Below are 57671 nucleotides of genomic sequence, written 5' to 3' on the forward strand. Positions count from 1 at the left end.
GGTGCGTCTACCAATTCCGCCACGACCGCAGCAAAGCTTTTCTCTCAACTAAGCAAATAGCCTAGCGAAGAGTATAGTTATATCGACATTGGTGATTCAATATAACGTTGTGTGTTCTTTCTTAAAGAAAGAATGGTGGCTACTGCGGGATTTGAACCTGCGACCCCATCATTATGAGTGATGTGCTCTAACCAACTGAGCTAAGTAGCCATCTGAGAGCGGAGTAATATAATATAATCTCGCTTTCAATGCTATTATCTTTTTAAAGATAATTTCACTTTAAATAGTGGCTGGGCTACCTGGATTCGAACCAGGGAATGCTGGCATCAAAAGCCAGTGCCTTACCGCTTGGCGATAGCCCAACAATGATATCATCTAAGATATCTTAATATGGTGCGGACGGAGAGACTTGAACTCTCACACCTCTCGGCGCCAGAACCTAAATCTGGTGCGTCTACCAATTCCGCCACGTCCGCTTTGCTTTCCTAAAAACTCTTTACTGTTACTAGACATATGTTTAATAACAAATAGAGCGCTTAGGAAATGGTGGCTACTGCGGGATTTGAACCTGCGACCCCATCATTATGAGTGATGTGCTCTAACCAACTGAGCTAAGTAGCCATTTCCAAATTTTTGTTCATTTTGAGACGTTACCGCTTCGCTGTGAACGGGGCGCATTATGCGGAGTTGAGTGAAACCCGTCAACTTTTTTTTTGAATAAATCACGAATAAACATCTGTTCGGTTTCTTTTTAGTCAAAGAGGCGTATTTGTCGGCAAAAAACAGGTAAAAAAGCCGATATATATAGGAAGTTAGGTTTCAGATACAGGACTATTTCACCAGAGGGAAAACAAAAAGGCCAGTGAGTTCACTGGCCTTTATCTGATGTAAAATCAGTAATTATACGTTGAAACGGAAGTGAACAACGTCACCATCTTTAACGATGTATTCTTTGCCTTCAAGACGCCATTTACCTGCATCTTTTGCACCGCTCTCACCATTAAATTCGATAAAGTGATCAAAACCAACAACTTCAGCTCTGATGAAGCCTTTTTCGAAGTCAGTGTGGATTTTACCAGCAGCTTGTGGTGCCGTTGCGCCAATAGGAATAGTCCAAGCGCGAACTTCTTTAACACCAGCAGTGAAGTAAGTTTGAAGAGTCAGTAATTCGTAACCAGAGCGGATCACTCGGTTAAGGCCTGGTTCTTCGATCCCCATGTCTGCAAGGAATTCTTCGCGATCTTCGTCGTCAAGTTCAGAAAGTTCAGATTCGATAGCCGCACAAACAGCAACAACTACGTTGTTTTCGTTTTCTGCGTATTCACGAACCGCGTCTAGGTAAGGATTGTTTTCGAAACCATCTTCCGCAACGTTTGCGATGTACATAGTTGGCTTAAGCGTTAGGAAGTTTAGGTAGCCGATAGCCGCCGCTTCTTCTTTTCCTAGTTCAACTGTACGTGCCATGCCACCTTCAGTAAGAACTGGTAGTAGTTTTTCTAGTACAGTGATCTCGAATTTAGCGTCCTTGTCACCGCCTTTTGCTTTCTTAGCGTTACGTTGAATTGCACGCTCACAGCTGTCTAAGTCAGCCAGTGCAAGTTCAAGATTGATCACTTCGATATCTTCGATAGGAGATACTTTACCAGAAACGTGAACGATGTTTTCGTTTTCAAAGCAGCGAACAACGTGACCGATAGCGTCTGTTTCGCGGATGTTTGCAAGGAATTTGTTGCCAAGGCCTTCACCTTTAGACGCGCCAGCAACTAAGCCTGCGATATCTACGAATTCCATTGTTGTTGGAAGGATCTTCTGTGGATTAACAATCTTTGCTAATGCATCTAAGCGTAGATCTGGGACCGGAACGATACCAGTGTTTGGTTCGATCGTACAAAATGGAAAGTTTGCTGCTTCGATGCCTGCTTTAGTCAGTGCGTTAAACAGAGTTGACTTACCAACGTTTGGTAGACCAACGATGCCACATTTAAAACCCATGATATAAACCTTATTCTGCTTTGAACGTATGTAAGCGATTTTGTGCTTTTGGTAGGCCATCTTTTAATAAGATGTCTAGGCTGCGAACCGATTCGTCAACGACGGCCTCGATACACTCTTGCTCTTTTTGTGGAGCTTTGCCTAATACATAACCTGCAACTTTATCTTTGTGTCCTGGATGGCCAATGCCTAATCTAAGACGATAGAATTCTTTATTGTTACCCTGTTTGCTGATGATGTCTTTTAGACCGTTGTGTCCGCCGTGACCACCACCTTTTTTAAACTTTCCAATGCCAGGAGGGAGATCTAACTCATCGTGAGCTACCATGATCTCTTCTGGTTTAATTTGGTAGAACTTTGCCAGAGCTGCAACTGCTTTGCCTGATAAGTTCATAAAAGTCGTTGGGATCAGCAAACGAAGATCTTCACCATGAACCATGATACGACCCGTAAGGCCAAAGAACTTTGGTTCGTTCTTTAGTATCACGTTATGTACACGTGCTAATTCTTCAACTACCCAAGCACCCGCATTGTGGCGAGTTTTGGCGTATTCAGGACCTGGATTAGCCAGTCCAACGAGAAGTTTTATTTGTTGGCTCAAGGTATGGATCTCTCTTGGGATTTCAAAAAGCGCCGTATGATATCACAGTTTATGAAAAAGGTGCGAGCTAGCTGATAGCAACACGATTATTCCTGATTGTGATAAATAGTCGTGCGATATCACTCAGACATAAAAAAAGCACTTCATTAAATGAAGTGCTTAATGTCTTTCTCTAACGTGTTTCTAAAACAAAGCTTTTGTAAAAAAACTATGAGGCTCTAATTAGTTGAACATCGCTGAGATTGATTCTTCGTTGCTGATACGGCGAATTGCTTCAGCAAGCATGCGAGAAAGGCTTAGTTCTGTCACTTTGCCTGTCGCGGCCATTTCTGGAGAAAGCTTAATTGAGTCAGTAACAATAACTTGGTCTAGTACTGAGTTGCGGATGTTTTCTGCAGCAGTACCAGAGAATACGGCGTGAGTTGCGTAAGCGAATACACGCTTAGCACCGCGTTCTTTAAGCGCTTCCGCTGCTTTACATAAAGTACCACCAGTATCGATCATGTCATCAACGATTACACAGTCGCGACCCTCAACATCACCGATTAGGTTCATTACTTCAGAAACGTTAGCGCGTGGGCGACGCTTATCAACGATAGCAATGTCAACATCACCTAGCGCTTTAGCTGTAGCACGAGCACGTACAACACCACCAAGGTCTGGAGAAACCACAACTGGGTTTTCTAGGCCTCGGTTCGCCATGTCTTCTAGAAGAACTGGAGTGCCGAAGATGTTATCAACTGGTACATCGAAGAAGCCTTGAATTTGCTCTGCGTGTAGGTCAATAGTAAGAACGCGGTCAACACCAACGTTAGAAAGGAAATCTGCAACAACTTTTGCAGTAATAGGTACACGAGCAGAACGTACACGACGATCTTGACGAGCATAACCGAAGTAAGGGATTACAGCAGTAATACGGCCAGCAGAAGCACGGCGCATTGCGTCAATCATTACCACCAACTCCATAAGGTTGTCATTGGTTGGTGCACAAGTTGATTGAATCAGGAATACATCGCTACCACGAACGTTTTCATTGATTTGTACAGCGACTTCGCCATCAGAAAAACGGTCTACAGTAGCATCTCCAAGAGAGATGTATAGACGATCAGCAATACGTTGGGCTAGTTCAGGTGTTGCGTTACCAGCAAATAGCTTCATATCAGGCACGGTGGAAACCTCGGGTTGCGTCCAGTTTTAAATAGATTGTGGGTGGGCTGATTGGTACTCAGCCAAAGTCTCTTTTAAAGGCGAAATGTTTCGTCCTTTCGCCACGAAAGCGGAAACTATGTCAGGCAGTTTTTCTAGTACCAACTCGGCTTCTTTTTTGCTGTTAAATTCAGCAAAAACACACGAGCCAGTACCAGTCAGTCTCGACGGCGCGTATTGTAGCAGCCATGAAAGTTGCTTATCAACCTCTGGGTACAGCATTCGCACAATTTTTTCGCAATCGTTTACGTATTCTTGCTCTAGAAGCGTTGATAGTGCTCGCTTTGGGGTATTTCGAGTTAATTCTGAATGTGTGAATATGTCTACAGTCGCTATGCTCACTTGAGGCTTAACAACGAGGTACCATTTTTCATCCGGATGAGCGAGTTGAATCTGTTCTCCAACTCCTTCTGCAAAGGCTGCGTGGCCTCTAACGAACACAGGAACGTCAGCACCTAGCTTCAATCCGATCTCTGCGAGTTCATCATCAGACAGATTTAGCTGCCATAGATAATTAAGCGCGACCAACACGGTTGCGGCATTTGAAGAGCCTCCACCAATACCACCTCCCATAGGAAGCACTTTCTTTAGCGTGATATCGGCACCGAAAGAGGTCGATGTAAATTGTTGAAGGGCGGTAGCCGCTTTCCAAATCAGGTTGTCTTCGGTCGCAACGCCTGGGATGTCCGGTGTGATGGTAATTGAGTTCGTTTTCTCATTTACGGTAACCGTCAGTTCATCGCCAAAATCGACAAATTGAAACAAGGTTTGAAGTTCGTGATAGCCATTGTCACGTCGACCAGTGATATAAAGGAATAAATTCAGTTTAGCCGGAGAAGGCCAGTGCGTTGGCGTTGTTATCATTTTTTTAGTGTCCACTTCGAAACTACAATGTTGATTTTGTTACCGTCTTGCTCGAACGATAATCGGGTAGGGAGGGGGATGGTCTCTACATTTGCGTTGTCTTCATCCGACAGTTGTTTACTCGGCCTCTCTGTATTTCGGTAATGATCAAAATTTAACGTCCATAGCTGGCTGTTGACTTGTTTCGACAGAGACTCAAGTGTGTTTGTGATATTGAGTTGGTAGCTATCGGCTTGATCTGGAATGCCAAGGAGCCATTGGGGCAGATGATCGATCGGGATCTGCAAACCTGTCAGTTGCTCAACCAATACAGACGCACTTGCGTGAGTAAATACTTGGTCGTCATAGGTCACGACTTTGGCCCCCAACGAATCTATGGTCAGGTTCAATACGGTTTGACCGAGGAACGTCGTGAGTCTTAATTGACTTTGATTTTGTGAATGTTTCCAAATGAAGTTTAAGCTTTGGCGCTGCTCTGGCGATATGTAGGCGAGTTTGCCCGAGGCTTGGTAGCTTTCTATCTGTAGAAGTCGGTTTTGGTGGGTTTGCCATTCAACGCTGGTCGGCTGTTCGGGCATAGACGAGCAACCCACCATAATTATGGTCATAAAAAGAAGAGACGTGATTTTACGAAGCTTGCTCATATTTGCTCACAACTTGTTCAAATTTATCTAAAAAACGCTTCAACTATAGCATTGAATTCACGAACTCAGGAAAACAAATCCCGCTTGCTCTTTAAATAGAGCCATGCATCAAGTAAAATTCGCCCCTTGTTTCCATTCCCTGATCGAGAACTTCTGATACATGTCTTTGCTTGCCGTAGGTATCAATCACAACACTGCGTCGGTTGAATTGCGCGAAAAAGTCGCTTTTGGTCCAGATAAATTATCTGAGGCACTTAAGCAACTCAACGCAAATGCACACGTAAATGGAAGTGTCATACTTTCTACCTGTAATCGAACTGAAGTGTATTGTGACGTTAAAGGCGTGGCAAAAAACAAGCTGATCGATTGGTTATCAGTGTTCCATCAAGTGAGCCCTGAAGAGTTAAAGCCAAGCCTGTATATCCATGAAGAGCAAGCTGCAATAAAACATTTAATGCGTGTGGCCTGTGGTTTGGACTCTTTGGTGTTAGGTGAACCGCAGATCTTAGGTCAGGTGAAGCAAGCTTATACAGATTCAAGAGAGAACCAATCTGTTGATGCTTCAATGGAAAAGCTATTCCAGAAATCCTTCTCTGTTGCGAAACGAGTTCGAACGGAAACTGAAATTGGCGGTAGTGCCGTTTCTGTTGCTTACGCCGCCTGTACGTTAGCCAAGCAGATTTTTGAATCGATTGCCGCATCAACAGTGTTATTGGTTGGTGCGGGGGAAACTATTGAACTGGTGGCTAAGCACTTGTCGGCGAATGGCTGTACCAAAATGATTGTGGCGAACCGAACTCGTGAACGTGCTTTAGGGCTAGCAGAAGAGTTTGGTGCTGAAGTGATCAGCCTCAATGAGATTCCGGACCATCTGCATAGAGCGGATATTGTGATTAGCTCAACAGCAAGCCCATTACCTATCATAGGCAAGGGAATGGTCGAAACTGCTTTGAAAACAAGAAAACACCAACCAATGTTGTTGGTTGATATTGCTGTACCTCGTGACGTTGAATCTCAGGCAGGCGAACTGAATGATGCGTATCTATATTCAGTGGATGATCTGCAGTCGATTGTTGATGGTAATATTGAGCAACGTAAAGTGGAAGCGATTCAAGCCGAAGCGATTGTCAGCGAAGAAAGTGCTGCATTCATGAGTTGGATGCGTTCATTGCAAGCAGTTGACAGTATTCGTGATTACCGTAAATCGGCCAACGAAATACGAGAAGAATTATTAAGTAAGAGTTTGCAATCACTTGCTGCTGGCGGTGACCCCGAGAAAGTTTTACTTGAGCTCAGTAATAAGCTCACAAACAAATTGATCCATGCTCCAACGCGAGCACTCCAAAGTGCAGCAGAGCAAGGAGAACCTGCAAAATTAACGGTCATTAGACAGAGTTTGGGCCTAGAAAACCCTCAATAATATTAGACCCCCAATAAGATAAGACATTATGAAAGCCTCGATTCTAGTAAAGCTTGAAACACTTGTTGAACGCTATGAAGAAGTTCAACATCTACTTGGTGATCCAGATGTAATCGGGAATCAAGACAAATTCCGTGCACTTTCAAGAGAGTATTCTCAGCTTGAAGAAGTGACGGCTTGCTTCCAGTCATACCAGCAAGCTCAAGAAGATTTAGAAGCTGCTGAAGAGATGGCAAATGAAGATGACGCAGAAATGCGCGAAATGGCGCAAGAAGAAATCAAAGAGGCGAAAGCGAACATTGAACGTCTGACTGATGAGCTGCAAATTCTTCTTATTCCAAAAGACCCAAATGATGAGCGTAACTGTTTCCTAGAAATCCGCGCAGGTGCGGGGGGTGATGAAGCGGGTATCTTTGCGGGTAACCTTTTCCGTATGTACTCTAAATTTGCCGAGAAAAAAGGTTGGCGTGTCGAGGTGATGAGCAGCAATGTTTCAGAGCAGGGCGGCTTTAAAGAAATGATCGCCAAAATAAGTGGCGACAGTGTTTACGGTACCATGAAATTCGAGTCGGGTGGTCACCGTGTGCAGCGTGTTCCTGAAACTGAATCCCAAGGCCGTGTTCATACTTCTGCATGTACGGTCGCAGTGATGCCTGAGATCCCAGAAGCTGATCTTCCAGAAATCAAAGCTGGCGATCTTAAAATTGATACTTTCCGTGCTTCTGGCGCGGGTGGTCAACACGTTAACACCACGGATTCAGCAATCCGTATTACTCACTTACCAACGGGCACAGTCGTAGAGTGTCAAGACGAGCGCTCTCAGCATAAAAACAAAGCGAAAGCGATGGCTGTGCTTGCGGCTCGTATCGTTCAGGCTGAAGAAGAGCGCCGCGCTGCAGCTGTTTCTGACACACGTCGTAACCTACTAGGTTCTGGTGACCGTAGTGATCGTATTCGTACGTACAACTACCCACAAGGTCGTGTTTCTGATCACCGCATCAACTTGACAATTTACCGTCTGAACGAAGTACTTGAAGGCGATATGCAAAGCTTGCTTGATCCTGTTCTTCAAGAACACCAAGCCGACCAACTTGCTGCACTTTCTGAGCACAACTAATCAGTATGCAGTCAGCATATACGGTTGAAAGCGCTTTAAAATCAGCAATCGTACAGCTTCAAAAGGGTGATAACACATCACCCTCTATTGATGCCGCGGTACTGCTTTGTCACGTTTTAGACAAACCAAGGTCATACTTGCTTACTTGGCCTGAGAAGCTTCTTACCTCAGAACAAGAGTCCGAATTCAATGCACTTTTAAGACGACGTTTAACCGGTGAGCCTGTGGCTTATATTATTGGTGAACGTGAGTTTTGGTCATTGCCGTTAAAAGTTTCTCCTTCTACCTTAATCCCTCGTCCAGACACTGAACGTTTGGTTGAAGTGGCTTTAGATAAAACCTATGGCAAACAAGGTGCGATTCTAGATTTGGGTACTGGTACTGGTGCAATTGCATTGGCGTTAGCGTCTGAAATGCCAAATAGACCAGTGACGGGTATTGATCTGCGCCCTGAAGCTCAAGAGCTTGCGACAGAAAATGCGAAGCGCTTAAACATCACCAACGCTACGTTTTTACATGGCAGTTGGTTTGAGCCTTTAAGTGAACTAGCTTCTGATGGCAACGATACCAAGTTCTCTTTAATTGTCTCTAACCCACCTTATATTGAGAAAGATGACCCTCATTTATCTCAAGGGGATGTACGTTTTGAGCCAATGACTGCGTTAGTCGCTGAAGAGAAAGGATTGGCTGACATTCGATACATTTCTGAAAAAGCACGTGGCTTTTTGGAAAATGAAGGCTGGTTGGCATTTGAACACGGCTACGACCAAGGTTTGGCGGTGCGTGAGATAATGCAGGCGCTCGGTTATCTCGAGGTTGTCACAGAGAAAGATTACGGTGGTAATGACCGAGTGACATTGGGTCGTTACTGTTCATCGGTAGTTACTGTTTATAGATAGTGACTGTCCATCGGCTGCGGTTAATCATCTTGTGAGCAATAGATGATGAAGTTGCTAAATTTATACCTTTAACTCGACAATACATTTCACTCGGTGATGCATTTAACGCAGAAATACAGAGCATTTACGGGTATTGTGTGGCTCGTGTTAACGAAAGCACATATAAAAATATAAAGGAATACCATGTACGAAGGTTTAAAACATTTTCACTTACTAACGATTGCGATAAGCGCACTGCTGCTTTCGATTCGTTTCGCTCTTATGATGGCTAACTCTCCGAAGCTTAAGCATCCTTTCTTGCAGCGTTTTCCTCATATCAATGACTCGTTGCTACTGCTATCAGGTATTGGTTTGATTTTTATCACTGGCTTTATTCCATTTACACCTGCAGCACCATGGTTAACCGAAAAACTAACTTGTGTTATGGCTTACATCGCACTGGGTTTCTTTGCGCTTAAGCTAGGTAAAAACAATCTACTGAGAGTGTTCTCTTTCTTTGGTGCGCTTGGCTGGTTAGCAATGGCAGGCAAAATCGCAATGACGAAGACACCAACATTTTTCGGTTAATTATCTCCTTATTTTCGGTTAACTATCTATGTACGAATTTTTTGATGAAGACTTTGACCAGCTAGAATTAGCTGAAGGTGCATTGATCTTAAATAAAGCGATTAACCCAGAAACTCAAGACAGTTGGGCAGAGCAAGAACTGGCAAGATTGTTTAAAGAAGCTGAGTTTGCTTTGGTTCATGAAACCGACGAACAGCAGAAATTTGAGTCTTTTATTCGACTATTCTTTTTTGAATGGGGCTTTGCTGGCGATAAAGAGGCGTATTTCTCTTCGGAGAACGCATTTATAGACAAAGTCCTTGAGAGAAAGAAGGGGATTCCAGTGAGTCTTGGCGCGATCTTTCTTTTTCTAGGTCGAAAGCTAGGCTTCCCTGTAGAGGGGGTTTCTTTTCCAACTCAGTTTTTGCTTAAAGTGAGTTGGTATGGCCAAGCTGCTCTCTATATTAATCCTTACAATGGCGAATATGTTGGTGCAAAAACCTTACGAGCCTGGTTGATTGGCCATGATGGGCCACTCGCTAAGTTGAAAGCAGAGCATTTAGAGGTCGCTGATCACCCAACGATTATCGGTAAATGGCTAGCGTTACTTAAGAGTGCATTACTACGAGAAGAGCGTTATACGCTGGCATTGAAATGCACAGACCTTGCTTTGACGTTTGTTCCGGATGACCCGTATGAAATCCGTGATCGCGGGTTTATTTATCAGCAGCTAGACTGTCATCAAGTAGCCGCAACAGATTATCAATATTTTATCGACCAATGCCCAGATGACCCTGCATCTGAATTACTGAAATCTCAAGTGAATGTCATGAACGAAAAGACCGTGGTTGTTCACTAATTAATAATTATTTAGAGAGAATATGATGGAACAGAAAACAGTCCACATTGGCGATATGCCAATCGCTAATGATAAGCCATTTACGCTATTTGCAGGCATGAATGTTCTTGAGTCTCGCGATCTCGCTATGCAGATTTGTGAGCACTACGTAAAAGTAACAGAGAAGCTGGGCATCCCTTATGTATTTAAGGCGTCTTTCGATAAAGCGAACCGCAGCTCAGTTCATTCATACCGTGGTCCAGGTATGGAAGAAGGTCTTAAAATATTTCAAGAACTGAAAGATACCTTTGGCGTGAAGATCATTACTGATATCCACACCGAAGCACAGGCTCAGCCTGTCGCTGATGTGGTTGATGTAATCCAGCTTCCAGCATTCCTAGCTCGTCAAACTGACCTTGTTGAAGCGATGGCGAAAACAGGTTCAGTGATCAACGTGAAGAAACCTCAGTTCATGAGCCCAGATCAAGTGGGTAATATCGTTGATAAGTTTGCTGAGTGTGGTAATGACAACATCATTCTTTGCGAACGTGGTTCTTGCATGGGATATGACAACTTAGTTGTTGATATGCTTGGCTTCGGTGTCATGAAGAAGTCTTCGAACGGCAGTCCAATCATCTTTGACGTGACTCACGCGCTTCAAATGCGTGACCCATCAGGAGCTGCATCTGGTGGTCGTCGTGAGCAAACGGTTGAGCTTGCGAAAGCGGGTCTTGCTACAGGTATTGCTGGTCTGTTTATTGAAGCACACCCGAACCCAGATCAAGCTCGTTGTGACGGTCCATCAGCTCTACCTCTAGATAAACTAGAGCCGTTCTTGAAGCAGATGAAAGCGCTTGATGATCTTATTAAAGGGTTCGACCACATTGATATTAAATAACTCAGCATAGTTATTTAAGATTAAGAGGAAAAGCAAACGCCCAGTTCTTTGAACTGGGCGTTTTTTTATCAGCTAGGGTAACCCGTTATTTACTACAATTGGCATTAGCAATGTAGGTGATTACTCGGTGATTTGTTTTATGAGTATGAGGCTTATTTTATTTATAGTAAATTACTGATATTTATCACACTTTTTAAGTAAACGATTGCCTGTGATGCAGGGGAAGTTTGAGTGTAATCTCATAAATTTGTTACACTTAAGTATTAATCTATGCGTGACCAATTCGACATAAATATGAAATCGTCGTGTTACATCGAGAATGTTAATTTAAGATTAGTCATGTCGAAGTCTTATTGTTCGAACTCCAAGAAAGGGGTCGCAATAGATTATAAAAAGCAGTGGATTCCCCTAAAAAGTTCAAAGGTATGACAATGAAGCAACGCCTTATTCTAAAGACAGCACTAAGTGCTGCAATCTTAGCTACTCTCGCTGGGTGTTCGTCTCAATCTACTCTAGATTGGAACCAAGATGAAACTTACAAGCTAACGATTCTTCACACTAACGACAATCATGGTCGCTTCTGGCAGAACAAATATGGCGAATACGGCATGTCTGCGCGTAAAACGCTGGTTGATCAACTTCGCGCTGAAGTTGAAGCCGAAGGTGGTAGCGTGTTGCTTCTTTCTGGCGGTGACATCAATACTGGTGTACCAGAGTCCGATCTTCAGGATGCAGAACCTGATTTCAAAGGCATGAACAAGATTGGTTACGATGCAATGGCATTGGGTAACCACGAGTTCGATAATTCACTAGACGTACTACAAAAGCAGATCGACTGGGCTAACTTTCCAATGCTTTCTGCAAACATCTACGATAAAGCGACTGGCGAACGCAAGTTCCAAGCTTACGAGATGTTTGAAAAGCAAGGCATTAAGATTGCAGTTATCGGCCTAACAACTGAAGACACAGCGAAAATTGGGAATCCAGAGTTTATCGCGGGCATCGACTTCCGTGACCCTAAAGAAGAAGCGAAAAAGTTAATCGCTGAATTGAAAGAAACAGAAAGTCCGGATCTGATTTTTGCTGTCACTCATATGGGTCACTACGAAAATGGCCAACGTGGTGTTAATGCACCTGGGGACGTAGCATTGGCTCGTTACCTCAACGAAGGCGATCTCGACATGATCGTAGGCGGTCATTCTCAAGAGCCTGTTTGTATGGAAGGCCCTAACGTTGCGAAGAAAAACTTCACACCGGGTGATGAGTGTAGACCCGACGTACAGAACGGTACTTACATCGTTCAAGCTCACGAGTGGGGTAAGTACGTTGGTCGTGCTGATTACGAATTTCGTAACGGTGAGCTAGAAATGGTGAACTACGATCTGGTTCCAGTTAACCTTAAGAAGAAAGTTAAGATTGATGGTAAGAAGCAACGAGTTCTTATTCAAGATGAAATCGCCCAAGATCCAGAGCTACTTGAATTCCTACGTCCTTTCCAAGAGCAAGGTCAAGCTCAGCTAGAAGTTAAGATAGCCGAGGCAAATGGCAAGCTTGAAGGTGATCGTAACGTCGTTCGTTTCCAACAGACTAACCTAGGTCGTTTGATTGCGACTTCTCACAGGGAGCGTGCAAAAGCAGACTTTGCTGTGATGAACTCTGGTGGTGTGCGTGATTCAATTGAAGTGGGCGATGTAACTTACAAAGACGTGCTAAAAGTACAACCATTTGCAAACATTCTGACTTACACAGATATGACGGGTAAAGAAGTACTTGATTACCTAAATGTAGTGGCGACTAAACCAATCGATTCTGGTGCTTACGCTCAGTTTGCTGGCATCTCTATGACTGTAGAAGATGGTGCAGTATCGAATGTCTTCATCGGTGGTAAACAGCTTCGCTTGGACGAGACATATCGTTTCACAATACCAAGCTTTAACGCTGCTGGTGGTGATGGCTATCCTAAATTGTCTGACCACCCAGGTTACGTAAACACTGGTTTTGTTGATGCTGAAGTACTAAAAGAGTACCTAGAAGCAAACAGCCCGGTTGACGTGAACAACTACGCACCGTCTGGTCAAATAGTTTACAAGTAATTGACTCCAATAAATTTAGTTACTAGGTGCTGAATTAGATTGACTCCAGCACTATGATAAATTTAACTAAAGCGACGCCTCGGTGTCGCTTGTTGTTTATATACTGCTTGTTTTTATTTATCGTTTGGACTTGTTATGACTCCTGCTATTAATCTTGCCAAGAAAAATAAAATCGCTCATAGCGTGCATCAATATCATCATGATGCGAATAATACTAATTATGGATTAGAAGCCGTGGAAGCTCTTGGTCAGGACCCGAAACGCGTATTCAAAACGTTGCTATTTTGTTTGAACGGTGTTGCTAAAGATTTGGCTGTGGCGGTTATCCCTGTGGATCAAAAGCTAAACCTAAAGCTTGCAGCAAAAGCGGCGAAAGGCAAAAAGGCAGAGATGGCTAATCCTGATATTGCACAGAAAACCACAGGCTATGTGGTTGGTGGAATCAGCCCACTTGGGCAGAAAAAAGCATTGCCTACTTTTGTTCATTGCAGTGCTACAGATTTTGAAACGATATGTGTGAGTGCAGGGAAGAGGGGCTTGGAAATCGAGCTAGATCCACAAGACTTAGCACTACTGACTCGCGGCCAGTTTGCTGATCTATGTTTATAGGTTGTCGTCATAGCGATAAAATTATCGAATGACCAACAAAAACGCCCACTAGGCTAACCTAGTGGGCGTTTCTATATAGAGTGTTCATTCTGAAATGGGTTTGCACATTTAGGATGAATGATGACTACTTTTTCAGTCCTAGTGTTCCGCCAACACGCTTTGGTGCAGGTTGGTTCGGTCTGCTTGAATCTTGGCTGCGGTTTGCCGGTTTACCGCTTCTACGATCGTTGTTATTGCGGTCTGTACGATTGCGATCTGAATTAGAGCGCTCTGAACGAGAGTTCGATTTCCAGTTCTCGGTATTGCCGCCGCTTTCACTATTCGACGAACTACGACCACGCTTTGAATTGGGGGCATGACGAAATTCATCCGCATTATTACCACGGTACGTGCGAGTGCGGTTCTCTGTTTTATTGCGGCGCGCTGTTGAGGTTTCATTTTCCTCGCGGCTATCAAATAACTTAGCATCGGTTGCCTTACGGATTCGCTGACCTTTTGCATTTATCTTTGACGCATCTTCAGTGCTTACCGAACCTTCACACATCGCTAATATGTCAGTGATTTCTTCTTCGCTCAGGTAACGCCATTTGCCATTAGGAATACCATCTAAAGAGATATTCATAATGCGAACACGACGTAGTTTGAAAACTTCATAACCTAAAGCTTCGCACATACGACGAATCTGGCGGTTAAGGCCTTGCGTTAACGTAATTCGGAACGAGAATTTGGTCTCTTTCTCTACCTTACATGGCAAAGTAACGGTGTCCAAAATTGGCACGCCCGACGCCATTTTCTCTAAGAATTCAGTTGTAATCGGCTTATCAACGCGAACCATATACTCTTTTTCGTGGTTGTTACCTGCACGTAGGATCTTATTGACGATATCGCCATCATTGGTCAAAAATATTAGACCATCTGAGGGCTTATCTAGACGACCGATAGGAAAAATACGCTTATGGTGGCCGATAAAGTCGACGATGTTGCCAGGAATATCACGCTCAGTGGTACAGGTGATACCTGTTGGTTTATTAAGAGCTATGTAGATAGGCTTCTCTTTCGAGCGGACAGGTTTATTGTCGATCTCAACATCATCACCGTGCATGACTTTAGTACCCATTTCAGGGATCTTACCGTTAATCGTAACTCGGCCAGCATCAATGAGTTTGTCGGCTTCGCGGCGTGAGCAAAAACCAGTTTCACTGATGTACTTATTAAGGCGTTTAGCTTGGGATTCTTGTGACATGATATTCTCTTAGCGTTTCACAACGGAAATTTAGATAAACAAAAAGCAACTACAGGATAGTTGCCTTTACGTTTGAATTCGTTAACTGACGACAATTTTAGCACCTAGAGTGTACTTCGGCACTAAATATCTATTGCGCACCAGGTTAGAACATTAAAGAACGTGTAGCTGGTGTTATCGACATAACATGCATTAACTCGATCGTTTCTGGTGTCGCTCTCTATTTTCGAGTTTCTTGTCATTACTTTTTCTCAGCATGACGTAAACGGCACCTGTGCCACCATGAAATTGCTGTGTTGAATGAACACACTGAACATCATTAATTTGCGAGAGCCAATTTGCCACATAGCTTTTCATCATGGCTGGTGGGTTAGAGCGCTCACCCTTACCGTGAACAATAATCACGGTGCGCACATCCATTCTTAGACATTGACGTAAAAATGAAAGTACTTCATTACGAGCATCTTTCAGTGTTTTCCTGTGCAGATCGAGCTTAGCTTGAATTGGGTATTTACCTAAGCGCAGTTTCTTGAATACGCCTTCTTGCACGCCATCTTTTTTATAGGCGATAACATCATCAGGCTTTAACATCGGAGAATAGTCGAGCGATAGATAATCTTTCTCGTCATCAGACAGCCACATAGCAGCTTCACGTTTGGCAAGATGAGATTCTGTGACTCGGTGTACTTTCTGGTGTTCGGCGGTGTCATTGTCGATACGTTTAACATCGCCCATCATTTCTTGGAATAGATCTAAGTCGTCATCATGAGACATAGCGGGTATCTCAAGTTGGATAAGGGTAGGGTAAGTATACCTAAGTTAGTATGGTGTTTAAAAATGAAAAAACCGGAGAAGACAAGAAGCCTACTCCGGTGCAAAGCGTTTTAACGTTTACCTATCAAGAATGATACTTAAAAGTAAATGAGTTAGGCTGAGCAATTCTAATGAGGAGATTTGTCAGTCATAACTTTGTAGATGAAGAAACCTCCATAGAACATCATGAGACCCAAAGCCCCGAAGATTACTATCATTGAAGATAGCCCCACCGCATTACCAAATAGGAGTTCTAGCCAAAAGTCCATGTGTATACCTCAAAGTTATATGACACTACTTAGTGTATTAAGTGGCATTATTGATTCACTGATCTGGATCAATCCTGTTTCATAAGTTAAATATTTGTTGGTGAGTGTGTGTTTTTCGTCACGTTAGGCGTTAGGTTGTACGTCTTTTGTTCGAATGATTCAACTTTGTAAAAAAGAGTGAAAAAAGCCCTTGCGGATAAATTCAGAATCCGTATTATACGCTGCATCGACAGGCAATAAGCCCGTTAGATATCTCGGTGAATAGCGCAGCTTGGTAGCGCATCTGGTTTGGGACCAGAGGGTCGGGGGTTCGAATCCCTCTTCACCGACCACATTAAAGAAAGCCTGCTCATTGAGCAGGCTTTCGTCGTTTTAGAGTATTGAAAATAGGATTTGAACCTAAGTAAGGGGTCGCCTGATGTTCAAAATAAGCGCTTTGTTGACCACATTAAAGAAAGGTATAGCCCTTATTTTCGATAGAGGAGTTATAGCCTCTTTGCACTCCTAAATCGTGAATAGCGACTGTTTGAATTTGATGCTGTTAGCTAAACAGTTTGATAAGTGTAGTAAGCCTTAAGGTGTAATTAAGAGCGGTAGCCTACTGAACGAACTCACTGGTAGCGACATTATTCTTTACCCAAATTAGAGCCTGTAGTCGATTCTTAACTTTGATTTTCTTAAATGTGTTGTGTAAGTGTGCCTTGACTGTATTTTCGCTCACATAGAGTGTGTCGGCGATCTGAGTGTTGGACGCGCCCTCACCGAGCAGCTTGATAATTTGTTGCTCGCGTTTGGTGAGTTTTAAATAGTACGGACTCGTTTTTGCGCATTGTCTATCTCTATAAAAGCTTATGTATTGATAGATGAGCTTTCTACTCATCCACATTTCACCCTGTAAAATGCAGTCAAAGCCGGTAACGAGCTTATCAAGAGTGTCAGAGGCATAAAAAATACCGACCAAATATTGCCATTTTAACATTTCTGAATGAGGGAAATCATGTGGGGTATTGAGGAGTACTTCATGAACGTCACTTGCCACGTCATCTTTAAGTTCTTGGTACTTTTCAGTGTATTGCTTCGTCATTGTTGGGTAATCAATAATAATGAGATCCAACTCTTGGTTTTTTAGTGTTGTGGTTCTCAATCTTTCTGGCGATATGAGCTTGATACTTATATTTATTTTCTGTTCGATTGACTCTTTAAGCAGTGTTGATTGTAGGTTGTTTTCTGCAAGTAAAATGGCGTTATGAGCCTCCAACTTTGCCATGTGGAACTCCTTTTAATGACTCATTACCTAAACTATAGGATCTATAGCTTATAGCACATATTGATTTTTTTCTAATATCCAGGGGTAATTATTAATCTTTGTTATGAGTCTGGTTTTATATTGATGGTAAGGGTGAATCAATATTCAGGTCGAGAGATCATGCTTAGTTAAGTGCTATTATTTTAGTTTATTTAACGTACAATCGGGTTGCACTTGCCATTTATTGCCAATGGGATGCAATGTTAGAACTGCAGGGAATTGATTTATATTCATAATCAGTGTTGTAATACCGCTATTTGTATTTTGATTAAAATTAGAATTGGATTTTGTACTTAACGTAAATGAAGATATCATAATGTTATCAAAGGTTAACACTAGTTTTTCATTTTTTACTAGGCACTGTACTGAATTTAAATCTGAAGAAAATCCATTTAAATTATAAAAATTAAATAAAACGACGACAAGCGCCGTTTTAATATAGATGTTGTACTTCATATTAATTTTGGTAAATAATACCTACGTTACCGTAAGCACCATTACCTAATACGACAGCACTATCATGTGATGTTTGTTCAACCGTAAATTGGTTCATATTACTGTTTTGTAATTGAACGACCGCATCAGAATGAGAACCTGTTTGTAGAACGAATACTCTATTATCGTCACTGTTCATTAGATCAATGTCGACATCGTTCCAATCACCACCACCTACGCTATTATTAACAATAGTCTGCACGTAGTTGTCATCACCGCTGATATCAATTGCAGCGTTATTGTAGTCAACGTCACCGTTACTGAATTCTGTATATGTTTGGTTTGAATCGCCATATATAGTCGTTTCGGCTCTGTTGCTGTCTGCTCCTCCAAGAGCTACGGTAACGGAAATGTTATCATCACCCATTTGTGTTACACGAAGATCGTTAAAGTTACCGTATTGCTCAACTTGAACGCGTGCTTGGTTAGATTGTCCGTTTTGGTCAATTAGAGCATTGTTATACGAACCTCTAAGTTGAACATGTGCTCCATTTAGGTTACCGCTTTGTTCAACGACTACATCAGATTTGTAACTCGCGTGCGTATCGACCAATGCTGTGTGACCATCTGTTGTGCCTGACGTGTTTTGATTAATAGTTACATTAGCCATGTCACCATTACCCATTTGCCAAAGCGCTGTGTTGTCACTAGCTGAGGGGATAGTTACTCCGCCAGCAGCAGCGGTAAGGGCTGCGTCAATACCAAGATCGGTTGTGCCTTCAATCACTCCAGTTCCAGGAGCTGTAGCTGGATAGGGAGCGGGTAGCGGATCTGCGTGAGCTACATTCAAACTAATGATGGCACCGACTAACATTCCAATTTGTGTAAGTTTCATAAGTTGTTTCCTTATACATTTCCATGTCGACTATGTTGCTGCTTCATCGAGAAGCAACGGTGAATCAAGCTTCCATACTGCACGCTAATTTGCTTGATTGATGTGAATTCTCATTGAACTAGACGCGTTTACTATTGCAAAGTCATGTCCATCTTGAGAAATACCCAAATTACTCCCCCCAGCCCCTGCCAAATATGCTTTATTGCCATTGCCTGTTTGGTCAATACTTAATTGGCTACTCTGCCTAGAGAAGTTTGCTTGTCCTATTACCGCCAAATTGTTATTTCCGTCTTGGGAAATAAGCGCTTCCGAGTTTATTCCGAGTTGTCCAATTACTGCATCGTTATTTGAACCATTTTGGTTAACCAAGGCTGTATTGTCTCTCCCTGATTGCCCTATAAATGCGGAATTAGATCCCCCGCGTTGTGTTATCTTCGCTCTGTTGTTCGCGGTAATACCAGTACTACTTTGTTTTATTATTGCTGTTGAATCAAAGGCGTTAGATATATTTATTTCTGAATAATTATCTAAGTCTCCAGAGGATAAATTTCCCAAATCATTATAATCATTAATAATATCTTGACTAACATGATATAAAAAATCCCCCTCTACATTTGAAGCAATAGCATTATTAAAACCTCCTGATAACAAGTATAAACAAGTTAAGCCGATAAGTGATTTTCGCCTAATTATCATTATCTTTACCTTAAAGTGTTCGTGGTTGTGATCTCTACAAAAATAAAAAACGTAGAGAAGTGAGTGAATCTTTATCTTAACGAAATCCTAGGCTTTCAATTTATGGGTAGCTATAAACTTATAGTTGAAAATATTTAATTGCATATATGCAATGTAACTAGTATTTTCCCGCTTCCCACCTACCTTAGTTAATTAATTTCCCATGGTAATTAATTCAAAAGTTTATATATGCCACTGTAAGCACGAATTACGCTTAACTTGGATTCAGGGAATCACTTTCTCATTTTGTAAATGGACTTTGAATGGGAGCCAATATGAAACTCAAGCTACTTACAATTACTTTTCTCTCTTTTGTTGTTCATGCCGGAGATAAAAGTCATGGTCTTGAAAATGGTGCCCCGTTAGAAAATGGAAAGAAACTTGAGGAGTCAACAAGCAACCTCAAAGAAAAATTTAATGATTTTAGTGAAGTTGATGGAATCATCGTGGATAGAACCATCACGCGTCTTGGAGAGGATTTCTATTTTTTCTTTTCGCAATCGCTCAATGATAGCTATCCCAACCTCAAGGAAAACTTGACGGTAAGAGAGAGGCCAACGGCGTTATCTGGAAGCATTATAGAGGTTCAACACTCTAGGAAACCTATCTTTCGCACAGCGTTATCCCCAGGTCGCAGGCAAGCGAAAGAGCGTGCAGATGATGCTACAAGAGTGGTCGGAAATTATATTATCCGATGGCAAGCAGAGCGGCTGTTCCAAGATACTTACGATCTAGACCATGATGAATTTTAAGGAGCCAAGGATGTCGATATTTTTCAGAAAAGTAGCGCTGATTGCGTTGCTAGTTTCGCCTTCGGTTTATTCGAGCGAGTTAGTCTATACGCCCGTAAACCCAAGTTTTGGAGGGAATGCTTTAAACAGTTCTCACCTTTTTAACCACGCTAATGCCATTAATGATTATGATGATCCGAGTGCAAGGGATATTTTTGGTGAGCGTGAGTCCGCTTTAGATCGGCTGGCTTCAAGCTTGGAATCACGTTTGATCAGCCAGTTACTTGCGGATGTAGGGAGTGGGAATACAGGGCAATTAGAAACGGATGACTTTTTCCTTAATATTGTTGATGACTCAGGCACCTTGCTAGTTCAAATCGTCGATAAAGCGACAGGAGAATCAACAGAAATCAGTGTTTCGGGACTAAACCCAGACCTCTAATCACAAGGATTGTGTTATGAAATCGATAGCCATCGTCTTTCTGGCCTTTGTGTTGGGGGGATGTACTTACTCTATGCAAATTCCAGAGACTTCTGAAACGCCCAAGCTTATGCCGAGAGGTTCAACTTATACTGACCTCATTTCTTTACCTCAACCACGAGGCAAAATATTGGTGTCTGTTTACGATTTCAGAGACCAAACTGGGCAATATAAGCCACAACCAAATAGTAATTTTTCAACCGCAGTGCCGCAGGGGGGCACATCGTTGTTAACGACATCATTGATCGATTCTCAATGGTTTGTACCTTTAGAGCGTGAAGGCTTACAAAACCTACTGACGGAACGTAAGATTATTCGTGCAGCTCAAAAGAAAGACAAGGTAGTGAACAATCACGGAGCCGATTTAACCTCGTTGAGTTCCGCTAATATTGTCATTGAAGGTGGCATTGTGGCTTACGACTCCAACATCGTTACCGGAGGAGCGGGGGCCAAGTATTTAGGCATTGGTGGTTCCGGGCAGTACAGAACAGACCAAGTGACCGTCAACTTAAGAGCGGTTGATGTGAGAACGGGTCAGGTTTTACTGAGTGTGACAACGACCAAAACCATCTCCTCTCATGAGATAGGCTTCGGTGCATTTCGATTTGTTGATTACAAAGAATTGTTAGAAGTTGAAATGGGCTATAGCCAGAACGAACCCGTAAATATTGCTGTGATGTCGGCGATTGATGCGGCTGTCATACATCTGATTGTAAAAGGCATGAAGCGCGGAATGTGGTCACCAGGTGACCCGAATGCGCTTGAAAACCCAATTATTGCTCGTTATTCAGAAGCGAGCACTGACATACTTTAAATAACCAAGTAAGTAGCAAAATAGGGTTATGCGGAAAACGGATCTTTCCCTTAGCCCTATTTTTTTTCGACTCATAAAACGTTCAGTTCAAGAGCGAAAGGGAAGAAAAAGTACGGGTTCTGTTATTTCGGTAATGGTTATATTCCGTCAAGACTATGATATCGAATTGAGCTAGCCGTCGACACTAACCTCAAATTGACACTGGGCCTTTTGGCTTTGTGATTGTTGAGTGACACTGAACCCCTTATCTTCTAATAACTGTAAAAGGTTGCCTTCGCCAATCAGGTGTAAAGTGCCGACGACCAGCACGTAGTGTCCTTTCGAATCGAGTTTCCAGTCATTGGCAGATAGTTTGTTTGCCCAATCAACGTTGCGATCCGTTAGAAATGCTTTCTCAAGCTCGGTGGGCATTTCAGAAAGCTCTGCAAAGTCCTCAAGCTTGGTGATATCACCGGCTTTCCAACTTTCAATTAGGCAGTGAACCACAGCATCAGTTTGGTCAAATTCTTCAAGGCTACTGACTAGCCACTCTTTACCGGAATCTTTCTGCCCTGCGATGAGGTCTATTTGAAATTGTAGAGCCTCTAAGCTGATGACGGGAACATCCGCGATTGCTGCTTTATAGGCGAGTGTGGCATCAACACCGTCAGCCGAACCATAACCAAGATTCTTCAACTGCTGCATCTGTATGGAGAGAGAGGTTGCCCAAGGGGGGGAACTAAGTAGCTGCTGGGTTGGTATATCCAATGATTTTGAGATGCTCGTTAATAATTGTTTTTGTTGTTTGTTTAATACATCACCCGTGGTCACTGTGGTCGTGGGATATACCACGCCTTTTGTCTTTCTTATATCCGTCTCGACAATTAATCCGTCACTCTCTTTTAACGTGTCAGTGATCTGTATGGGAAGCGGGTACATGCTCTCATCCCCAACGTGCACAGAACCTAAGATAGTGAGGGTCAGATCATCCTTTTTGGTTTGCCAATAAAGAGGTTCGGCGACAGCTTGCTTTGCTGAAAAGGCAAGTGTGAGTAGCGTAAGGTACAAGAATGTGCGCAAAGAAAGCTCCTTTAGAAAGACATAAACTCGTTAAAAAAGATTTTGACGGAGTTTTTTAACGGTTTTTTTTGAGAACAATGTCACGTTGTTTGTACAAAAAGTATAACAACACGAGCAAACTCTAAAACTTTTCTCTCTACGAACGACACGATTTTATGAAATCCTGTGAAAAGATTGTGATTTCATTCTCAGTTATTACGTCAAAACAAAAGTGACGGAAGTGTCGTTAAGTATAACCTTATGATTTTATTTAGATTAAATTTATCAGTATTTTTGAGATTTGAAGCCGATCACTGAATTGGCTTGATTTAATTCACGCAAAAAAATAAGGCCATATAGTTTATCTAACTTTCAGAAGCGCGCCACTTTGCTTCTTACTCAATTTTTTAAATTTATGGGTGAATACGATGTTGAAGAGAAACTTACTATCTGTAGCGGTATTAGCTGGCCTAGCGGGTTGTGCGGCAACACAAGCACCAGAACAACTGGTGGTTAATGCACTGGCTGATAACCTTGATGTGCAATATGAAATTCTAACCAATCACGGTGCGAATGAAGGTATGGCTTGTCAGGATCTCGGCGCTGAATGGGCTTCATGTAACAAAGTGAACATGACCCTGACCAATGACGGTGAAGCGATTGATTCGAAAGATTGGACCATCTACTTCCATAGTATTCGCCTTATCTTAGATGTTGATAATGAACAATTTAAAATCACTCGTGTCACGGGTGACCTACACAAACTAGAACCTACAGATAAGTTCGATGGCTTTGCGGCGGGTGAAGAAGTGATTCTTCCGCTGACGAGTGAATACTGGCAACTGTTTGAAACCGACTTCATGCCGGGTGCATTTGTTACTGCGCCAAATGCAGAACCAAAGATGATTGCTTCACTGAATACAGAAGACGTCGCGTCGTTTGTAACGGGTCTAGAGGGTAACAACCTTAAACGTACACCTGATGACAATAACGTAATGGCTACAGCGGTGACGCGTTTCGAAAAGAATGCTGATCTAGCAACTCAAGATGTATCAACAACGCTACTACCAACGCCAATGTCGGTAGAAGCGGGCGAAGGATCTGTGAGCATTGCTGGTGGTATTGCCCTACCAAAAGACGCATTCGATGCTGATCAGTTCGCTGCAATTGAAGAACGTGCAGGTGTGGTAAACGTAGATGTGAGTGGTGACCTTCCAGTAAGTGTTACCGTTGTTCCTACTCAGTTTACGGGTGATTTAGCAAAATCTGGCGCTTATGAACTAAGCATCTCGGAAGAGGGGGTTGCGATTAAAGCGTTTGATAAAACAGGTGCTTTCTACGCAGTTCAGTCTATTTTTGGCCTAATAGACAGTCAGAACGCTGAATCATTACCACAACTGTCGATCAAAGATGCACCGCGCTTTGATTACCGTGGTGTGATGGTGGATGTTGCTCGAAACTTCCACTCAAAAGATGCCATTCTAGCAACGCTAGACCAAATGGCAGCATACAAGATGAATAAACTGCACCTTCACTTAACAGATGATGAAGGCTGGCGTTTAGAAATCCCAGGTTTACCAGAGCTAACGGATGTAGGGTCTAATCGTTGTTTTGATTTGGATGAGCAAAGCTGTTTACTGCCTCAGCTAGGTTCAGGTCCAACAACAGACAACTTTGGCTCTGGTTTCTTTAGTAAAGCGGATTACGTCGAGATCTTAAGCTACGCAAAAGCGCGCAGCATCGAAGTAATTCCAGAAATTGATATGCCAGCACACGCTCGTTCTGCTGTGGTATCAATGGAAGCGCGTTACACTCGCCTAATGGCGGAAGGTAAAGAAGCGGAAGCAAATGAATACCGCTTGATGGATCCACAAGATACATCAAATGTAACCACGGTTCAGTTCTACGATAAGCAAAGCTTCATTAACCCATGTATGGAGTCTTCAACTCACTTTGTCGATAAAGTGATCTCTGAAGTGGCGGCAATGCACCAAGAAGCGGGCGTTCCACTAACGACTTGGCACTTCGGCGGCGATGAAGCGAAAAACATCAAGTTAGGCGCAGGCTTACAAGATATTAACGCAGAAGATAAAGTGGCTTGGAAAGGCAACATCGATTTGTCTAAGCAAGATAAGCCATTCCAACAGTCTCCACAGTGTCAGTCTTTGATCGCTGATGGTACTGTCAGCGACTTCGGTCACTTGCCAAGTCACTTTGCAGAGCAGGTATCTAAGATTGTTGCTGACAAAGGCATTCCTCATTTCCAAGCATGGCAAGATGGCCTGAAATACAGCGAAGGCGAGAAAGCATTTGCAACCGAAAGCACTCGCGTAAACTTCTGGGATGTTCTTTACTGGGGCGGCACTTCATCAGTATACGATTGGTCAGCAAAAGGGTATGACGTGATTGTTTCTAACCCAGACTACGTATACATGGATATGCCATACGAAGTTGATGCAGCAGAGCGCGGTTACTACTGGGCAACGCGTGCAACCGATACTCGCAAGATGTTTGGCTTCGCACCAGAAAACATGCCACAAAACGCAGAAACATCATTAGACCGTGACGGCAATGGCTTCTCTGGTAAAGGCGAAATTGAAGCGAAACCTTTCTATGGTTTGTCTGCACAACTTTGGTCTGAAACAGTACGTACTGACGAGCAATATGAATACATGGTGTTCCCTCGCGTATTGGCAGCAGCAGAGCGCGCATGGCACAGAGCAGATTGGGAAAACGACTACAAAGTGGGCGTTGAATATTCTCAAGAAACTAACCTAGTGAATAAGCAGGCTCTAAACAGCGACTTCAATCGCTTCGCGAATATTGTTGGTCAACGTGAACTGGCTAAGCTAGAAAAAGCGGGTATTGATTACCGACTACCAGTTCCAGGTGCTCAGGTTGTTGATGGTAAACTGGCGATGAACGTTCAATTCCCAGGTGTAGAGCTGCAATACTCTGCTGATGGTGAAAACTGGCTAACGTATGATGAGCAGCAACGTCCATCGGTTTCTGGTGAAACTTACATCCGCTCTATCTCTGAAAGCGGTGAGAAAGTAAGTCGAGTCACCTCGGTTAAATAATCGATAAGCAACCTTAATAGAAGGGCTCCCCCGTAATTTGAGTAAACAGTAGAAAAAGTATCTATTCGGGGAGGTGTGAGTTATAGCCCTTTATTCGTGATGTCTCTATATAAATGAAAAGCGTACACACTCTATAATGGTATGTACGCTTTTTTGTTCCCGAAGCTTCAAGGTGTGAACTCAGAAATGGCGTTGTCTAAAATTAATCGGCCAGCTTGTCAGGTATTACAGGGTAAGATTAGAGCTCTGTCATGAATGTGCCAGCCGGTTTTATTGGTAGATACTTGGCATAAAATGCTTCGTACTCTGCTTCTGGATTTAGGTCACTGAATACGTCTGGGTACATGATTTTTGCATAAAATTGAATCAAGGAGCCATCAATAATGGTACGGCAAGCACCGTGGTAAGCTGCGTACATACGATTATTTTTTACTGCAGAAATTGAAGACCAACCGATACGGTTTTTAAATCCTGCTAATCGTTCTTTTGCCAATGCAGACTCCACACCTTCCCCCATGATCATTGCGTCATCTGCACTGCCAGATTCATAGCCTGTCATTACAATCACATCTGGGTTAGCAGCGATGATTTGTTCTGGGTTTAATTTGCCCCACCACTCCACAAATGGAGAGGAGATGTTGTCACCCCCTGCCATTGTTGCGATAGCGCCCCACATGTTTTTACCAAATGTATAACCAACTTCATCAACACCAGAAGCGCCGTACTCGGTGTAAATTTTGGGCTTATCTAGGTTTGCTTTCGCTAATCGCTCGCCGATCATCTCAACATTCTTTTGATATTCATTGGCAATGATCTTTGCACGCTCTTGCTGACCAGTGATTTCACCAATTAGCTTCGTAGTCTGAACGTGGCGTTCAACGGTTTGCGCATTGTAATCTACGACAACAACGGCAATACCGGCATTCTTCATACGTTCAACGTCTGATGTCAGAGCTTTGAACTGCCAATCCGCAAGCATGACAACGTCTGGATTCAGGCTGATTACCTTCTCCATAGAAAAAGCGTTGGTATCTACGCGACCAATTTCTGGTATATCATCAAGCGATGGTCGATGTGTCACATACGCTTTCCAGCTCGCTGAGCGTGCCTGCCAAATGTACTTTGACATACCTACCACGTTGTCATAGGCCGCTTCTGTACCGATGGCCATGTAGTCTTCAGGGTAGAACCCCACAACAACTCGCTGAGCTGGCGAATCAAACGTCACCTCACGTCCAAGTACATCGGTTACGGTTGTTACTTCGGCAAATGACAGTGTGCTAATACATGTAGCAGCAAGTGTCAGTAAATATTTCAGCATCAACAAGGTTCCTTTTAGATTCAATGTGTGAGACGGCTCCAGATCCGTCTGTGGGAAGGTATATTAATTGTTTTGTTAATGATAATGCAACTAACTATCATTAATGATAATATCGCGTCCCTACCGCGAGTCCTTAGCCCGCCGTGTATCAACAATAAACAAAAACAAACTAGGTAATATGGCGTGCAATCCGAAGTATTAGAACAGCTCATCCAGCAACAGAGAAAAAGTGAAAAACGTCGATTTTGGGTTATCGGTGCTTTCTGTGTACTTATTCTGGCCACCTTTATTCTGGACATTATGACAGGTCCGTCTTTGCTCGATGCGACGAAAGTACTTCACTCTCTGTTCGAGTTCATCGGTTTGCCATACCAAGTCGAGCCGTCTACACAAATTATTGTGACCGAACTAAGACTGCCAATTGCAATAATGGCTATTGTTGTTGGTGGTGCTCTTGGTATGGGAGGAGCAGAGATGCAAACTTTGCTCAATAATACAATGGCGAGCCCTTATACGTTAGGTATGGCGGCAGCGGCTGGTTTTGGCGCCGCAATCACGTTGTATATGGGTTCATTCGGGTTAAGCAGCTACTACGCTGTTCCGCTGGGCGCATTTTTATGTTGTATGTTGTCTGCATGCTTTCTATTCTCGTTAGCGTCTACTCGTCATATTAGTTCCGGACAGCTAATTCTGGCTGGTATTGCCCTTTTGTTCTTGTTTCAATCGCTATTATCTCTGGTTCAGTTTGTTTCTTCGCCTGAACTTAGCCAACAGATTCTGTTCTGGTTGTTCGGTAGTCTGACAAAAGCAACTTGGAACACCGTCGCGGTTACGGCTGCTGTTGTTCTTATTGGCGGCGTGTTGTTGCTGAAAGATGCATGGAAGCTGACTGCACTTCGTTTGGGTGAAGAGCGTGCCAAAAGTGTGGGCGTAAACATCACTCGCTTGCGCTTCAAAACTTTATTTATTGTCGCGCTTATCACAGCCACGGTGACTAGTTTTGTAGGAATCATCGGCTTTGTTGGCATTGTTGCACCAAATATGGCGAAATCTATGGTGGGCGAAGATCAGCGATTCTATTTACCACTTTCTTTCTTGATTGGAGCTTTTCTGCTTTCTAGCGCATCTGTACTGTCAAAAACCATTGTTCCGGGCGCACTGTTTCCTATCGGTATCGTAACGGCAATCATTGGTGTGCCATTCTTCTTCTGGCTGATCTTGGCGAAGAGAGGTTAATCATGTTAGTCGCGAATAAAGTAAACATTAAAATTGACACGCTGACGCTTGCTAATAACTTTAGCTTCACGCTGGAGCCTGGTCAGGTTACTGCTGTTTTAGGGCCAAATGGCGCTGGTAAAAGCACCTTACTTAAGGCCATTTTTGGTGATGTGAATATGACAAGTGGCTCGGTTTCTCATTACGATGACGAACTCGATACTAAGTTTCTATCATCATGGCGCGCTAAGTTGGGTTACATGCCTCAAGATATTGGTTTACAAGTGAGTTTGAGTGTCATCGAAGTCGTGCTAATGGGGCGATTAGATAGCTTAAGTTTACGCATCGATGACAAGCTTCTTGGTGAAGGGTTACAAATACTCAACAGTATTGGCATGGCGGATTTGGCAAACCGTAATGTGAGCTCTCTCAGCGGCGGTCAACGCCAAATGATCCTTTTCGCTCAAGCGATTATGCGCAATCCTCAGATTATGCTGCTGGATGAACCTGTTAGTGCTTTAGACCTACATCATCAACATGTATTACTCAATCATCTTGTTACCCAAACTCGCGCGAAAAATTATGTGAGTATAATGGTATTGCATGATCTCAACCTTGCAGCTCAATATGCCGATAACCTATTAGTGATAAAACAGGGTGAATTAGTTAGTGTTGGCTCACCAAAAGACGTCTTGACGACAGAGTTAGTCAAAGAGATTTATCAAGTTGAAGCGAAAGTCCATCACGACGAAGACGGTGTCCCATTCATAAGAACCATGAAAGCCAGTTAGTAAAACTCAGTACTCTGAAATTGATTAAATTTCACTAGATAGACGCTTCTCAAAAGTTATCTAGTCATACTTATGAATATGCGGTGTGTGCAATATACAGCAACGGATTAGCGTCCTAGCCCATCCGTTAACTCCGCATTACCATACAGCTGATGACTCTTTATTTTTATAACGTAACCTTGGTTAACCTACTCTCTGTTTCCATCGTAGTGACGGTATTCAAACACCTGACCTTTCTCGTTAAACGCATACACAGAATACTCGTCTTTCTTATCGCCATACTCCATGCCCGGCGAGCCCATTGGCATGCCTGGAACTGCCAAGCCAATCGCATTGCGTGGTGGATTTTCTAAAAAGGCTTTCACGTCTTCTGCTGGAATGTGCCCTTCAAATACGTAACCGTCGATCTCTGCCGTATGGCAAGAAGCCAACTCTGGCGTTACACCTAGCTTATGCTTGATAGGGTTCATGTCATCGTGGAGCTTCTCTGTAACATCGAACCCGGCATCACGCATATGCTCTGTCCATTCTGTGCAGCAGCCGCAGTATGGAGATTTGTGGTTTAGAACATCAGTAGCCAAAGCCTGTCCTGACATTGCAGCAAGTGCTGTAAGAGTCATTAATTTACGAATCATGGTTAACCTCGTGAATCTGGTTTTTTGTTGATATTAGAATGTGTGGGTTTGAACAATCTCAGCCTGTTGGCATTGCTCACTACCGTAATTGACGACATCGCCATCGCAGCACCAGCAACGACAGGACTAAGCAGAAATCCGAAAAACGGGTAAAGCACACCGGCCGCAATAGGAATGCCAAGTGAGTTATAGATGAAGGCGCCAAACAGATTTTGCTTCATGTTTCTCACGGTCGCTTGAGACAGCTCGATAGCATTGCTCACAGAGAGTGGCGATGAGTTGAGGAGTGTCATTTGCGCACTTTCGATTGCCACGTCACTGCCGCTACCCATTGCGATGCCTATATCCGCCTGAGCAAGTGCTGGTGCATCGTTAATGCCATCTCCGACCATGGCAACACTCTTATATTGCTGTTGCAGTTGAACAATGTGTTGAGCTTTCTGCTCTGGAAGCACTTCTGAAATCACTTCGTCGATACCGACGTTTTTACCAATCGCTTGAGCAACTGAATCGTTGTCGCCCGTTAATAGCACGGTGTGAATTCCGGCAGATTTCAGTTGAGCTATAGCCTGTTTGCTATCCATTTTTAATGCGTCTGAAATGCCTAAGATGCCCTCCAGTTTTTGATCAATGACTACGAAGATTGGCGTCCACGCTTGTGTACGACAAAGCGCGATAAAGTCTGCGCCAATTTCAGTATCAACATTGAGTTGGGTTAGGTATTTAAGCGAGCCGACTTGAACGTGTTTGCCGTTAATGTTGGCTTGTACTCCAAGGCCGCGGCGGTTCTCAAATTCGCTGTGTGGGAGTGCTGAAACTTCTAGGTTTTCGGCATACTGGCAAACGGCTTTCGCAAGTGGGTGTTCTGAACCGACTTCAACCGAATAGGCGTAAGCCAGCAGCTCTTGTTCTGATAGGTTGTGATAAAACGCCTGCTGAACGCTTGGTTTGCCTTGAGTTAACGTACCTGTTTTATCAAACACGACAGCATCGATTTTGCTTGCTGATTGCAACACATCAGCGTCTTTGATCAGAACGCCAAATTCAGCGGCTTTACCTACACCGACAGTAATAGAGAGCGGAGTCGCTAGGCCTAAGGCACACGGACAAGCGATGATCAGCACGGTCGTCGATACCACAAGCATGTAACTGGCACTTGGCTGTGGGCCAACAAAAAACCAAACTAGGGCGGCAACAGCTGCGATCGCAACCACAACGGGTACGAAAACAGCAGAGATAGAGTCGGCTAGTTTCGCAATCGCAGGTTTGCTGCTTTGTGCTTGGCGTACCATTTGAATGATTCGAGCCAACATGGTGCTTGAGCCTATGCCGGTCGCTTCAATGATCAGGCTGCCATCACCATTAATGGTACCTGCTGAAACGCCATCATTAATCGATTTTACGTTGGGAAGCGGTTCACCACTCAACATGGATTCATCGATGTAAGATTCGCCCGATACCACAACACCATCAACTGGCACTTTCTCACCCGGTTTGACGCGCACTTGCATACCTACTTGGATAGCCTCTACAGCAATGGTTTGTTCTTTGCCATCAACGATGACCACCGCTTTTTGAGGCTGTAAATTAATCAGTGCTTGTAGCGATTTTGTAGTGCGAGCTTTGGCTTTGGCTTCGATGTAGTGACCCAAAGATATAAGACCTACTATCATCGCGCTCGCCTCAAAGTAGACATGGCGTGATGCTTCTGGGAACCATGATGGAATCAGCACAACCAACATTGAGTAGAACCATGCGGCGCCAGTCCCTAAAGCAACTAACGTATCCATGGTTGCACGTTTATGCATCAGAGATTGCCAAGCATTGCTGAAGAAGCTGCGACCTGAAGTCGCAAGCAATATAAAACAGACGACTCCGACCAATCCCCAAGCTAATTGGTCGTTAAATGTAGCAATGGTCATGCTGCCACCGAACAGGCCCCACGCCATCAGCGGGGCACCGATAACCAGCGCGCTGACTGAGTTTCTAAGGAAGGATCGTTGAGTGCGAAGTTGTTGCTCTTGCTGTTTTTGTTGTTGTGTTGCCGCATCATCAACAAATTCGGCGCCATAACCTGCGGCTTTCACCGATTGGATGAGTTCGTTTTCGATCAGGTCACGTGTTTTAGATGTGAAAACTAAGGCCGTTTGCTCGGCGAGGTTGATTTGAGCTTGGTCGACGAACTCATTCTTTTTTAGCGCTTTTTCGACTGAAGAAACACAACTCGCACACGTCATCCCCTCAAGAACAAGGTGATAAGTATATTGACTCGTAACGGGTTCTGTTGGCGTCGACTCTGCAGGCGTTGGTTTTGTATCTTCTTCTGAGCCTGAAGTCGATAAAAGCTCATTAGCTTCAGAGTAGGGAGTCGCGTGATAACCCACGCTTTCGATCAGCTCAATAAGCTCGGATTCAGAAAGCAGAGTAACCAGTAATAATTCCTGTTTGCTGACTTCTAGGTTTGAAGCTTGTTCGGTTTGCTCAAGCGCTTGAGTCAGTTTGTTCACGCACTTACCGCAGCTAAGGCCAGATAGCGAAAGGTGCAGTTCATTGCCCATGCTATAACCAAGCGTCGCAAGTTGTTCGTTGAGTTGAACGTAACTAGAAGGAGTCGAAATATCGATGTATGACGGCGATATATCATTGATCGTCGTATTGTCGAGAACGCCAAACAGTGTGCGAACTTTCTTCGCACAACCCATGCAATTTAGGCCGTTGAGCGCGGTGGTATAATGGTTCATATCGATACTCCAATTCTCATCTACGCTTAACATAAACCTTCCCGTAAGGGTAAGGTCAAACATAAATTAAAGAATTTGATCTTAGCGGTGTATCAGTTGGTGGATTCAATTTTGGAATATGAGAAGGATATAAAATAAGCGCGGTTATAATCTACTGGCTAAGGTAATAGTTTTGCTACTTTGAAGGCGGAATTCGGCTTTCTATCATCGCTTTCGTACAACAACAGCACATTAATCATTCACTACTGATTGTAGATTTAAGCGGGGGTGATAAAATAGCGCCCAAAATTTAGTGATATTTGGTCATTACAGGCTTTGTAATCGGCGCCACTAAAAGAATCACCTACATAATCAAGGTATTTAAATGACGGTTAAAACTCGTTTTGCTCCTAGCCCAACTGGCTATCTTCACGTTGGTGGTGCACGTACTGCACTTTACTCTTGGCTATTCGCTAAAAACCAAGGCGGTGAATTCGTTCTACGTATCGAAGACACAGACCTCGAGCGTAACTCTCAAGAAGCGGTTGATGCAATTCTAGAAGGCATGCAATGGATGGGTATGGAATGGGATGAAGGTCCTTACTACCAATCTAAGCGTTTTGACCGTTATAACGAAATGGTTGATAAGCTACTTGCTGAAGACAAAGCATTCAAATGTTATGCATCTAAAGAGACACTAGACGAAATTCGTGCAGAGCAAGAAGAAAACAAAGAAATGGCTCGTTACGATGCGAACCACCCTAAAATTGTTGCAGCAAACGAAGCAGCAAAAGAAGGCGATGCGTGCGTTATCCGTTTCCGTAACCCTAAAGAAGGCAGCGTCGTATTTGATGACCAAATCCGTGGTCGCATCGAAATCGCTAACAGCCAACTTGATGACCTAATCATTCGTCGTACAGACGGCGCTCCTACTTATAACTTCGTCGTGGTAGTGGATGACTGGGATATGGGGATTACACACGTTGTTCGTGGTGAAGACCACATCAACAACACACCTCGTCAAATCAACATCTATGAAGCACTAGGTGCGCCAGTTCCAACGTTCGCTCACTGTGCAATGATTCTTGGTGATGACGGTGCGAAACTTTCTAAGCGTCACGGTGCTGTATCTGTAATGCAATACCGCGACGAAGGTTACCTACCTAATGCGCTAAACAACTACCTAGTTCGTTTAGGCTGGTCTCACGGTGACCAAGAGATCTTCTCTCAAGAAGAGATGATTGAATTCTTCAGCCTAAAAGCAATCAGCAAGTCTGCATCTGCATTCAACACTGACAAGTTACTTTGGTTGAACAACCACTACATTAAGACTTCTGAGCCTGAGTACGTTGCAAAATACCTGCAATGGCACCTAGACGCACAGAAGATCGATACAACAAACGGCCCAGCGATCACTAAAGTGATCAAGCTAGTTGGCGAGCGTTGCAACACGCTTATCGAACTTGCTGAGCAATCTCGTTACTTCTACGAAGATTTCTCTGAGTTTGAAGCTGGCGCAGCTAAGAAGCACCTACGTGGTGTTGCTAAAGGCCCACTAGAGCTTGCTCTTGCTAAGGTTGAAGCACTTGAAGATTTCACTACTGTAAACATCAAAGACGGTGTGATTGCAGCAGTATGTGAAGAGCTAGAGATCGGCATGGGTAAAATCGGTATGCCACTTCGCGTAGCAGTAACAGGTGGCGGTCAGTCTCCTTCTGTTGATGCTGTGATGGAACTTGTTGGTAAAGAGCGCGTAATCGCTCGTATCAAGATGGCTCTTGAGTTCATCGCTGAGCGTGAAGCTAACGCTTAATTGAGCGATTGCTAGATTCAAAAAAGGGTCAGTAACTTGGTTACTGACCCTTTTTATTTGTCTTAAGTTTTATCGAGCTAAGCTTAGATTTTTTTGAAGATGATGGAAGTATTGATTCCGCCAAAAGCAAAGTTGTTGCTCATCAGATATTCAACATCCAATTCGCGACCAGAACCTGTGATGTAATCGAGCTTACCGCACTGCTCATCGACATTCTCAAGGTTTAGGGTTGGGCTAAACCAACCGCTGTGCATCATCTCTAGGCTTAGCCACGCTTCAATCGCACCACATGCGCCAAGCGTATGGCCAAAGTAGCTTTTCAACGAGCTAATAGGCACTTCACCAAAGATATTCGCTGTTGCGTTACTCTCTGCAATATCGCCTTTTTCAGTCGCCGTACCGTGTGCAGAAACATAGCCAATCTTCTCAGCTGGAAGTTGTGCGTCTCTCAGTGCTTTCTCCATACAAACTTGCATGGTTTCCATCTGAGGTTGGGTCACATGAGCGGCATCGCAGTTGCTGGCGAACCCAATGATTTCAGCGTAGATCTTTGCGCCGCGAGCAACGGCATGTTCATACTCTTCAAGAACAAGCGTGCCTGCACCTTCACCGATCACTAAGCCATCGCGCTCGCTGTCGTAAGGACTAGGGGATTTCTTGGGTGTGTCGTTTTTTAAACTGGTAGCAAAAAGGGTATCGAAAACGGCAGACTCAGTTGGGCATAGCTCTTCACCGCCACCAGCAACCATCACGGTTTGGTAGCCGTGTTTGATTGCTTCATAGGCGTAACCAATTGCTTGGCTTCCTGAAGTACAGGCACTGCTGGTGGGAATCACGCGGCCGCGTAGGCCAAAGAACAGTCCTACGTTTACCGCAGCGGTGTGTGGCATCATTTGAACGTAGGTGGTCGCGGTGATTGCTCGGGTCGATTTCTCGTTCAGCATCACACCGAACGCTCCAACGGCATCGGTACTGCCCGTTGAAGAACCGTAAGCAATACCTGTTTCGCCATTGGTCAATATGTCGTGACCAATCAGCCCTGCTTGCTCGAGTGCGTTTTCTGACGCAACGGTGGCTAGGCGAGATACACGACCCATGCCACGTACTTGCTTACGTTTATAGTGTTTAGGAAGTTGGAAGTCATCAATAGGCGCGGCGAGTTTAGTGTTGAGACCATCATACTGCTCGAAGCTTGGCATATATTGAGTCGCATTTTTACACGCTTTCAATTTTGGTTCGATGTGCTGCCAATCATTACCAAAGGCAGTAACACCAGACATGCCTGTTACAACAACGCGGCGGGTCATACTAAGCCTCCATTCACTGAAATCACTTGGCGAGTAATATAGCCCGCAATATCTGACATTAGGTAACTGACTAGGCCTGCCACTTCTTCTGGTTCGCCCATACGGCGCAGTGGTACTTGAGGAAGCGCGTGATCTTTCACGTGCTCATCAACCATGCCGGTATCAATTAAGCCTGGAGCGACACAGTTTACCGTGATCTTGCGTTTTGCTAGCTCTAAAGCCAGAGACTTAGTCGCACCAATCACGCCCGCTTTTGCCGCCGCATAGTTAGTTTGACCACGGTTACCCATAATGCCAGATACCGACGCCAGAGTAACGATTCGACCGCCTTTGCGTTTTTGAACCATTGGCATCACGCACGGATGAAGTACGTTGTAGAAGCTGTCGAGGTTGGTATGGATCACGCCATCCCACTCTTCTTCCGTCATGGCTGGGAATGCTGTATCACGAGTAATTCCGGCATTATTTACAACACCATAGTAAGCGCCATGCTCGGCAATATCAGACTCAAGCTTTTCGCGACATTCGCTGCGATTGCTAATATCAAATTGGATAAGACGTCCAGCGCCACCCAATTCGGTAATCGACTTTAATGTGTCTTCAGCACCTTGCTTGTCACCCATGAAATGAACGGCGATTTCAAATCCGTCTTTCGCGAGTTGAATAGCGATCGCTTTACCAATGCCTTTGCTGGCTCCGGTGACTAAAACCTGACGGGTCATGATGGGCTCCTAGTTTTCATTTCTTGTAATTTTTGTTCGGTTGGCACGTAGACGTTGAGTTGGCATTGAGCCACTAACTCGCCTTGGTCTTCGACTCTTGCGGTAAACACGGCCATACCGCTGTCTTCCATAAGCTGTTCAGCGTAGATATCAAGGGTCTGACCTTGAATAAACTCATCACACAGTGATTTATAACGACGAGAGCCGAGTAAGAATCCGATTGGAGGAGTGGTACCGTTTTTAAGTGCGTGATATCCAGACCATGCCGCGACAGACTGCGCCATAAATTCGATGCCAACATAAGCTGGTACCGTTTGAGATTCGGCGTCAAAGAACAGATTATGGTCATCAATATCGACCTGACAGTGGATCGACAACGCCTCTATGCTAATCGCACGATCGATTAAAATCATCGGATCATCGTGTGGGAGAAGTTGCTCTATAGAAGGGAGTTCAGTCATTTACTACACCAAAAATCAGGCTAATGTTGTTGCCACCAAAAGCGAACGAGTTGCTCAAGATGTTCTTTACTTTAAGTTTCTGGGTACAGTTTACCAAATCAATCTCAATATCTTCAGCTTTATCCTGACATTTTTGTAAGGGAAGCGGTAAGTCATATTTCAAAATATGCCATGCAATTGCAGCCTCAATCGCACTTGCTGCTCCTAGAGTATGCCCGGTGAGCGGCTTGGTTGAGCTAACGGGAACCTTGTTTGCAAAAATGCGGTGAATGGCTTTGCTTTCCATTGAATCATTGAGTGGTGTTGCAGTTCCGTGAGCATTGATATAACCAATGTCTCCTGCTTGTAACTGTGCAGAATATAAAGCTTTTCTCATCGCTTGCTCGGCGCCATTTCCCTCAGGGTGGGGAGCTGAAATATGGTGTGCATCAGAGCTATCCCCACAGCCTAATAAGGCAATGTTTGGTGTGTTCGGGTTTGTATTGTTAGCATTCAGTTTTGCTTTGCTGAGCAACATAAACGCCGCTGCTTCACCTATGTTGATGCCATCTCTAGTGGCACTAAATGGCTGACAATGTGTGGTAGAAAGAGCTTCAAGGCCATGGAAACCATTGAGCGTCAGTTTACACAGTGTATCAACACCGCCAACCAACACAGCATCAGCCATTCCTGATTTTAATAAACGTTGGGCAGTGAGAAATACACGGCCACTTGATGAGCAGGCGGTTGAGATTACGTAGTTCGGCCCGGTTAATGAGCAGTATTGGCTAACGAATTCGGAAGTGTTCCCTAGCTCTTGTTTTGAGTAGTGATAATGTTCGGGAAAAGAACCTTGGTCGAGTTTGTGCTTAAAAGCGGCCTCACCGTCCGAAATTCCCGAAGTACTGGTGCCGATAACCACTGCAATTCTATCTGCGCCAAACTGAGATTTTGCTTGCTCGATAGAATCTTTAATTTGATTTAGAGCCGACAGTGCCAATTGATTATTGCGAGTGGCGTATTGCGTGAGAGTAGACGGAACCTTTGGTAGAGCACTTGCGATCTTGCCAACGACAGTGTGCTTACCATCGTTAAGCATATCGCTCACTTCAACCATGTTTGATTCACGTTCGTCTTTGAGACATCCATGAATGTCAGCAATACTTGAGCCTAACGCTGAGTGGAAACCACAATCTTGGATATAAATAGGCATAGTGTTTAGCTCTTACTTGGGTTGTCGACAACCGTTGAGTTCAACGTTTGTATGGTGATGGTGTAGCCCTGGGTCAAATGTTTGAAGACAATGTTGCCTGCCATTTTGTGTGTACCAGGATCGGCTTGGTAATCAATTCGAATGATTGCCTGCTGGTTGTCATCAAACACGGTGCGGCTGTTGTCTGTGTCGACCAAGTGCCAGCCGATACTTTGCAGAGGCTGAGCCCATGCTTCTGCAGGCCACAAGGTGAGCATTAAATTAAACAGTACCTGTTCGGGCTGAGGCAGTGTAGCCCCAAGACCAGATAGTACTTGTGTTTCAATAGCTTGGTTTTGGTATTGCAGCGATAGGATGCGCGTACCCCAAGAAGAGAAACCCGCTAAAACGACTTTATCCGGTGTGACTTCGACTTGAACAGGCAGTTGCTGGGTATCGTCTTGCCATGTTGCGCTGATCAACTGGCTCGCAGTAAATGAGTATCCCAGTTCAGCAGGCAGCGGCAAGGCTAGCTCGGTGTCTTTGTCGATTGTGACACTTGCGCCTGTTGGCTGTTGAGACACCATCGAACAAGCGCTGAGTAGTAAGCCCAATCCAACGGCGAGCGCTATCTTGATTATTTTGTTCATCTAAAAGCCTCTCGAGAGTTTGATTTTTCCGCTGCTTGTTCGTTGTTGATTGCAAGTGGCGAAAGCAACCACGCGATGAAAATACCAGTCAGGACGGTAACACCGAAGCTATGAATGGCATGAGTCTGACTCAGTGACAATAAGCCAAATGAGAGTAGCGTCGTGAGGCCTGACAAAGTAATCGCTAATAAGGTGCTTAATGATTTCTTCTGCTCAGCAAAGAACAAGGTATAGTCGATACCAATCCCTAAAATCAGAATCAAGCCTAGCAGATTAAACAGGTTTAACGTTGAGCCTAAAATGCCCGTGATCGCCAAACCTGCCACTCCGGCAATCAATGACGGCAACAGCATTAACAGACTTTGCTTCACACCGTAACGCCAACCTAACACCATTCCGATAGCCGCAAACGCTATCAATAACAGCTCGGTAATTTTAACGCGGTACTCAGCAAATAGAGATGAGATTTCATCTGCTTTATTGAGGTATTTCACACCTTGTTGTTGAGCAAAGCTTGAATCTAACCACTTCGAGAATAGCTCAGAATTAGTAACCTCTTTGATCATGATAACCGACGCCGCTTGGTTATTGATTGGTTGCAACCAAAGTGGGCGAATCGGCTCGGATACCGGAGATGCCAAAAACTCATCCAGTGTGATGGGGTGGCATTTTGGTAGCTCTGGGAAGCTCGACCAACCGAGTGTGGTTTGTAAGGTCGCGCTTTGGTTAGCGTAGAGTTGTTTAACCAACTGATAGTTGTCGTGTTGCGCTTGCTCACTTGGCAGGTGTTTATTGATGCTGCGATAGCCAGAGATACCTTGCTGAGCGACCAACGAATCTAACTCAGAGCTGATCAATGCTAATTTGTTCAGTAACGCCTGATTATTTTTCGCAGTCACCAACAGCATGTTCTGAGCATTACCTAATCCTGAGATTTCAGAGATAGCCTGCTCTTGTTGTTTGAGTTGGTCAGGCATCGCCTGCAGTTGTCGAATATCGTCGTCGTAACGAACTTGGCTGATTGACGCCACGCTAATAACGGTGACGATGAGCGGCAAGCCGATTCTGAACTTAGGTTTGCTCCATAAGTTTAGCCATGTGCACCAAAGGCTAGCCAACGGAAGCGCACGCTCTTGGCTTGGCTTGAAGGCTAATACTGGATACCAACACACCACACTGGCATACGCGGCAATAAGCCCAATAGATGAGAACAAAGCAAGTTGTTGTAAGCCAGGGAAAGGAGCCACCAGCAGACCTAAATAACCTATCAAGCTAGTAAGTAGCCCTAGGGTAATTGCAATGAAGATATGCTTTAGACCTTTATCACTATGCCACTGGCTTCCCGCTGACAAACGATCAGTGAGATAGTGAAAAGAGTAATCGATGGATACGCCAATTAAGCTGGCACCAAACACCAAGCTAAATAGATGCACCTTACCGAAGATAGCTACGGTGCTCGCCAGTGCGACCAATAACCCCGTGCTGATTGAGAGCAAAGACAAGGCAAGCGGCAGCGCGCTACGAAACGTCAGCCACACCAATAAAATTACGCCAGCCAATGAGCCTAAGCCAATGGTGCTGATTTCAGACTTCGCACTTTGGGTGCCGTAATTTGCGTAGAAAACCACACCAGTGTGCTGAACTTTGACGTCAAACTGCTTCTCGATTTTTCGCTCTAAAGTATCTAACGCAGGAAGTTGTTCTTGAATCGCTAAGCTATAAGGAGAGCCAGCTAACGTCGCGGTAACAAGAATGTGTGATTGATCTTGTGTTTGTGCGGTTAGATAACCCTCTTTAATCCCAAAGTTACTTGAACGGGTGCCGACCGTGCTTATATAGTCACGAAATAACAGGAACGGGTCTAAGGTTAACTCGGTCGCTGTCACGCCTGAAAAAGGGTTATACAAGGATTGAATCACATATTGAGCGCGCGATTCTGGTGCATGAGTCAGTGTTTCTTTCTGTTGTTCGGTCAGCAGTTGAGCGCGGTGACGAAAATAGAAGTCACTCCATTGGCTTTGTGTGCTCGAGTTGATTTTTCCTTGAACATGTTTGAAGAGCACTGAACTGTCAGAAAAGACGTCTTGATTGAGCGATGTCTCAAAGGCTTGAGTTGCTGCCATGGTGCTCTTGATATCAGATCCACTCAAGATGAACACCACTTGCTCACTCATCGAGTTGGAAATTTGCTGAAAGGCTTGTTCGACCATGGGATCTTGTTGGTTTTCTGGCAGCAATTTTAGGATGTTGCTTTCAATCGGTACTGAAGAATAAAAAGCGAACTGTTTGATCAACAGTCCGCTAAAAAGCACTACGATAACTAGCCAAACAAGGGCAAGCTTAGAGTTGAAATTGTTGCGCTTCGGCATCTGACAATACTTCCGGTTGATGGCTTAGCTGGCTGAATTCGATCACCGTGCTGTCTCCACGAATCTCTTTTAGCTCGATTCGCTCAATATCACTGTTGCCTTGTAGCGTGATGGCTTCAAATACCGCATTCATTGGTGCACTTTTTGGCGTTAGGATAAGCGTCCATGAATTGTTGCCTGTTTTCTCGTCTGGGCTTTGTATTGTTGCAGCCTCGAACGACAGAGAGAATTGTTCTTGAAGTTTTTGTGTATCACCGTGGAACACTGATAGGAAAAGATGGCTGAAATAAAACGCCATTGGGTTTTCTTTATCGGTGATGATTTTAGCGGGTTGGTCGGCAAACCTTTGGCTCAATTTGTTGTCGGTGAGCACCAAGTTCACCGGAAACGGTGACGTTTGCGTCCAAAGTAGGCCACTTGATTTGTCTAACAGGAATGTACCTTGTGACGTCAAAGGTTGGGCAAACATTTCCATATTGCGTGTTTGAGTAAACTCGCCACGAACAATGTTATTTTCGCTGAGCACCGTTTGCAGCTCTGAAATAGAACCGACGGGAGCGGTGTTCTGATTCGCGGTAGCAAGGTCACTCGACATCATCGCAGCGAGTCCTAACAGCAAGACGCTGATGTGTTTACGACTGCGTTTAAACAGACTCATGATTCACCTGTTGTGGGTTAGAGGCTTGGGATTGATGTTCAGCTAGGGGCAAGCACCCGAATTGGTGCCAATGCTCGACTTTATCAGTAAACACTTTCGGTGAAGCGAAGCACATCTCTTGCTCTTCAATGGTCACGGCAACCTGCATGGTGTGTGCTCGTGTCATGCGAGCGCCTGTGTTGGCATCGTGAATTTCGTAATCAACGCGCAGACGGTTTTCCCATTCAGTCAACTTAGCCGATACCTTGATCTGATGATTAAACGGTATCGCTTTGATGTATTTCACGCGGGTATCGATGATAGGCCACATGTAGCCAGAATCCTTCATCTCATGATAGTTGTACTCAATCTTATCCATCATGATGCGTCTTACTTCTTCAAAAAATCGGAAGTAGTTGCCGTGATAGATCACGCCCATCGGGTCGGCATCTTGGAATGAGGTGATAAGTGTCACCTCAGATTGTAACGGATGAAGGATTTCAGACATAAATCGCTCTCAACAATATTGCGTAAAGGGTTGGTTACTATATGAACTTAGCTACTTTATGAGGTTAACTACTCCATGAGTAAAGTTCTTTTAATAAAGTGACCAATGCTGACTTTGAATACGAGAAATAAAGTGGCGTAGATCGCCTTCCAGCGGACGGTCCTCGACTATAAACTCAAACTCTTTCAGTACTTCGTCGCGAATGTGCTTGAGGTTTTCACTCATGTGGTGCTCATCAAGCTCATTGTGGCGTTTACGAAGCTCAAGCGCTTGCGTACCAGCCAGTAGTGACGCTGCTGCTACTTGTTCGGTTAGCTCTAGAACACGTAAACAGTCGCGAGCAGCAATGGTGCCCATGCTCACTTTGTCTTGGTTGTGACACTCAGTTGAGCGAGAGAATACGCTTGCAGGCATAGTATGTTTCAATGCTTCTGCTGTCCAAGCTGACACGCCGATTTGTACTGCCTTGAAGCCGTGGTTGATTGGCTTACGTTCGCCTTCTGCACCCGTTAGGTTAAATGGCAAACCGTTGTTGAATTTGTAATCCATCAGCTGTGCCATTTGGCGATCAAGCAGGTCAGCAAGGTTGGCTACGGCTGTTTTTAGCGTATCCATTGCCATTGCGATATGGCCACCGTAGAAGTGTCCACCGTGCAGTACGCGCTCATTATCACCATCGATAATTGGGTTGTCGTTGGCACTGTTTAGTTCGTTCTCAATCATTTGGCGAAGCCAAGGTAGAGAGTCTTGAACCACACCGATAACATGTGGAGCACAGCGTAGCGAGTAACGATCTTGCAGGCGATCACTGTTACGTGGCGGGCGATCCGCTTGTAAGTCATCACGTAGCCATGCCGCAACTTGCTGTTGACCCGGATGAGGCTTCACTGCAAACAAAGCTTCATCGAAATGGAAATCGTTGCCTTGCATACCCACAGACACCATTGCCGTGATTTTAGTCGATAACTGAGCTAGGTATTCCGCACGTTTGTAGGCAATACAAGCCAGCGCTGTCATTACTGATGTGCCATTCATCAATGCCAAGCCTTCTTTTGGCTTAAGCTTGATAGGGCTGATGCCTAGCTCTTTGTAGACGTCACTAGTAGGGCGAACTTCGCCTTTGTAGATAACATCGCGCTCACCAATCAGTGCGGCCGCCAGATAAGACAGCGGCGTTAAATCGCCACTGGCGCCAACCGATCCTTCTTGAGGAATACGCGGCGAGATGTCTTGGTTAATCAGAGTAACGATCTGGTTGAGCAAATCATGAGTCACACCAGAGACACCTTGTGATAAAGAACACAGGCGTGTTGCTAATACTGCACGAGATTGTTCGTGAGACAGTATTTCACCTAAACCACAGCCGTGAAAGCGCGTTAGATGCAGTGGTAATTCATCAACAAGATTTGGCGGAATCGCAACGGTACATGAGTCACCGTAGCCCGTTGTCACACCATAAATCACGCCTTCTTCTTTCAACAGGCGTTCTAAAAAAGCGACACCACGGTCGATCTTAGATGTGAATGCTTCACTTGAGTTCATCGAGGCTTTTGCGCCTTTTGAGATAGCGACAACATCCTCAATCGTGAGGCGTTCGGCACCAAAGGTGATGCTATTTGGATTCTTTTTCGTCATGGTGCTTGCTCAATGTCCAAAAATTAAAAAAGTTGTACCACTGAAGCGGGGCTTTCAGTGTGTAGTGCTGAAGTCGGTCTGCGTATTGTTGAACGACTTGCTGTAAAGATTGTTCGCGCGTCTTCCTTGGTAGCTCGATCTTGTCGCTAAAATGCTCGAAATAGACATTAAAGTGCGGCTTAGCTCGTGAGTCATCACGTAGCCCAAACAATAAGAACACGGGGGCTTTGAGAACCGAGGCTAACATAAATGGTCCTTGAGGGAACGGCGCTTCCTTACCCAAGAACTCTGCCCATACCGAACGGCTCTCTTTGCTGGTGGAAGTTCTATCACCAACAATCACGATCCACTCACCTTGCTCCAACTTTTGCTGCAATAAGATAGCCGTATCAGGCCCCATCGAGGTCACTTGAATCAAGTTTAAGTCAGACTGCGGGTTCACGGCTTTCATAACCGAGTTAAAACGCTCAGCGTGTTCTGTAAAAACCAAAGCATTGATTTTGATGTTCGAGTGTCTGCGACCTAAAGCGCGGCACAGTTCGATATTGCCAAGATGAGAACCCAGAATCAGCACACCTTGTTGGTTGGCTACCATGCTTTCGAATTGGTCTTGGCCATGAATCGTCAGGTTATCTGCCGAGAAGTCACCTTTCCATGCGGCTAACTTATCTAGCATAGTATGGCCAAACGAAAGCAGATGGTTATAACTGGTTAACTCAGCGGGTAACTCGATATTCTGTTGCTCTGCGTACGCCTTTAGCTGGAACAAGTATTGCTCAGAAGCGTTTCGTGCGCGTTTGCCCGTTAAGTGGTAGTAACGCATCACACCGCGTAAAATGAGGTTAAAGACACCGCGACCTAATAGGGTATACACGGCCAATAGTAGCTTGATGCCGAGTACGGTGCCGCGTTCTTGAGTGCGAGACCAATGGGGTTGTTCTGAAGCTTGTGGTTCTGAATCAATCGATAAACTTTGGTTATTATCAGCTGAATCGGATTTGAAATGGCGAGCAATCAATTTTGGTGCTCTTGGCAGCATGCCGAAAAACAGTCGTGTGTGCATCCAGCTGATTTTTACGTTATCCCACAGCGCATCGAAATGAGAGACGCCATTTTCTGGGTAGATGACGCGTGTTTTAACGAAATCAATGTCACAACCTTCCCAATATAAGCGAACCAGAATCTCGATATCGAAGTCCATTCTAGAGCCAACATCGTATTTGTTGAGTACCGCTTGTGTTTGATTGATCGGGTACGCTCTAAAGCCACACATGCTGTCTTTAATTGATAAAGAAAGGGTTTCTATCCATACCCAAATGTGTGTCGCGTAGCGCCCGTAAAGCCTTGCCTTAGGCACACTCTCGTCGTAGATAGGTCGGCCTGATATCAGGTGTTGTGGCTTAGCTTGTGAGGCCTCAATCAATGTCGGCAAGGCTTCAAGGTCGTGTTGTCCATCAGCATCTATCTGAATAGTGTGGCTAAAGCCGATCTCTTGTGCTTTTTTGATCCCCGCTTTTACTGCGCCACCTTTGCCTTGGTTCTGTTCAAGCGTCACCAAGGTTACGTTTGAGTTCTCTGCAAGTGGAGCCAGAAACTGTTTGGTCGCGAGTTCACTGCCATCATCAACAATAATAATCGGTAGTTCAGATTCAAGGAGTGATGAGACGACTTCGGGCATGGTTGCACCATGGTTAAAGCACGGTATAAGGAAGCAAGCCTTGTAGCTGCTTTCTTTTGTTTGGTCTTGAGTAGCCTCGACGGGAGCGCTATTCACTTTTCTCTCCCAGCTTCATTTTGCCTGAAGAGTGGGTCTGTTCACCGTTGTTTGAGGTGTAACTGAAGCTCAGCTTGTTTTTGTCAGTATCCCATTTGAGTGATAGCTGAATTGTTGCATCAGGCAGGATAGGCTCTTGGAACTTGATGACTTCCATGCCTTTAAAGAAGCCAGGGACATTTAGCTCTTGGACAGCGTAATGAAGTGCCCAATCAATTTGCGTGACGCCGGGAAGAATCGGGAAGCTCTTGAAGTGTCCCTTAAAATCGGTGATATCTGCGCTAACATTGAGTGTCAGGGTCGATTCATTCTCTACCGTGTCTACAGTAATGATGTTTGGTTTTCTTTTATCCATAGGGCGTGCTTAGAATCCTTGGGCAAATATTGGTTCTTTGACAAAAATATAAAAGATAATCTCAGTGTAAAATACGATCAGCGGTTTCTATGATTTTATTAGCTGTTCTATGTGAGATGTTAATCGCTTACCTTGGCTGTTGAGGGGGATCTCATCGACAACACGGTACTTTCTTGGGATAGCGATCGGTTCTAACCACTTTCTGAGTTCTGAACGCAGCATCAACCAGAACTTACCTCTGCTCATGGTTACGAGTGTTGCTTGGCCTTCCTCTGATAGTACCAAAACCGACGCTAAAATTAATCGCTCAGGCTCCTCAAATGGAATAACCACGCACTCACTTATCCAAGGCAGTTGCTCCAGCCGCTTTTCGACTTCAACCAGTGATACTCGTTTTTCTTCAATCTTAATGACTCGATCGGTGCGGCCTTTCAATATGAATTGATTCTCCGAGACCATTTCACACTCATCAGCGGTCTGATACCAGTTGTTTTTATCGATGTAGGGCGACAATAACTTAATGCAATTCTCACTGTTGAGACTAGCCTCAATGCAGTCAAAAAGTTGCCAAGGCGTTTGAGCGCTTTCTTGTTGGCGAAAGGCGATGCCTCCGGTCTCTGTGCTGCCAAACACCTCGATAGGTAAATGACCAAGTAGATCTCGTGACTGGTGAGCCGACTCGGTAGGCAGTGGACCACCCGAAGAGAAAACACCAGCAAGTTGCGCGGTTTTGCTCTCGTGTTTTAATCGTTTGAGCAAAGCAGGGCTACTAATCAGTACACAATTTTTATTGGCGTGGGACAGAATCTGTTCTGGGTATTCAAGATTGTTTCTCGCGAATGGAATGCCAGAACAGAGCGGCCATAAGATTCTAAACAGTAAACCATAGATATGTTGATGAGAAACTGTGCTTTGGATTCGGTTACCCTTGAGTAACTCTCCCCAGTTTTTAGCTAGCTGAGCCGTCTCAATGTCTAGGTGCTCTAAGGTTTTATCTATAGCTTTGGGCGTACCACTCGAACCTGAAGTAAACAGGGTCAAGTGGATTGATGCCAAATCAATGGTCGTCAGATTATCGGTTAGAGGCTTTTGTACTTCGGTGTTGGAGTTTAATAAGGTTTGGATATTGCGAACGTCACTCACCTCTACTTCGCCAATCGAGTTATCAACTAGCAGGCAATCAAACTGTTCACTTAACTCAGCAAGCGCACAAGGCTGGTAGTTGCCCGGTAAGATGATGTGTTTGCTGGCTGCTGCACACGCCAGAAATGCCACCGAAAATAGGTAGCTGTCCTGGGTACAAATCGCAACTCGTTGAAAAGGGGATGAAGATAAAAGGTGTACGAGTTGAGATAAGTCGTCGTTAAAGGTTTGCCACGTAATCTTGCTATTGTCGTCAAAGCAGACAATAGATTCAGGGGCTCTTTTTTGACTGAGAAGGTCAGACAACGAGATGTAAGGTACGGTTTGGGTCATAACAATTTAACTCTGACGAATACGCTGTCTTACCACCCATTCTCCTGCAAAGAGTAACCCTGCGAACATATAGCTGAGTAAGCCGTTGTATAGGGTCCATATTTCAAGAGGTTGGAAGCAGGTATAAAGGGCAATAGAGCCATTGATAACAAAGAATAAGCACCAAATCTTAGTGACTTTTCGTGTGTAATCAATCCCACTTTGCGGAAGTTCAGGCTCTTGAAGTCGAGCAAGGCGTTCGATAATCGTTTGAGGTTGCCATAGGCTTGAAGCAAATACAGCCAACATACAAACATTAACGATAACGGGATAATAGGTTAACCAACCATGCTGTTTAAAGGTTAAACCTAAGGCCAACAGAACAATTCCAGCACTTCCGCTGATCCAAGCTAGGTGTTTTAGCTCTTTGATTTTAGCCTGACCAGCAGAGAAAATGCGGACAGCAAAAATAGCGGCTAAGACGATACCAACGGTTTGTAGGCCAAACTTGTTGAGTCCAAAGTAAACCGCTATTGGATAAGTGAAAAGTATGATTGCCGACAGTAAAGTCAGCAGAGGACGCATTACGCGTCCTTCAATAGTTCAATCACAGACTCAACAACGTCATTAACGGTGCGTACTGCTTTGAACTCTTCAGGTTTGATCTTCTTACCGGTTACATTTTGTAGGTGAACGACCAAATCAACCGCATCAATGCTGTCTAGGTCGAGATCTAGATAAAGATGAGCTTCAGGCGTGATATCTTCAGCATCAAGCTCGAACAGCTCAATAAGCGCATCTTTAACCTGGTTGTATACTTCTTGTTGGTTAGCTTGTGTCATAAAGATCTGTCTAGTTGTTCGTTTGAGATGAGATGTAGTTTGCTAGGTTTTCTACCGATGCAAAATGCTGGCGAGTGTTTGAGTCGTCGGCATCAATAACAATGTTGTACTTCTTCTTGATAGCAAGGCCAAGTTCAAGTGCATCGATAGAGTCTAGTCCCAGTCCATCACCAAATAGTGGAGCTTCTGTTTCAATCTCATCAATGCTCATGTCTTCAAGGTTCAATGCGTCGATGATCAGTTGTTTCAGTTCGTTGTGTAATGTTTCCACTTTGGCCTACTTAGTACTTTATCTAAATGCTGCTTTAAGGGAGGCGATTCTACATTATGCGAGGTATTTTCCAAATGCTGATATCGCCAGTTGTCTTATTGATGAGCTAAATGTTGTCTTCGGAAGGGAAAATAGTCTCTGCAAGGTGGTGATTAAGGCGTCTTGCTGCCGAAGTTAAGTTATTTGCATTCTCAATAAAGGGTGCGACTTCTATTTTACCTTTCACCGCAATATGAAAAAAGGGTTTCGTAGCAGGAACTTGATACCATTTTTTCTCTTTCGTTAAGAATGTCGGAGAAACTGTAATATGAATAATGCGTAAATCGGTTTGTGTTCGAGTCGCTATTTGCGCCGCACCACGTTGTAAGGATGGTTCAATTCCTGGCGTAGTGCGAGTCCCTTCAGGAAAAACGAGCAGTACATTGCCACGTGAAAAACGCTCTTCACAGCGCTCTAAAAGATCGTCAGGTGTTTGGTTGGGGATATAACCTGCCGCTCTAACAATCCTCTTCATAAATGGGTTTTCCCATATTGCCGCTTTGACGAGACAATCACATTGAGGAAGTTGAGAGGCGATCAGTACATAATCAATCAAACTTGGGTGATTGGCGACGATGATGCAGTTACGATCTTTGCGTAGCAGTTCGGCGCCATCAATTCGGTAATCAATCGCGCCCGTGAACTTCATAATCCGGCAAAAAGCATTAAATGAAAAACGAATCAGTCGTTGAGTCTTAAGCTCTCTTTGAATGGTGTTTGATGTGGTGATCGCGATCGAAGGCAAGATCAAGAAGCTAAGTACTAACCCTCCTAAACCGAAGATGGTGAAGCAAAGCCCTGTCGCGAATACTCGCCAATATTGGTCGATCTTACTCATTCTTGAGTTCCAGGTTTCGTGTTGTTTACCCATGACCAAGCTTGGTGTTTTCCGGCAATAGTCCAACGTTGTGCATTTTGTAGGATGCTCTGCAGTGTTTGCAGGCCTTGCGGTAAATCAGTCGCTGGTCTATCACTGGTTACTGTCCTTGAAACAGAGTAGTCACGGCCTGCGGTTAGCACTAAGCCCAGAGCATAATCAGCATAGTTCTGAGTTTCGTACTCTTGGTAGAGGTCAGGCAGAGGCTGATCGAAGTCGATGACTAACACACGATGCGATGGGTATTGGTGAAGGTAAAGGTAAGCTTCAATTAGAGCGTTATGGAAAGTATCTTGCCCAGCGGCGATTGAGGACAGTGGAATTGGTGCTTTCGCGGCAATGGTAGTTAGCCCGGCTGCGGTATTGTGTACCGACTGCGAGAACGCCATTGGAGAAGCATCGTCACCTTCCAGTACTGATTGAATTAATGTGGCAGTTCGGTGTAGCTCACCATGTCGGCTGGCAAAAACCAGATAATCAATCGTGGTGTCTTTTAATAAGGTTAATGCAGTTTGGACGGCAAGTTTGCTTTGCACACTCATGCGACGGCGCATCATCGGAGGAATAGCTTTAAACTCAGTTGAGCCATTTTTCGGCCAATCTAAATTAGAGCTCCACGTTTTCCATTCAACAATTGAATTGAGGCCAGCCGAATTTGCAGACCATTTCTCGATATTAAATGACATTAATTGTGCTTGATTTGACATAGAGTATTGATTTGCTTTGGGTCTAACTAAATACTATGCGTGCTTATAAATAAACACAGATAAGGAATTTAAATGAAATTATTAAAAATAGCCGTTTCAATGTTATTCATACTCGTTCTTGCAGGGTGTGGACGTGTCCAGCCTGTAATGAATGTTGAGGATACTCCAGTTGCACTGAATCTTCAAAGTAAACAGGTGAAATCAGCTATTTATGAGTCCGCTGAGAATCGAGGCTGGTTGGTTTCAGAAATAAAGCCAGGCTTGATTCGTGCCGAGCTGTATGTTCGTTCACACCATGCGGTGGTTGAAATTCCTTATAGTGACAAGTTTTACTCTATTCTTTACGTTGAATCAGAGAATTTGAAATATGACGATGGTGAAATACACCGAAATTACAACCGCTGGGTTAATAACTTAAACGTTGATATTAAACGCAAGCTTGCACAAATGGCTGCAGAGTAATCCCTCCTATTATTTGAAAGTTAGGTTTTTCGTGTCGGAATATAAATTAGATCCATTCAACGCATTAGAAGCAAAAACAGAAGCGCAAAAATTATCTTTTGCTCCTATTGTTTTTCATACAGCTCGTACACTTCGAGATTTGGGTATTTTAAAGGCCCTAGATGAGGTGGGTAATGATGGTTTACCCGCCGAGAAGCTTTCGGAAATAACCGGTGTATCCGAGTACGGCGTGAAAGTTCTACTCGATATGGCGCTAAGTGCTCATATTGTTACTTGGGACAAACCTAACTATAAAATAGCCAACCTTGGTTTTTACCTTCTGCACGACGGCATGACTAATGCCAACTTGGATTTCACTGCCGATGTTTGTTATGCCGCGATGATGCATTTAACGGAAGCGATTGAAGAAGGAACACCTGCGGGCTTGAAAGAGCTGGGTGATTGGGAAACCATTTACCAAGGTTTATCTCAATTGCCAGAAAAAGCAAAAGAGAGCTGGTTCAAGTTTGATCATTTCTATTCAGACCGCTCGTTCCCAGTGTTGCTTGAGAAAGTCTTCAGTAAGAAGCCGAAATCGCTGGTGGATATTGGTGGTAACACGGGTAAGTGGGCAATGCAGTGCTGCAACCACGACTCAGATGTTGAGATAACGATTGTCGACTTACCACAACAACTAGAAATGGCCATGGTAAACGCAACGCAGCACGGCCATCAAGACAGAGTGACGCCATTCCCAGCCAACATGCTCGATAAACATCAAGCGTTGCCGACGGGCGCCGATGTGTGGTGGATGAGCCAGTTCCTTGATTGCTTCTCGCCCATGGAGATTTTGAGCATATTAAAGCGTGTACGCTCTCATATGTCAGAGGAAGCGACGGTCTATATTCTTGAGCTGTTTTGGGATGCACAGAAATACGATGCGGCTTCTTATAGCTTAAACGCGACTTCTCTTTACTTCACTTGTTTGGCCAATGGCAACAGCCGTTTTTACCGCAGTGAAGATTTCTTAGAGATCGTTGAAGAAGCAGGCCTTGAGGTAGTGACCCGTACCGATGATATCGGCCTTGGTCATACGCTGCTTGAATTGAAAGCTAGCGCGCAATAAAAAAATAACAAACATGGCTTAAATGAATGAAAAAATTGTCAACTCAAGTAGTGATCATCGGAGCTGGGCCATCAGGGTCTATTGCCGCGTCTTTGCTTCATAAAAAAGGCATCGATGTTCGAGTGATTGAAAAGAGCCTTTTCCCGCGCTTTTCTATTGGTGAAAGCTTGTTACCGGCTTGTATGGAAGTGATTGAACAAGCTGGCATGAGCGAAGCGGTGGCTGACGCTAACTTCCAATTCAAAGATGGTGCCGCTTTTCGTAAAAATGGCGTGTACACCGCGTTTAATTTTGAAGATAAGTTCTCTGCTGGGCCGGGAACCACGTTTCAGGTTCAGCGAGGGGCCTTTGATAAGGTGTTAGCAGACACAGCCGAAGCACAAGGCGTTACTATTGATTATCAACATGAGTTGATGGGTATTAACTTCACTGAAGATAGTACCATTTTAGACGTACAAGTGCTTGATGGAGAACGCTATCAGCTAGAAGCTAAATACGTGCTGGATGGCAGTGGCTTTGGTCGCGTGTTACCAAAGATGCTTGATTTGGAAGAGCCATCATCGCTTCCACCTCGCAAAGCTATTTTTACGCACATTAACGACCATATTTCAGAGGTTGATACCGACCTTGAATATGATCGAAACAAAATTCTGATCTCGGTGCACCCGACCAATCCTGACGTTTGGTATTGGTTGATCCCGTTTAGTAACGGAGTGTCTTCGTTTGGTGTAGTCGGGGAGCCTAAGTTCTTTGAATCATACCCAGAAGATAAGATTGCCGCGATTAAGCAACTGGCAACGGAAGAGCCGGGTTTGGCTGAAATATTGGCGAATGCAGAGTATCCAAACCCTGCGGGTGAAATCGGTGGCTATTCTGCCAACGTAAAACACCTTGCCACAGATAAGTATGCGCTATTGGGCAATGCCGGTGAGTTCCTTGATCCTGTGTTTTCATCAGGTGTGACAATTGCGATGAAGTCGGCTCAGTTTGCGGTTGAGTGCGTGGAAAAGCAGCTCAACGGTGAGAAGGTTGATTGGGATCGTGATTATGCCGATCCATTGATGGTTGGCGTAAACACCTTTAGAACTTATGTTGAAGGCTGGTACTCAGGTACCTTGCAGGATGTGATTTTCTATCAAGACCCCAACCCGAAGATTAAGCAAATGGTGTGCTCAATTTTGGCGGGCTACGCATGGGATCATACCAATCCTTATGTGAAAGACTCACAACGCCGATTGACGACTCTGGCAGAGATCTGCCGAAGCTAGGTGGTCTATTTAGCGTGCGATGACGCCCTAAAGTAGCAAGGTAACTAGCCTAAAAATAAACACAGCCGCATTTGCGGCTGTGTTTGTATCTGAACAATATGGGTAGTCAGCCTATTCGAGTGAAGGCTATTTCAGATCGATACTGTTCAATCGTCCCATAAAAATAAGCAAATCAATCACATCTTTGTGAGCATCAAGCAGTGCACGTTTGGTTTGGCTATAAGCGGCAAGTCGACCGTGTTTTCTGATTGAGCACACCTTAGTTTTGTATTTGTAATCGCCATTCTCAGAGAATACACGCCATTTAGCGATATAACATTCGTCACGGTGTTCAGGGTCACTCTGAGTCGGGTTTGGCTTGAATACAATTTTGGGCTCTAAACTATGGGGTAGGCGCGTCATCAAGTAGGGCTCTTTGAGGACTTTGGGCCAAAACTTACCCCAAAGCTTTCTGCCTAGCTCATCTCTCAATTTTATAGTTTTCTTCAGTGCCTTATTTTCACCCATACGAACAAAGCCGACAGAGCGATGCAGCACCGTATCTTCGGGAGTATGAATATGGATTTTAAAAGCGGTTTGACCTTTCGAAATAAAGCGGTAACCGGTCGCACCAATTAGATTATTCTGACTCATAGCTTACTAAATGATGATTATGTTATTAATAAGGTTACGACAAATACGTCTAAACCGAAACCAATCATCAGAAAAAAATAAAGCCTTAGTACTTTTGCTAAGGCTTTATGAAAAACGATGAAGCGAACGTGTCGCTAACTACATGATTTTTTGCATCACATCACCAATCTGAATGCTTCCTGCAAGGCTTGGCTGATCAATAGTGAGTTCCGCTTCATTTTCGTAGACGCGAGAAACTGTCAGAGTGATATCACTTTGAGATACTTTATTACGTGGTAAGCCTCGTTGGTCGATAAACGAACCTGTATGCCACAGTTGTAGTTTGTCACCTCGTTGTACGCCATGCAGTCGACCTAAATCGATGGTCACTGTGTTACCAAATACAGCGGCAACTTCTGGAAGGGTGATCTTGCATGATACTTCAGACTCCAAGTCCAACATAATGTTGCGGCTGACACGAAGCATCATAGTGCCGTAGGTGGATGCCCAGAAACGCGCACTACGGGTATCGACTTCACTGGTCTTAGCGAATGGCCACTTGGCTACTTCACGATAGCTACGGTTATATACTTGATGGCCTGTTTTGCCATCGAATACCTGCATTTCTAATGCAAACTGGCGATTGATAACGTCATCTTTCAATAACTTAGATTCGACGGTTGCGGTTAAGTCGGTAATATCGCCGCCAATAATGTATTGTGCGCCAGTGTCTTGAGCGATCATCTTAATGACTTCAGGTCGACGTTTATCGATGTCGTAGTCGGTCGTGCCTACAGAAACAAAGCTGCGAGACTCTTGCGCGAGTTGACGGTCAACGACATGGCCGAAATCATCTCCGAGGTTATAGATCCTGCCCATCACGGCCTGTTGAGGGGAAGTCACATCTATATTACCGACCAAGAATGTCTTCTTATATTGGCTCTCATGGCAAGCATTTGCCGAAGGGTAGATGTCGATCTTTGCAGTGATCATTAAATTGCCACCGCGTGATTTCTCTTTTTCAACCAAGATGTAGCGTACTTCGTGATTGGTAAACTGGAACTCTTTTTTCTTTGCGTCTAAGTAGGGAGTGAGGTTGGAAATGCTGCCTATATCGGCTCCTGAGAACTGCACGGCTTTATAGACCGCGTCTTCCAGAGCGTGAATCCTTGCGGTCTCTTCTGACGATACGATGGCGGCAGTACCGGTAACTTCATACCAAGAGGCATGAACATTGAAGTTTATTGTGACTAATAAACTTATTGAAAATAAGTAAGAAATTATTTTTTTCATCTATTCGTTACCAGTTGGGTATAAATATTGCTTAACAAATAACTATAAGCTTGAAGCTGACTTAAGTGTGTTTTTCTTAATCTGAACCATTACTGAAAAGCAAAGACTGTTCCAACATTGTAATCCATTGAAAAAATAATGGTGAGAAGATATTGGCACAGTAAGCACTATAAACATCTGGAGATAAGAGAATGAAAAAATGGCTCGTAGTAATGAGTGTCATGTTGATGACATCATGCGCTTATTCGCCTATATATAACGGCAAGTCTGAGTATTCAGGCAGTCAGTTTATGTTGATGGCTAGCCCTCGTCATACCATGGATTTCTTCGTAGAAAGTATGACTGAAGATTTGATCATTTCGAATACGAGTATTTCAGCAAGAACACCGATTGCCATTACGTCGTTTGTTGACCTACAACATATGGACACAACAAACTGGTTAGGTAACTCAGTTTCAGAAGGCTTTATTCATCAATTTCAGCGTCGTGGCTTCAAAGTCGTTGATTTCAAAACCACAGGCTCAATTCAGGTGACTCAGCAGGGCGACTTCTCTTTAAGTCGTGACTGGAAAGACCTAGCTCAAGAGCAAGATGTCCAGTACGTTTTGACGGGCACTATGCTTCGCCAAGAAGGCGGTGTGCTTGTGAATGCTCGTGTGGTTGGCATGCAAACTCGTATCGTTGTTGCTTCTGCTCAAGGTTTCTTACCAGCGGATCGTATTGGTCGTGACCTAGATACTCTGAATAGTATTCGAACTCAAGATGGTGTCATCATTCGTTCTGATCCAACGATGACTCAGCCTTATACTGTTATTCTTCGCCCTTAGGAGTTCGTGATGAAGAAGTTAATATTTGTTGTCGTCGCTTTATTGCTTGTTGGTTGTCAACCATTACAAAACATGAGGCCAAATGATTTTCTAGTTGCTGTTGGCTACGCTAGTATCAGTGAGCAAAAAGGACGTAATGACGAAGAAAAACGTATCCGAGCGATGAGAGCTTCTAAAATTGATGCTTACCGTGAGCTTGCTGAACAAGTCTATGGTATGCGGGTGAGTGGTAGAGCTGAGCTTGAAGATCAACGTCTTGGCACCGAGAGAACTTCTGGTGCTGTTGATGGTGTAATCCGTGGCGCAGAAGTGGTCCGCAGTTACCCTGTCGGTGATAGTTATGTTACTGAGCTTCAGCTAGATATCCGAAAGATGGAACAGTTACGTAATTACGGTGAAGTTCAAGCAGTGCCTCAGAAAAGACAACAAACGTTGTTCTAACTCAAGCATCATCTAGTTATAAGATTATCCAGTTATATTGACTGTCACTCGCTTTCCAGATGGCGTAACGGCAACCAGTAACAGGTACGAACACAGAGCGGCAAGTATGAAAATACTTGCCGCTTTTTTGTTTGTAGATTTATTGGGCACATTTACAGGTTCTATGAAAGCTTGACGGGTCGAGCGAGAAGAATAGGCTGAGATACAGATACAGATACAGATACAGATACAGATACAGATACAGATACAGATACAGATACAGATACAAGCAAGAAGGGGGGTATGAAGAGGGTTAACCTAACTAAGCTTTTATGTTGGTTCCCAGTGTAGAGATGGTGTGAGTTTGGCCACCAGCGTTGTACGTCATGCCAACCTTTCCGTGGCTTTGTTGCATCATATTACTGAGTTTTTTAAAGCTAAGCTGTGCTCGGTTCAGGGCTTCGCCATTAACTAGGTTTGCTTGATGGCAGTCGTGCACGATGGACTTGATTGTCGCGACTATTTGAGCAAGTTCAGGATTCTCGGTCAGTTCTGAGACATTAGTATGGGCAGAGATTCGTTGATCGGTTGATCTTAGTTGTTCGACAAGGACAACTTTTTCTTGAGCTATTCGTTCAATATCATTTGATTTTCTGCTGGTGATAGCGGTTTTTTCTGAACTTAAAAGATCAGATAAGGCTTTGGCATTTTGAAGTTGGAAATTAACTAAGTCTGCGAGTGCCGCCATAATTTAAACCTGCTGAACTTCTTTGGTAAAAAGGGAAATCTTTAAGTAAAGATGACTTCGTACTGAGTCATCTATCAAAGGTCTTTTAATTCGTTCTCAAACTTGATCATATTATCAGCCAACTTCTCTGGATCGACCGTATATGAACCGTTTGTAATCGCTTCTTTAATCGCTGCTACTTTTGCTGTATCAAAGCTAGGCTGTGTGGCCATGTCTTGGTGCAGTTGACCAATTGCTTTGCTTTGTTGGCTCAGAGAAACCGCGTCTTTGCTTGCTGGAGATTTAGCTGCAACATCAGAATGAGATGTTTGAGGGCTAGAATCAGAGCGCGCTGCTGATCGGTTAGTGGTCGTTAGGGTATGCCCTGAACGTATATTATCAATACCTGCCATCGTTAAGCCTTTTTCTTCAAAAATGGGAACCTGTACAGTCAATATCGACCAAGGGTTCGAATACTTTAGCAAATTTTTAGCTCAATAGTCGAAAAGGGACGTCACACCACAGCCGTTATATTTGGCGTTAAGTGTTGAGAGTAAAATTAGCTAACGATACCGTCACTTTAGAAGTAAAGAGTTAAAAATAAACTGTGACTTCAGACATGCTGGTAACAATACCTTCAATTATACGCTGTGATTTATCATTTTTCACTCTTACTTGATCGCCCATCGAACCATCGGTCAATGCTGTACCTTTGGTGGTAATGGTCATGCCACCTTTTACTGCCTGTATGATAACCTTCTCGTTTCGGCAGACGACACAGACATCGCCTCTTTCGACAACATCGCCTGGGCGTAAGTTCTTTTTCACTTTCGCCCCGATGACTTGCTCTGGAAGTGTAAAGCCTTGACGACGAAATTTGTTTAGGGAAATCATGGCTGTGGTGACATCGTATTGGCCGACGATTTCACCTCTTGCGATTAAACGAGTAGTGGTGACGAGTGGTACTGACATCGAAATACGTACCGGGACATAAACTCGCCACTCATCAGGGATGCATTGCACTAAAACCGTAATACTGCTACGGGTATTGGTTGTCGTCGAGGCGCTGGTTTCAAGTGGGATAGGGCAGTCTGTTGCTTTGATTCTTGAGTCAA

56 protein-coding genes, 5 tRNA genes and 1 pseudogene (1 of these 62 running past the window's edge) are annotated in these 57671 nt (G+C 44.2%); 21 read left to right on the plus strand and 41 right to left on the minus strand.

Features of this window, described 5'->3' with window-relative positions:
* Positions 1 to 133: 133 nt before the first annotated feature.
* The 9 genes from OCT63_RS10105 to lolB form a co-directional block, all read right to left on the minus strand.
* Positions 134 to 210 (minus strand) — tRNA-Met (locus tag OCT63_RS10105).
* Between the two features lie 77 nt (positions 211 to 287).
* Positions 288 to 362: transfer RNA gene (locus OCT63_RS10110), tRNA-Gln, on the minus strand.
* Positions 363 to 391: 29 nt separating this feature from the next.
* Positions 392 to 476 (minus strand) — tRNA-Leu (locus tag OCT63_RS10115).
* A 68-nt stretch (positions 477 to 544) separates the two neighbouring features.
* Positions 545 to 621 (minus strand) — tRNA-Met (locus OCT63_RS10120).
* Between the two features lie 279 nt (positions 622 to 900).
* Positions 901 to 1992 carry a redox-regulated ATPase YchF gene (gene ychF / locus OCT63_RS10125; protein WP_017056799.1) on the minus strand — a complete coding sequence of 364 codons (1092 nt, stop codon included), beginning with the start codon at positions 1990 to 1992 and terminating at the stop codon, positions 901 to 903.
* A 10-nt stretch (positions 1993 to 2002) separates the two neighbouring features.
* Positions 2003 to 2593 carry an aminoacyl-tRNA hydrolase gene (gene pth / locus OCT63_RS10130; RefSeq protein ID WP_161688008.1) on the minus strand — a complete coding sequence of 197 codons (591 nt, stop codon included), beginning with the start codon at positions 2591 to 2593 and terminating at the stop codon, positions 2003 to 2005.
* A 222-nt stretch (positions 2594 to 2815) separates the two neighbouring features.
* A complete protein-coding gene (locus OCT63_RS10135) occupies positions 2816 to 3760 on the minus strand; it encodes a ribose-phosphate pyrophosphokinase (protein WP_012603389.1) in 945 nt (314 codons plus the stop codon).
* 27 nt (positions 3761 to 3787) lie between these two features.
* A complete protein-coding gene (gene ispE, locus OCT63_RS10140; RefSeq protein ID WP_269983668.1) occupies positions 3788 to 4663 on the minus strand; it encodes a 4-(cytidine 5'-diphospho)-2-C-methyl-D-erythritol kinase in 876 nt (291 codons plus the stop codon).
* Complete coding sequence (lolB, locus tag OCT63_RS10145; protein ID WP_161688012.1) at positions 4660 to 5307, minus strand: lipoprotein insertase outer membrane protein LolB; 648 nt, start codon at positions 5305 to 5307, stop codon at positions 4660 to 4662. Before lolB ends, ispE begins: the two co-directional genes overlap by 4 nt.
* Before the next feature lie 160 nt (positions 5308 to 5467).
* Here lolB and hemA point away from each other — a divergent pair, with 160 nt between their 5' ends.
* The 8 genes from hemA (at position 5468) to ybaK (ending at position 13727) form a co-directional block, all read left to right on the plus strand.
* The gene (hemA, locus tag OCT63_RS10150; RefSeq protein WP_161688014.1) at positions 5468 to 6727 is read left to right on the plus strand and encodes a glutamyl-tRNA reductase; all 1260 of its coding nucleotides are present in this window, start codon (positions 5468 to 5470) and stop codon (positions 6725 to 6727) included.
* A gap of 28 nt (positions 6728 to 6755) precedes the next feature.
* Complete coding sequence (gene prfA / locus OCT63_RS10155) at positions 6756 to 7844, plus strand: peptide chain release factor 1 (RefSeq protein ID WP_017056804.1); 1089 nt, start codon at positions 6756 to 6758, stop codon at positions 7842 to 7844.
* Positions 7845 to 7849: 5 nt separating this feature from the next.
* Positions 7850 to 8743: a peptide chain release factor N(5)-glutamine methyltransferase gene (gene prmC / locus OCT63_RS10160; protein ID WP_060467243.1), complete on the plus strand. Its 894-nt coding sequence runs from the start codon at positions 7850 to 7852 to the stop codon at positions 8741 to 8743.
* 183 nt (positions 8744 to 8926) lie between these two features.
* Positions 8927 to 9310, plus strand: coding sequence for a SirB2 family protein (locus OCT63_RS10165; protein WP_060467244.1), 384 nt, complete (start codon positions 8927 to 8929; stop codon positions 9308 to 9310).
* A 28-nt stretch (positions 9311 to 9338) separates the two neighbouring features.
* Positions 9339 to 10148, plus strand: coding sequence for a SirB1 family protein (locus OCT63_RS10170; protein WP_060467245.1), 810 nt, complete (start codon positions 9339 to 9341; stop codon positions 10146 to 10148).
* Positions 10149 to 10170: 22 nt separating this feature from the next.
* Positions 10171 to 11025, plus strand: coding sequence for a 3-deoxy-8-phosphooctulonate synthase (gene kdsA / locus OCT63_RS10175; protein WP_171351091.1), 855 nt, complete (start codon positions 10171 to 10173; stop codon positions 11023 to 11025).
* 431 nt (positions 11026 to 11456) lie between these two features.
* Complete coding sequence (ushA, locus tag OCT63_RS10180; RefSeq protein WP_269983669.1) at positions 11457 to 13118, plus strand: bifunctional UDP-sugar hydrolase/5'-nucleotidase UshA; 1662 nt, start codon at positions 11457 to 11459, stop codon at positions 13116 to 13118.
* Between the two features lie 135 nt (positions 13119 to 13253).
* Positions 13254 to 13727: a Cys-tRNA(Pro) deacylase gene (gene ybaK / locus OCT63_RS10185; protein ID WP_269983670.1), complete on the plus strand. Its 474-nt coding sequence runs from the start codon at positions 13254 to 13256 to the stop codon at positions 13725 to 13727.
* 124 nt (positions 13728 to 13851) lie between these two features.
* On the opposite strand, the gene rluF is transcribed toward ybaK, so the two are convergent.
* The 3 genes from rluF to OCT63_RS10200 form a co-directional block, all read right to left on the minus strand.
* On the minus strand, positions 13852 to 14970 hold the full coding sequence (gene rluF, locus OCT63_RS10190) for a 23S rRNA pseudouridine(2604) synthase RluF (protein WP_269983671.1): 1119 nt from the start codon (positions 14968 to 14970) through the stop codon (positions 13852 to 13854).
* A 192-nt stretch (positions 14971 to 15162) separates the two neighbouring features.
* Positions 15163 to 15744, minus strand: a complete 582-nt coding sequence (smrA, locus tag OCT63_RS10195; protein ID WP_017056810.1) for a DNA endonuclease SmrA — start codon at positions 15742 to 15744, stop codon at positions 15163 to 15165.
* A 167-nt stretch (positions 15745 to 15911) separates the two neighbouring features.
* Positions 15912 to 16052: a DUF3149 domain-containing protein gene (locus OCT63_RS10200; protein ID WP_017056811.1), complete on the minus strand. Its 141-nt coding sequence runs from the start codon at positions 16050 to 16052 to the stop codon at positions 15912 to 15914.
* 255 nt (positions 16053 to 16307) lie between these two features.
* Here OCT63_RS10200 and OCT63_RS10205 point away from each other — a divergent pair.
* A tRNA-Pro gene (locus OCT63_RS10205) sits at positions 16308 to 16384 on the plus strand.
* A 266-nt stretch (positions 16385 to 16650) separates the two neighbouring features.
* Here OCT63_RS10205 and OCT63_RS10210 read toward each other — a convergent pair.
* The 3 genes from OCT63_RS10210 to OCT63_RS10220 all read right to left on the minus strand — a co-directional run bounded on the left by OCT63_RS10210 (position 16651) and on the right by OCT63_RS10220 (position 19384).
* A complete protein-coding gene (locus OCT63_RS10210) occupies positions 16651 to 17319 on the minus strand; it encodes a LuxR C-terminal-related transcriptional regulator (protein ID WP_060467249.1) in 669 nt (222 codons plus the stop codon).
* A 496-nt stretch (positions 17320 to 17815) separates the two neighbouring features.
* Positions 17816 to 18688, minus strand: coding sequence for a curlin (locus OCT63_RS10215; protein ID WP_161688023.1), 873 nt, complete (start codon positions 18686 to 18688; stop codon positions 17816 to 17818).
* Positions 18689 to 18772: 84 nt separating this feature from the next.
* Positions 18773 to 19384, minus strand: coding sequence for a curlin subunit CsgB (locus OCT63_RS10220; protein ID WP_161688025.1), 612 nt, complete (start codon positions 19382 to 19384; stop codon positions 18773 to 18775).
* Between the two features lie 314 nt (positions 19385 to 19698).
* Here OCT63_RS10220 and OCT63_RS10225 point away from each other — a divergent pair, with 314 nt between their 5' ends.
* The 3 genes from OCT63_RS10225 to OCT63_RS10235 are packed head-to-tail and all read left to right on the plus strand — an operon-like array spanning position 19699 to position 21449.
* Positions 19699 to 20175: a curli production assembly/transport protein CsgE gene (locus OCT63_RS10225; protein ID WP_161674779.1), complete on the plus strand. Its 477-nt coding sequence runs from the start codon at positions 19699 to 19701 to the stop codon at positions 20173 to 20175.
* A 10-nt stretch (positions 20176 to 20185) separates the two neighbouring features.
* Positions 20186 to 20596, plus strand: coding sequence for a curli assembly protein CsgF (locus OCT63_RS10230; RefSeq protein WP_060467253.1), 411 nt, complete (start codon positions 20186 to 20188; stop codon positions 20594 to 20596).
* A 16-nt stretch (positions 20597 to 20612) separates the two neighbouring features.
* Positions 20613 to 21449 (plus strand): CsgG/HfaB family protein, encoded by an 837-nt coding sequence (locus tag OCT63_RS10235; protein ID WP_060467254.1) that lies wholly within the window; start codon positions 20613 to 20615, stop codon positions 21447 to 21449.
* Between the two features lie 171 nt (positions 21450 to 21620).
* Here the strand turns inward: OCT63_RS10235 and OCT63_RS10240 are convergent, their stop codons facing one another.
* Positions 21621 to 22508, minus strand: coding sequence for a TraB/GumN family protein (locus tag OCT63_RS10240; RefSeq protein WP_060467255.1), 888 nt, complete (start codon positions 22506 to 22508; stop codon positions 21621 to 21623).
* A 407-nt stretch (positions 22509 to 22915) separates the two neighbouring features.
* Between OCT63_RS10240 and OCT63_RS10245 the strand changes: the two genes are divergently transcribed.
* Complete coding sequence (locus OCT63_RS10245) at positions 22916 to 25567, plus strand: beta-N-acetylhexosaminidase (RefSeq protein WP_269983672.1); 2652 nt, start codon at positions 22916 to 22918, stop codon at positions 25565 to 25567.
* A 238-nt stretch (positions 25568 to 25805) separates the two neighbouring features.
* Here OCT63_RS10245 and OCT63_RS10250 read toward each other — a convergent pair whose 3' ends face one another.
* A complete protein-coding gene (locus OCT63_RS10250) occupies positions 25806 to 26888 on the minus strand; it encodes an ABC transporter substrate-binding protein (RefSeq protein WP_269983673.1) in 1083 nt (360 codons plus the stop codon).
* A 183-nt stretch (positions 26889 to 27071) separates the two neighbouring features.
* On the opposite strand from OCT63_RS10250, the gene OCT63_RS10255 reads away from it, so the two are divergent.
* Both OCT63_RS10255 and OCT63_RS10260 read left to right on the plus strand, forming a co-directional pair.
* Complete coding sequence (locus tag OCT63_RS10255) at positions 27072 to 28124, plus strand: FecCD family ABC transporter permease (RefSeq protein WP_060467258.1); 1053 nt, start codon at positions 27072 to 27074, stop codon at positions 28122 to 28124.
* A gap of 2 nt (positions 28125 to 28126) precedes the next feature.
* Positions 28127 to 28894 carry an ABC transporter ATP-binding protein gene (locus tag OCT63_RS10260; RefSeq protein WP_161674787.1) on the plus strand — a complete coding sequence of 256 codons (768 nt, stop codon included), beginning with the start codon at positions 28127 to 28129 and terminating at the stop codon, positions 28892 to 28894.
* Between the two features lie 188 nt (positions 28895 to 29082).
* On the opposite strand, the gene OCT63_RS10265 is transcribed toward OCT63_RS10260, so the two are convergent.
* Both OCT63_RS10265 and OCT63_RS10270 read right to left on the minus strand, forming a co-directional pair.
* On the minus strand, positions 29083 to 29529 hold the full coding sequence (locus tag OCT63_RS10265; protein WP_060467260.1) for a DUF411 domain-containing protein: 447 nt from the start codon (positions 29527 to 29529) through the stop codon (positions 29083 to 29085).
* Positions 29519 to 32333: pseudogene (locus tag OCT63_RS10270) on the minus strand (copper-translocating P-type ATPase). Before OCT63_RS10270 ends, OCT63_RS10265 begins: the two are co-directional and overlap by 11 nt.
* Positions 32334 to 32634: 301 nt before the next feature.
* On the opposite strand from OCT63_RS10270, the gene gltX reads away from it, so the two are divergent.
* A complete protein-coding gene (gene gltX, locus OCT63_RS10275; protein WP_269983674.1) occupies positions 32635 to 34062 on the plus strand; it encodes a glutamate--tRNA ligase in 1428 nt (475 codons plus the stop codon).
* Between the two features lie 83 nt (positions 34063 to 34145).
* On the opposite strand, the gene OCT63_RS10280 is transcribed toward gltX, so the two are convergent.
* From OCT63_RS10280 to OCT63_RS10360, 17 genes are all read right to left on the minus strand, one after another.
* The gene (locus OCT63_RS10280) at positions 34146 to 35369 is read right to left on the minus strand and encodes a beta-ketoacyl-ACP synthase (protein WP_269983675.1); all 1224 of its coding nucleotides are present in this window, start codon (positions 35367 to 35369) and stop codon (positions 34146 to 34148) included.
* A complete protein-coding gene (locus tag OCT63_RS10285; protein ID WP_269983676.1) occupies positions 35366 to 36091 on the minus strand; it encodes a 3-ketoacyl-ACP reductase FabG2 in 726 nt (241 codons plus the stop codon). The genes OCT63_RS10280 and OCT63_RS10285 overlap by 4 nt, the downstream gene beginning before the upstream one ends.
* Positions 36088 to 36552, minus strand: coding sequence for a hotdog family protein (locus tag OCT63_RS10290; RefSeq protein ID WP_060467263.1), 465 nt, complete (start codon positions 36550 to 36552; stop codon positions 36088 to 36090). Before OCT63_RS10290 ends, OCT63_RS10285 begins: the two co-directional genes overlap by 4 nt.
* A complete protein-coding gene (locus tag OCT63_RS10295; RefSeq protein ID WP_269983677.1) occupies positions 36545 to 37744 on the minus strand; it encodes a beta-ketoacyl-[acyl-carrier-protein] synthase family protein in 1200 nt (399 codons plus the stop codon). Before OCT63_RS10295 ends, OCT63_RS10290 begins: the two co-directional genes overlap by 8 nt.
* Before the next feature lie 5 nt (positions 37745 to 37749).
* Complete coding sequence (locus tag OCT63_RS10300; RefSeq protein ID WP_269983678.1) at positions 37750 to 38373, minus strand: DUF3261 domain-containing protein; 624 nt, start codon at positions 38371 to 38373, stop codon at positions 37750 to 37752.
* A complete protein-coding gene (locus tag OCT63_RS10305) occupies positions 38370 to 40742 on the minus strand; it encodes an MMPL family transporter (RefSeq protein WP_269983679.1) in 2373 nt (790 codons plus the stop codon). Before OCT63_RS10305 ends, OCT63_RS10300 begins: the two co-directional genes overlap by 4 nt.
* Positions 40714 to 41400 (minus strand): LolA family protein, encoded by a 687-nt coding sequence (locus tag OCT63_RS10310; RefSeq protein ID WP_269983680.1) that lies wholly within the window; start codon positions 41398 to 41400, stop codon positions 40714 to 40716. Before OCT63_RS10310 ends, OCT63_RS10305 begins: the two co-directional genes overlap by 29 nt.
* Positions 41387 to 41887 carry an acyl-CoA thioesterase gene (locus tag OCT63_RS10315; protein ID WP_269983681.1) on the minus strand — a complete coding sequence of 167 codons (501 nt, stop codon included), beginning with the start codon at positions 41885 to 41887 and terminating at the stop codon, positions 41387 to 41389. Before OCT63_RS10315 ends, OCT63_RS10310 begins: the two co-directional genes overlap by 14 nt.
* Before the next feature lie 90 nt (positions 41888 to 41977).
* Complete coding sequence (locus tag OCT63_RS10320; RefSeq protein WP_269983682.1) at positions 41978 to 43522, minus strand: HAL/PAL/TAL family ammonia-lyase; 1545 nt, start codon at positions 43520 to 43522, stop codon at positions 41978 to 41980.
* Positions 43500 to 45296: a glycosyltransferase family 2 protein gene (locus OCT63_RS10325; protein ID WP_269983683.1), complete on the minus strand. Its 1797-nt coding sequence runs from the start codon at positions 45294 to 45296 to the stop codon at positions 43500 to 43502. The genes OCT63_RS10320 and OCT63_RS10325 overlap by 23 nt, the downstream gene beginning before the upstream one ends.
* Positions 45289 to 45651, minus strand: coding sequence for an ApeI family dehydratase (locus OCT63_RS10330; RefSeq protein ID WP_161674814.1), 363 nt, complete (start codon positions 45649 to 45651; stop codon positions 45289 to 45291). Before OCT63_RS10330 ends, OCT63_RS10325 begins: the two co-directional genes overlap by 8 nt.
* Before the next feature lie 87 nt (positions 45652 to 45738).
* On the minus strand, positions 45739 to 47127 hold the full coding sequence (locus OCT63_RS10335; protein WP_269983684.1) for an AMP-binding protein: 1389 nt from the start codon (positions 47125 to 47127) through the stop codon (positions 45739 to 45741).
* A gap of 6 nt (positions 47128 to 47133) precedes the next feature.
* On the minus strand, positions 47134 to 47691 hold the full coding sequence (locus OCT63_RS10340) for a septation protein IspZ (RefSeq protein WP_269983685.1): 558 nt from the start codon (positions 47689 to 47691) through the stop codon (positions 47134 to 47136).
* Positions 47691 to 47948 (minus strand): acyl carrier protein, encoded by a 258-nt coding sequence (locus tag OCT63_RS10345; RefSeq protein ID WP_017056835.1) that lies wholly within the window; start codon positions 47946 to 47948, stop codon positions 47691 to 47693. Before OCT63_RS10345 ends, OCT63_RS10340 begins: the two co-directional genes overlap by 1 nt.
* Before the next feature lie 10 nt (positions 47949 to 47958).
* A complete protein-coding gene (locus OCT63_RS10350) occupies positions 47959 to 48219 on the minus strand; it encodes a phosphopantetheine-binding protein (RefSeq protein WP_004736154.1) in 261 nt (86 codons plus the stop codon).
* Positions 48220 to 48325: 106 nt separating this feature from the next.
* A complete protein-coding gene (locus OCT63_RS10355) occupies positions 48326 to 49096 on the minus strand; it encodes a lysophospholipid acyltransferase family protein (protein ID WP_269983686.1) in 771 nt (256 codons plus the stop codon).
* Complete coding sequence (locus tag OCT63_RS10360; RefSeq protein ID WP_202612624.1) at positions 49093 to 49842, minus strand: beta-ketoacyl synthase chain length factor; 750 nt, start codon at positions 49840 to 49842, stop codon at positions 49093 to 49095. The genes OCT63_RS10355 and OCT63_RS10360 overlap by 4 nt, the downstream gene beginning before the upstream one ends.
* 72 nt (positions 49843 to 49914) lie before the next feature.
* Here OCT63_RS10360 and OCT63_RS10365 point away from each other — a divergent pair, with 72 nt between their 5' ends.
* From OCT63_RS10365 to OCT63_RS10375, 3 genes are read left to right on the plus strand one after another with little or no spacing between them, the layout of a single operon-like run.
* Positions 49915 to 50304, plus strand: a complete 390-nt coding sequence (locus OCT63_RS10365) for a hypothetical protein (RefSeq protein WP_017056839.1) — start codon at positions 49915 to 49917, stop codon at positions 50302 to 50304.
* Positions 50305 to 50335: 31 nt separating this feature from the next.
* Positions 50336 to 51409 (plus strand): methyltransferase, encoded by a 1074-nt coding sequence (locus OCT63_RS10370; RefSeq protein ID WP_269983687.1) that lies wholly within the window; start codon positions 50336 to 50338, stop codon positions 51407 to 51409.
* A gap of 26 nt (positions 51410 to 51435) precedes the next feature.
* On the plus strand, positions 51436 to 52677 hold the full coding sequence (locus tag OCT63_RS10375) for an NAD(P)/FAD-dependent oxidoreductase (protein ID WP_269983688.1): 1242 nt from the start codon (positions 51436 to 51438) through the stop codon (positions 52675 to 52677).
* Positions 52678 to 52803: 126 nt separating this feature from the next.
* On the opposite strand, the gene OCT63_RS10380 is transcribed toward OCT63_RS10375, so the two are convergent.
* Both OCT63_RS10380 and OCT63_RS10385 read right to left on the minus strand, forming a co-directional pair.
* Complete coding sequence (locus tag OCT63_RS10380; RefSeq protein WP_017056842.1) at positions 52804 to 53310, minus strand: hypothetical protein; 507 nt, start codon at positions 53308 to 53310, stop codon at positions 52804 to 52806.
* A gap of 138 nt (positions 53311 to 53448) precedes the next feature.
* The gene (locus tag OCT63_RS10385) at positions 53449 to 54582 is read right to left on the minus strand and encodes a flagellar assembly protein FlgT (protein WP_060467277.1); all 1134 of its coding nucleotides are present in this window, start codon (positions 54580 to 54582) and stop codon (positions 53449 to 53451) included.
* A 191-nt stretch (positions 54583 to 54773) separates the two neighbouring features.
* Here OCT63_RS10385 and OCT63_RS10390 point away from each other — a divergent pair, with 191 nt between their 5' ends.
* Both OCT63_RS10390 and flgP read left to right on the plus strand, forming a co-directional pair.
* A complete protein-coding gene (locus OCT63_RS10390; protein ID WP_029627050.1) occupies positions 54774 to 55409 on the plus strand; it encodes a FlgO family outer membrane protein in 636 nt (211 codons plus the stop codon).
* Between the two features lie 9 nt (positions 55410 to 55418).
* Entirely contained in the window at positions 55419 to 55850 is a 432-nt protein-coding gene (flgP, locus tag OCT63_RS10395) for a flagellar assembly lipoprotein FlgP (protein ID WP_017056845.1), read from the plus strand.
* Positions 55851 to 56151: 301 nt separating this feature from the next.
* On the opposite strand, the gene OCT63_RS10400 is transcribed toward flgP, so the two are convergent.
* The 3 genes from OCT63_RS10400 to flgA all read right to left on the minus strand — a co-directional run.
* Positions 56152 to 56577, minus strand: coding sequence for a flagella synthesis protein FlgN (locus tag OCT63_RS10400; RefSeq protein ID WP_046224995.1), 426 nt, complete (start codon positions 56575 to 56577; stop codon positions 56152 to 56154).
* Positions 56578 to 56651: 74 nt separating this feature from the next.
* Positions 56652 to 56969 (minus strand): flagellar biosynthesis anti-sigma factor FlgM, encoded by a 318-nt coding sequence (gene flgM, locus OCT63_RS10405; protein WP_046224996.1) that lies wholly within the window; start codon positions 56967 to 56969, stop codon positions 56652 to 56654.
* Between the two features lie 181 nt (positions 56970 to 57150).
* Positions 57151 to 57671 carry the 3' portion of a flagellar basal body P-ring formation chaperone FlgA gene (flgA, locus tag OCT63_RS10410; RefSeq protein ID WP_060467281.1) on the minus strand. 226 nt of this gene lie beyond the right edge of the window, so only the last 521 of its 747 coding nucleotides appear in the window; the start codon falls outside the window, past its right edge; its stop codon occupies positions 57151 to 57153.

The organism is Vibrio sp. RW, from assembly GCF_027587105.1.
GTDB classification, from domain to species: domain Bacteria; phylum Pseudomonadota; class Gammaproteobacteria; order Enterobacterales; family Vibrionaceae; genus Vibrio; species Vibrio toranzoniae.

Coding starts and splice junctions, on each gene's coding strand:
- ychF (WP_017056799.1), bottom strand. CDS start 1,992: ATGGGTTTTAAATGTGGCATCGTTGGTCTACCAAACGTTGGTAAGTCA.
- ispE (WP_269983668.1), bottom strand. CDS start 4,663: ATGATAACAACGCCAACGCACTGGCCTTCTCCGGCTAAACTGAATTTA.
- lolB (WP_161688012.1), bottom strand. CDS start 5,307: ATGAGCAAGCTTCGTAAAATCACGTCTCTTCTTTTTATGACCATAATT.
- hemA (WP_161688014.1), top strand. CDS start 5,468: ATGTCTTTGCTTGCCGTAGGTATCAATCACAACACTGCGTCGGTTGAA.
- prfA (WP_017056804.1), top strand. CDS start 6,756: ATGAAAGCCTCGATTCTAGTAAAGCTTGAAACACTTGTTGAACGCTAT.
- prmC (WP_060467243.1), top strand. CDS start 7,850: ATGCAGTCAGCATATACGGTTGAAAGCGCTTTAAAATCAGCAATCGTA.
- OCT63_RS10165 (WP_060467244.1), top strand. CDS start 8,927: ATGTACGAAGGTTTAAAACATTTTCACTTACTAACGATTGCGATAAGC.
- OCT63_RS10170 (WP_060467245.1), top strand. CDS start 9,339: ATGTACGAATTTTTTGATGAAGACTTTGACCAGCTAGAATTAGCTGAA.
- kdsA (WP_171351091.1), top strand. CDS start 10,171: ATGATGGAACAGAAAACAGTCCACATTGGCGATATGCCAATCGCTAAT.
- ushA (WP_269983669.1), top strand. CDS start 11,457: ATGAAGCAACGCCTTATTCTAAAGACAGCACTAAGTGCTGCAATCTTA.
- ybaK (WP_269983670.1), top strand. CDS start 13,254: ATGACTCCTGCTATTAATCTTGCCAAGAAAAATAAAATCGCTCATAGC.
- rluF (WP_269983671.1), bottom strand. CDS start 14,970: ATGTCACAAGAATCCCAAGCTAAACGCCTTAATAAGTACATCAGTGAA.
- smrA (WP_017056810.1), bottom strand. CDS start 15,744: ATGTCTCATGATGACGACTTAGATCTATTCCAAGAAATGATGGGCGAT.
- OCT63_RS10200 (WP_017056811.1), bottom strand. CDS start 16,052: ATGGACTTTTGGCTAGAACTCCTATTTGGTAATGCGGTGGGGCTATCT.
- OCT63_RS10210 (WP_060467249.1), bottom strand. CDS start 17,319: ATGGCAAAGTTGGAGGCTCATAACGCCATTTTACTTGCAGAAAACAAC.
- OCT63_RS10215 (WP_161688023.1), bottom strand. CDS start 18,688: ATGAAACTTACACAAATTGGAATGTTAGTCGGTGCCATCATTAGTTTG.
- OCT63_RS10220 (WP_161688025.1), bottom strand. CDS start 19,384: ATGATAATTAGGCGAAAATCACTTATCGGCTTAACTTGTTTATACTTG.
- OCT63_RS10225 (WP_161674779.1), top strand. CDS start 19,699: ATGAAACTCAAGCTACTTACAATTACTTTTCTCTCTTTTGTTGTTCAT.
- OCT63_RS10230 (WP_060467253.1), top strand. CDS start 20,186: ATGTCGATATTTTTCAGAAAAGTAGCGCTGATTGCGTTGCTAGTTTCG.
- OCT63_RS10235 (WP_060467254.1), top strand. CDS start 20,613: ATGAAATCGATAGCCATCGTCTTTCTGGCCTTTGTGTTGGGGGGATGT.
- OCT63_RS10245 (WP_269983672.1), top strand. CDS start 22,916: ATGTTGAAGAGAAACTTACTATCTGTAGCGGTATTAGCTGGCCTAGCG.
- OCT63_RS10250 (WP_269983673.1), bottom strand. CDS start 26,888: ATGCTGAAATATTTACTGACACTTGCTGCTACATGTATTAGCACACTG.
- OCT63_RS10260 (WP_161674787.1), top strand. CDS start 28,127: ATGTTAGTCGCGAATAAAGTAAACATTAAAATTGACACGCTGACGCTT.
- OCT63_RS10265 (WP_060467260.1), bottom strand. CDS start 29,529: ATGATTCGTAAATTAATGACTCTTACAGCACTTGCTGCAATGTCAGGA.
- gltX (WP_269983674.1), top strand. CDS start 32,635: ATGACGGTTAAAACTCGTTTTGCTCCTAGCCCAACTGGCTATCTTCAC.
- OCT63_RS10280 (WP_269983675.1), bottom strand. CDS start 35,369: ATGACCCGCCGCGTTGTTGTAACAGGCATGTCTGGTGTTACTGCCTTT.
- OCT63_RS10285 (WP_269983676.1), bottom strand. CDS start 36,091: ATGACCCGTCAGGTTTTAGTCACCGGAGCCAGCAAAGGCATTGGTAAA.
- OCT63_RS10290 (WP_060467263.1), bottom strand. CDS start 36,552: ATGACTGAACTCCCTTCTATAGAGCAACTTCTCCCACACGATGATCCG.
- OCT63_RS10295 (WP_269983677.1), bottom strand. CDS start 37,744: ATGCCTATTTATATCCAAGATTGTGGTTTCCACTCAGCGTTAGGCTCA.
- OCT63_RS10300 (WP_269983678.1), bottom strand. CDS start 38,373: ATGAACAAAATAATCAAGATAGCGCTCGCCGTTGGATTGGGCTTACTA.
- OCT63_RS10305 (WP_269983679.1), bottom strand. CDS start 40,742: ATGCCGAAGCGCAACAATTTCAACTCTAAGCTTGCCCTTGTTTGGCTA.
- OCT63_RS10310 (WP_269983680.1), bottom strand. CDS start 41,400: ATGAGTCTGTTTAAACGCAGTCGTAAACACATCAGCGTCTTGCTGTTA.
- OCT63_RS10315 (WP_269983681.1), bottom strand. CDS start 41,887: ATGTCTGAAATCCTTCATCCGTTACAATCTGAGGTGACACTTATCACC.
- OCT63_RS10320 (WP_269983682.1), bottom strand. CDS start 43,522: ATGACGAAAAAGAATCCAAATAGCATCACCTTTGGTGCCGAACGCCTC.
- OCT63_RS10330 (WP_161674814.1), bottom strand. CDS start 45,651: ATGGATAAAAGAAAACCAAACATCATTACTGTAGACACGGTAGAGAAT.
- OCT63_RS10335 (WP_269983684.1), bottom strand. CDS start 47,127: ATGACCCAAACCGTACCTTACATCTCGTTGTCTGACCTTCTCAGTCAA.
- OCT63_RS10340 (WP_269983685.1), bottom strand. CDS start 47,691: ATGCGTCCTCTGCTGACTTTACTGTCGGCAATCATACTTTTCACTTAT.
- OCT63_RS10345 (WP_017056835.1), bottom strand. CDS start 47,948: ATGACACAAGCTAACCAACAAGAAGTATACAACCAGGTTAAAGATGCG.
- OCT63_RS10355 (WP_269983686.1), bottom strand. CDS start 49,096: ATGAGTAAGATCGACCAATATTGGCGAGTATTCGCGACAGGGCTTTGC.
- OCT63_RS10360 (WP_202612624.1), bottom strand. CDS start 49,842: ATGTCAAATCAAGCACAATTAATGTCATTTAATATCGAGAAATGGTCT.
- OCT63_RS10365 (WP_017056839.1), top strand. CDS start 49,915: ATGAAATTATTAAAAATAGCCGTTTCAATGTTATTCATACTCGTTCTT.
- OCT63_RS10375 (WP_269983688.1), top strand. CDS start 51,436: ATGAAAAAATTGTCAACTCAAGTAGTGATCATCGGAGCTGGGCCATCA.
- OCT63_RS10380 (WP_017056842.1), bottom strand. CDS start 53,310: ATGAGTCAGAATAATCTAATTGGTGCGACCGGTTACCGCTTTATTTCG.
- OCT63_RS10385 (WP_060467277.1), bottom strand. CDS start 54,582: ATGAAAAAAATAATTTCTTACTTATTTTCAATAAGTTTATTAGTCACA.
- OCT63_RS10390 (WP_029627050.1), top strand. CDS start 54,774: ATGAAAAAATGGCTCGTAGTAATGAGTGTCATGTTGATGACATCATGC.
- flgP (WP_017056845.1), top strand. CDS start 55,419: ATGAAGAAGTTAATATTTGTTGTCGTCGCTTTATTGCTTGTTGGTTGT.
- OCT63_RS10400 (WP_046224995.1), bottom strand. CDS start 56,577: ATGGCGGCACTCGCAGACTTAGTTAATTTCCAACTTCAAAATGCCAAA.
- flgM (WP_046224996.1), bottom strand. CDS start 56,969: ATGGCAGGTATTGATAATATACGTTCAGGGCATACCCTAACGACCACT.